The sequence below is a fragment of the Massilia sp. HP4 genome, assembly GCF_005222695.1.
Taxonomy (GTDB): domain Bacteria; phylum Pseudomonadota; class Gammaproteobacteria; order Burkholderiales; family Burkholderiaceae_D; genus Telluria.
Window position 1 is genome coordinate 1 of sequence record NZ_STGG01000052.1, and the last position, 57,671, is coordinate 57,671.

At 65.4% G+C, this 57,671-nt stretch carries 48 protein-coding genes, 2 tRNA genes and 2 pseudogenes (1 of these 52 running past the window's edge); 21 read left to right on the forward strand and 31 right to left on the reverse strand.

Annotated elements, in window-relative coordinates; all coding sequences use genetic code 11:
• Nucleotides 1–365, reverse strand: a pseudogene (locus E8M83_RS19925) (hypothetical protein); the annotation flags it as partial.
• Between E8M83_RS19925 and E8M83_RS19930 the strand changes: the two are divergent.
• Nucleotides 364–894 (forward strand): GNAT family N-acetyltransferase, encoded by a 531-nt coding sequence (locus E8M83_RS19930; RefSeq protein WP_137175099.1) that lies wholly within the window; start codon nt 364–366, stop codon nt 892–894. The pseudogene E8M83_RS19925 and the gene E8M83_RS19930 overlap by 2 nt on opposite strands.
• Nucleotides 895–1,038: 144 nt before the next feature.
• On the forward strand, nt 1,039–3,585 hold the full coding sequence (locus tag E8M83_RS19935) for an ATP-binding protein (RefSeq protein WP_137175100.1): 2,547 nt from the start codon (nt 1,039–1,041) through the stop codon (nt 3,583–3,585).
• A gap of 16 nt (nt 3,586–3,601) precedes the next feature.
• On the opposite strand, the gene E8M83_RS19940 is transcribed toward E8M83_RS19935, so the two are convergent.
• On the reverse strand, nt 3,602–5,236 hold the full coding sequence (locus E8M83_RS19940; protein WP_137175101.1) for a M28 family peptidase: 1,635 nt from the start codon (nt 5,234–5,236) through the stop codon (nt 3,602–3,604).
• A 94-nt stretch (nt 5,237–5,330) separates the two neighbouring features.
• Here E8M83_RS19940 and E8M83_RS19945 point away from each other — a divergent pair, with 94 nt between their 5' ends.
• Nucleotides 5,331–5,741, forward strand: coding sequence for a putative quinol monooxygenase (locus tag E8M83_RS19945; protein WP_206077496.1), 411 nt, complete (start codon nt 5,331–5,333; stop codon nt 5,739–5,741).
• A 68-nt stretch (nt 5,742–5,809) separates the two neighbouring features.
• Here E8M83_RS19945 and E8M83_RS19950 read toward each other — a convergent pair whose 3' ends face one another.
• The 12 genes from E8M83_RS19950 to E8M83_RS20005 all read right to left on the reverse strand — a co-directional run bounded on the left by E8M83_RS19950 (nt 5,810) and on the right by E8M83_RS20005 (nt 19,173).
• Nucleotides 5,810–6,082: a HigA family addiction module antitoxin gene (locus tag E8M83_RS19950; RefSeq protein ID WP_206077497.1), complete on the reverse strand. Its 273-nt coding sequence runs from the start codon at nt 6,080–6,082 to the stop codon at nt 5,810–5,812.
• Nucleotides 6,083–6,100: 18 nt separating this feature from the next.
• Complete coding sequence (locus E8M83_RS19955; protein ID WP_137175103.1) at nt 6,101–6,379, reverse strand: type II toxin-antitoxin system RelE/ParE family toxin; 279 nt, start codon at nt 6,377–6,379, stop codon at nt 6,101–6,103.
• An 87-nt stretch (nt 6,380–6,466) separates the two neighbouring features.
• Nucleotides 6,467–7,159 (reverse strand): two-component system response regulator KdpE, encoded by a 693-nt coding sequence (kdpE, locus tag E8M83_RS19960; RefSeq protein ID WP_137175104.1) that lies wholly within the window; start codon nt 7,157–7,159, stop codon nt 6,467–6,469.
• A complete protein-coding gene (locus tag E8M83_RS19965; protein WP_137175105.1) occupies nt 7,152–9,860 on the reverse strand; it encodes a DUF4118 domain-containing protein in 2,709 nt (902 codons plus the stop codon). The genes kdpE and E8M83_RS19965 overlap by 8 nt, the downstream gene beginning before the upstream one ends.
• Before the next feature lie 3 nt (nt 9,861–9,863).
• Entirely contained in the window at nt 9,864–10,448 is a 585-nt protein-coding gene (gene kdpC / locus E8M83_RS19970) for a potassium-transporting ATPase subunit KdpC (RefSeq protein WP_137175106.1), read from the reverse strand.
• 10 nt (nt 10,449–10,458) lie between these two features.
• On the reverse strand, nt 10,459–12,582 hold the full coding sequence (gene kdpB, locus E8M83_RS19975; RefSeq protein ID WP_137175107.1) for a potassium-transporting ATPase subunit KdpB: 2,124 nt from the start codon (nt 12,580–12,582) through the stop codon (nt 10,459–10,461).
• Between the two features lies 1 nt (nt 12,583).
• The gene (kdpA, locus tag E8M83_RS19980) at nt 12,584–14,338 is read right to left on the reverse strand and encodes a potassium-transporting ATPase subunit KdpA (protein ID WP_137175108.1); all 1,755 of its coding nucleotides are present in this window, start codon (nt 14,336–14,338) and stop codon (nt 12,584–12,586) included.
• Nucleotides 14,338–14,427, reverse strand: coding sequence for a K(+)-transporting ATPase subunit F (kdpF, locus tag E8M83_RS19985; protein ID WP_005668695.1), 90 nt, complete (start codon nt 14,425–14,427; stop codon nt 14,338–14,340). The genes kdpA and kdpF overlap by 1 nt, the downstream gene beginning before the upstream one ends.
• A 100-nt stretch (nt 14,428–14,527) precedes the next feature.
• On the reverse strand, nt 14,528–15,298 hold the full coding sequence (locus tag E8M83_RS19990; protein ID WP_137175109.1) for a TorF family putative porin: 771 nt from the start codon (nt 15,296–15,298) through the stop codon (nt 14,528–14,530).
• Nucleotides 15,299–15,431: 133 nt separating this feature from the next.
• The gene (gene rfaD, locus E8M83_RS19995; RefSeq protein WP_137175164.1) at nt 15,432–16,442 is read right to left on the reverse strand and encodes an ADP-glyceromanno-heptose 6-epimerase; all 1,011 of its coding nucleotides are present in this window, start codon (nt 16,440–16,442) and stop codon (nt 15,432–15,434) included.
• 43 nt (nt 16,443–16,485) lie between these two features.
• Nucleotides 16,486–17,508, reverse strand: a complete 1,023-nt coding sequence (waaF, locus tag E8M83_RS20000; protein ID WP_137175110.1) for a lipopolysaccharide heptosyltransferase II — start codon at nt 17,506–17,508, stop codon at nt 16,486–16,488.
• 51 nt (nt 17,509–17,559) lie between these two features.
• Nucleotides 17,560–19,173, reverse strand: a complete 1,614-nt coding sequence (locus tag E8M83_RS20005) for an ABC-F family ATP-binding cassette domain-containing protein (protein ID WP_137175111.1) — start codon at nt 19,171–19,173, stop codon at nt 17,560–17,562.
• Between the two features lie 187 nt (nt 19,174–19,360).
• On the opposite strand from E8M83_RS20005, the gene E8M83_RS20010 reads away from it, so the two are divergent.
• The 3 genes from E8M83_RS20010 (at nt 19,361) to E8M83_RS20020 (ending at nt 23,608) form a co-directional block, all read left to right on the forward strand.
• Complete coding sequence (locus E8M83_RS20010; protein ID WP_206077498.1) at nt 19,361–19,762, forward strand: DUF2946 domain-containing protein; 402 nt, start codon at nt 19,361–19,363, stop codon at nt 19,760–19,762.
• 99 nt (nt 19,763–19,861) lie between these two features.
• Nucleotides 19,862–22,018, forward strand: coding sequence for a TonB-dependent siderophore receptor (locus E8M83_RS20015; protein WP_137175112.1), 2,157 nt, complete (start codon nt 19,862–19,864; stop codon nt 22,016–22,018).
• 12 nt (nt 22,019–22,030) lie between these two features.
• Nucleotides 22,031–23,608: a PepSY-associated TM helix domain-containing protein gene (locus tag E8M83_RS20020; protein ID WP_137175113.1), complete on the forward strand. Its 1,578-nt coding sequence runs from the start codon at nt 22,031–22,033 to the stop codon at nt 23,606–23,608.
• A 1-nt stretch (nt 23,609) separates the two neighbouring features.
• Here the strand turns inward: E8M83_RS20020 and E8M83_RS20025 are convergent, their stop codons facing one another.
• From E8M83_RS20025 to E8M83_RS20035, 3 genes are all read right to left on the reverse strand, one after another.
• Nucleotides 23,610–24,416, reverse strand: a complete 807-nt coding sequence (locus tag E8M83_RS20025) for a fatty acid desaturase (RefSeq protein WP_137175114.1) — start codon at nt 24,414–24,416, stop codon at nt 23,610–23,612.
• A gap of 140 nt (nt 24,417–24,556) precedes the next feature.
• The gene (locus E8M83_RS20030; RefSeq protein ID WP_137175115.1) at nt 24,557–25,891 is read right to left on the reverse strand and encodes a VWA domain-containing protein; all 1,335 of its coding nucleotides are present in this window, start codon (nt 25,889–25,891) and stop codon (nt 24,557–24,559) included.
• A gap of 29 nt (nt 25,892–25,920) precedes the next feature.
• Nucleotides 25,921–27,486: a TerC family protein gene (locus E8M83_RS20035; protein ID WP_137175116.1), complete on the reverse strand. Its 1,566-nt coding sequence runs from the start codon at nt 27,484–27,486 to the stop codon at nt 25,921–25,923.
• A gap of 189 nt (nt 27,487–27,675) precedes the next feature.
• Here E8M83_RS20035 and E8M83_RS20040 point away from each other — a divergent pair, with 189 nt between their 5' ends.
• Nucleotides 27,676–28,155, forward strand: a complete 480-nt coding sequence (locus E8M83_RS20040; RefSeq protein ID WP_137175117.1) for a hypothetical protein — start codon at nt 27,676–27,678, stop codon at nt 28,153–28,155.
• A 45-nt stretch (nt 28,156–28,200) separates the two neighbouring features.
• Nucleotides 28,201–28,529, forward strand: a pseudogene (locus tag E8M83_RS26340) (aromatic acid/H+ symport family MFS transporter); the annotation flags it as partial.
• A 192-nt stretch (nt 28,530–28,721) separates the two neighbouring features.
• On the opposite strand, the gene E8M83_RS20050 reads toward E8M83_RS26340, so the two are convergent.
• The 5 genes from E8M83_RS20050 to acs all read right to left on the reverse strand — a co-directional run bounded on the left by E8M83_RS20050 (nt 28,722) and on the right by acs (nt 34,874).
• On the reverse strand, nt 28,722–29,543 hold the full coding sequence (locus tag E8M83_RS20050; protein WP_137175118.1) for a sterol desaturase family protein: 822 nt from the start codon (nt 29,541–29,543) through the stop codon (nt 28,722–28,724).
• 97 nt (nt 29,544–29,640) lie between these two features.
• The gene (locus tag E8M83_RS20055; protein WP_229491700.1) at nt 29,641–30,381 is read right to left on the reverse strand and encodes a PEP-CTERM sorting domain-containing protein; all 741 of its coding nucleotides are present in this window, start codon (nt 30,379–30,381) and stop codon (nt 29,641–29,643) included.
• A 527-nt stretch (nt 30,382–30,908) separates the two neighbouring features.
• Nucleotides 30,909–32,330 (reverse strand): diguanylate cyclase domain-containing protein, encoded by a 1,422-nt coding sequence (locus tag E8M83_RS20060; protein WP_137175119.1) that lies wholly within the window; start codon nt 32,328–32,330, stop codon nt 30,909–30,911.
• 219 nt (nt 32,331–32,549) lie between these two features.
• Nucleotides 32,550–32,640, reverse strand: a tRNA-Ser gene (locus E8M83_RS20065).
• A 233-nt stretch (nt 32,641–32,873) separates the two neighbouring features.
• Nucleotides 32,874–34,874 (reverse strand): acetate--CoA ligase, encoded by a 2,001-nt coding sequence (gene acs / locus E8M83_RS20070; protein WP_137175120.1) that lies wholly within the window; start codon nt 34,872–34,874, stop codon nt 32,874–32,876.
• 261 nt (nt 34,875–35,135) lie between these two features.
• Here acs and E8M83_RS20075 point away from each other — a divergent pair, with 261 nt between their 5' ends.
• From E8M83_RS20075 to E8M83_RS20110, 8 genes are all read left to right on the forward strand, one after another.
• Nucleotides 35,136–35,738 (forward strand): TIGR00645 family protein, encoded by a 603-nt coding sequence (locus E8M83_RS20075; RefSeq protein WP_137175121.1) that lies wholly within the window; start codon nt 35,136–35,138, stop codon nt 35,736–35,738.
• Between the two features lie 62 nt (nt 35,739–35,800).
• On the forward strand, nt 35,801–37,336 hold the full coding sequence (locus tag E8M83_RS20080; protein WP_137175122.1) for a fumarate hydratase: 1,536 nt from the start codon (nt 35,801–35,803) through the stop codon (nt 37,334–37,336).
• 13 nt (nt 37,337–37,349) lie between these two features.
• On the forward strand, nt 37,350–38,207 hold the full coding sequence (gene murI, locus E8M83_RS20085; protein WP_137175123.1) for a glutamate racemase: 858 nt from the start codon (nt 37,350–37,352) through the stop codon (nt 38,205–38,207).
• A gap of 94 nt (nt 38,208–38,301) precedes the next feature.
• Nucleotides 38,302–38,377, forward strand: a tRNA-His gene (locus tag E8M83_RS20090).
• 248 nt (nt 38,378–38,625) lie between these two features.
• Nucleotides 38,626–39,204: a bifunctional 2-polyprenyl-6-hydroxyphenol methylase/3-demethylubiquinol 3-O-methyltransferase UbiG gene (locus E8M83_RS20095; RefSeq protein WP_137175124.1), complete on the forward strand. Its 579-nt coding sequence runs from the start codon at nt 38,626–38,628 to the stop codon at nt 39,202–39,204.
• A 9-nt stretch (nt 39,205–39,213) separates the two neighbouring features.
• Nucleotides 39,214–40,029, forward strand: coding sequence for a phytanoyl-CoA dioxygenase family protein (locus tag E8M83_RS20100; protein WP_137175125.1), 816 nt, complete (start codon nt 39,214–39,216; stop codon nt 40,027–40,029).
• A gap of 1 nt (nt 40,030) precedes the next feature.
• Nucleotides 40,031–40,699 (forward strand): pentapeptide repeat-containing protein, encoded by a 669-nt coding sequence (locus tag E8M83_RS20105; RefSeq protein ID WP_137175126.1) that lies wholly within the window; start codon nt 40,031–40,033, stop codon nt 40,697–40,699.
• Nucleotides 40,700–40,864: 165 nt separating this feature from the next.
• On the forward strand, nt 40,865–42,433 hold the full coding sequence (locus E8M83_RS20110; RefSeq protein WP_137175127.1) for a sensor domain-containing diguanylate cyclase: 1,569 nt from the start codon (nt 40,865–40,867) through the stop codon (nt 42,431–42,433).
• An 18-nt stretch (nt 42,434–42,451) separates the two neighbouring features.
• On the opposite strand, the gene E8M83_RS20115 is transcribed toward E8M83_RS20110, so the two are convergent.
• From E8M83_RS20115 to E8M83_RS20150, 8 genes are all read right to left on the reverse strand, one after another.
• Nucleotides 42,452–42,862, reverse strand: a complete 411-nt coding sequence (locus E8M83_RS20115; RefSeq protein WP_137175128.1) for a YXWGXW repeat-containing protein — start codon at nt 42,860–42,862, stop codon at nt 42,452–42,454.
• Between the two features lie 201 nt (nt 42,863–43,063).
• On the reverse strand, nt 43,064–43,408 hold the full coding sequence (locus E8M83_RS20120) for an energy transducer TonB (RefSeq protein WP_137175129.1): 345 nt from the start codon (nt 43,406–43,408) through the stop codon (nt 43,064–43,066).
• A gap of 93 nt (nt 43,409–43,501) precedes the next feature.
• Entirely contained in the window at nt 43,502–45,271 is a 1,770-nt protein-coding gene (locus E8M83_RS20125) for a methyl-accepting chemotaxis protein (protein ID WP_137175130.1), read from the reverse strand.
• A gap of 350 nt (nt 45,272–45,621) precedes the next feature.
• Nucleotides 45,622–46,656 (reverse strand): tRNA dihydrouridine(20/20a) synthase DusA, encoded by a 1,035-nt coding sequence (gene dusA, locus E8M83_RS20130; RefSeq protein WP_137175131.1) that lies wholly within the window; start codon nt 46,654–46,656, stop codon nt 45,622–45,624.
• Between the two features lie 196 nt (nt 46,657–46,852).
• Nucleotides 46,853–47,656: a DUF4198 domain-containing protein gene (locus tag E8M83_RS20135; protein WP_137175132.1), complete on the reverse strand. Its 804-nt coding sequence runs from the start codon at nt 47,654–47,656 to the stop codon at nt 46,853–46,855.
• Entirely contained in the window at nt 47,653–48,147 is a 495-nt protein-coding gene (locus E8M83_RS20140; RefSeq protein WP_137175133.1) for an EF-hand domain-containing protein, read from the reverse strand. Before E8M83_RS20140 ends, E8M83_RS20135 begins: the two co-directional genes overlap by 4 nt.
• A 26-nt stretch (nt 48,148–48,173) precedes the next feature.
• On the reverse strand, nt 48,174–50,537 hold the full coding sequence (locus E8M83_RS20145) for a TonB-dependent hemoglobin/transferrin/lactoferrin family receptor (RefSeq protein ID WP_137175134.1): 2,364 nt from the start codon (nt 50,535–50,537) through the stop codon (nt 48,174–48,176).
• A gap of 283 nt (nt 50,538–50,820) precedes the next feature.
• Complete coding sequence (locus tag E8M83_RS20150; protein WP_137175135.1) at nt 50,821–51,459, reverse strand: hydrolase; 639 nt, start codon at nt 51,457–51,459, stop codon at nt 50,821–50,823.
• Between the two features lie 301 nt (nt 51,460–51,760).
• Between E8M83_RS20150 and E8M83_RS20155 the strand changes: the two genes are divergently transcribed.
• Nucleotides 51,761–52,654, forward strand: a complete 894-nt coding sequence (locus E8M83_RS20155) for a LysR substrate-binding domain-containing protein (protein WP_137175136.1) — start codon at nt 51,761–51,763, stop codon at nt 52,652–52,654.
• 22 nt (nt 52,655–52,676) lie between these two features.
• Here E8M83_RS20155 and E8M83_RS20160 read toward each other — a convergent pair whose 3' ends face one another.
• Complete coding sequence (locus E8M83_RS20160) at nt 52,677–54,290, reverse strand: GMC family oxidoreductase (RefSeq protein ID WP_137175137.1); 1,614 nt, start codon at nt 54,288–54,290, stop codon at nt 52,677–52,679.
• Between the two features lie 250 nt (nt 54,291–54,540).
• Between E8M83_RS20160 and E8M83_RS20165 the strand changes: the two genes are divergently transcribed.
• The 4 genes from E8M83_RS20165 to E8M83_RS20180 form a co-directional block, all read left to right on the forward strand.
• Complete coding sequence (locus tag E8M83_RS20165; RefSeq protein ID WP_137175138.1) at nt 54,541–55,473, forward strand: hypothetical protein; 933 nt, start codon at nt 54,541–54,543, stop codon at nt 55,471–55,473.
• Between the two features lie 48 nt (nt 55,474–55,521).
• Complete coding sequence (locus tag E8M83_RS20170) at nt 55,522–56,610, forward strand: GAF domain-containing protein (protein ID WP_137175139.1); 1,089 nt, start codon at nt 55,522–55,524, stop codon at nt 56,608–56,610.
• Between the two features lie 94 nt (nt 56,611–56,704).
• Complete coding sequence (locus tag E8M83_RS20175) at nt 56,705–57,598, forward strand: FecR domain-containing protein (protein ID WP_137175140.1); 894 nt, start codon at nt 56,705–56,707, stop codon at nt 57,596–57,598.
• A 2-nt stretch (nt 57,599–57,600) separates the two neighbouring features.
• On the forward strand, nt 57,601–57,671 hold the start of the coding sequence (locus E8M83_RS20180) for a DUF3365 domain-containing protein (RefSeq protein ID WP_137175141.1). It continues 811 nt past the right edge of the window; only the first 71 of its 882 coding nucleotides appear in the window; its start codon is at nt 57,601–57,603; the stop codon falls past the right edge of the window.

Consider the following 57,671-nt stretch of genomic DNA (forward strand, 5'->3'; position numbering starts at 1 on the left):
GCCGCCGGACCTGCCACCGCGACGCGCCTGGTCACCGGTCGCTGCGCGACGCTCTTCGGCGCATCGCCGGCCTGGCCGGCATCGATCCGGAATACCGCCACCGCCTGCGCCAGCCGGGCCGCCTGCTCCGGCATCGCGTGCGATGCGGCGGCGGTTTCCTCGACCAGGGCCGCGTTCTGCTGCGTCCCCTCGTCCATCTGCGCCACCGCCCCGTTGACCTGCTCGATGCCGGCGCTCTGCTCCTGGCTGGCCGCGCTGATCTCGACCTGCCGTTCTTCGCATCTGAAGGCGATGGCACATATTATGCTTAGAAAACACTGTCGCGCCGTCCCGCAACGCCCACCCCACCACCAGGAGCTTTCCATGATCATCCGCCGACTCGACCCGCGCGCCATCGCCGACCTCAGGCCGCACCTGGCCACGCTGTTGCTCGACGCCGTCGCCGATGGCCATTCGCTGGGCTTCGTCAATGGGCTCGACCAGGACCAGCTCGACGCCTACTGGCAGGGCGTGGCGGACGAGGTCGGCGCCGGGCGGCGCGTGTTGCTGGCGGCCCAGCGCGACGGCGTCCTGGTCGGCAGCGCCCAGCTCGACCTGTGCCTGAAACCGAACGGGAACAACCGTGCCGAGGTGCAGAAGGTGCTGGTGCACTGCACCGAGCGGCGCAAGGGCATCGGCACCGCCCTGATGCAGGCACTCGAAGTCGAGGCGCTGGCCCTGCGCCGCGGCCTGCTGTTCCTCGACACGGCAGCCGGTTCCGAAGCCGAGCAGCTGTACCGCAAGAGCGGCTACCAGCGGGTCGGCGAACTGCCCGAATACGCCTGCACGCCCAACGGCCGCTGGCACGCGACGGCGATCTACTACAAGACGCTGTTCAACCGCTGCCGTCCGTGATCCGCGGGGCCGCCTCGCCCCGGCCCGGGCCGGGGTGGCTCCCGCCACACGCCGCTTCGAAGCGAAGTGTGCGCTTGCACGATTGCGCGTAGAATCGCCGGTTCAAATGTTCTGGGAAGCAATGTGACTGGCGCCTCAACCACCATGACCCGCAGGCCGCTGCGGGCCTACCTGCTCTGGCTCGTCCTGGCGACCCTGCTGCCGGGCGTGGTCGGCGCGTCGCTGTTGTTCATCGACCAGTACCGCAAGAGCCGCGCCCAGTACGAACGCAATACCATGCAGACCGTGCGCGCGCTGGTGCACACGGTCGACAGCAAGCTGCTGCAGGCGCAGGCGATCGCCCAGACCCTGTCGACCTTCGACGCGCTGCAAAGCGCCGATTTCGAACGCGCGCACCGCCAGTCGCGCGACGCGCTGCAACTGGCAGGCCCGGACATGAGCGCCGTCCTGCGCGAGCGCAGCGGACAGCAGATCTTCAATACCAGCCGTCCCTACGGGGCCAACCTGCCGATCGAACCCACCGAACAGCTGGCGTCCGTGTTCGCCAGCGGTAGGCCCTCGGTGTCGAACGTATTCACCAGCGCGGTGCTCAAGCGCCCGACCGTCAGCCTCGACGTCCCGGTGCTGGTGGATGGCCGCGTCGCCTACGTGCTCAGCGTCGGCGTACGGCCCGGCTATTTCGACGACATGCTCACGCCGAAGGCGGTGGCGGACGGCGCCCGCGCCTCGGTGGTGGACGCCGCCGGCATCATTTTCGCGCGCAATATCAGCCCCGAGCTGTTCGTCGGCAAGCGCGTCACCGATCCGCTGTACCGCGCCCTCCAGCGCGCGCGCGAAGGCGTCGTGCCCTCGGTCTCGCAGGAAGGCGCGAGCCTGCTGACCTTTTATTCGCGTTCGCGCACCACCGGCTGGCACGTGGCGATCGGCGTGCCGCGCGAGAACCTGAACCAGGCGCTGTTCGAGCCGCTGGCGGCGCTCCTGACCGGCATCACCCTGCTGTTCGCGATCGGCCTGTGGCTGGCATGGCAGATCGGCGGCCGGCTCGCGCGCTCGGTCAAGGGCCTGACGGCGCCGGCGGTGGCGCTCGGCAAGGGCGAGCCCGCGCCGCGCTACACCCAGACCTATGTCAGGGAGACGGCCGAGGTGGCCGAGGCGATCGGCGCCGCGTCACGCCTGCTGGGCGAACGCGCCCAGGCGCTGGCGGTCAAGGAGGGCGAACTGCGCGACGCGCACCGCATGGCGCGCTTCGGCACCTGGCACCTGACGCTGGCAACCGGCGTGGTCGAGACCTCGGAATCGGTCACCTACATCTACGGGCGCGCGCTGCCGCCCTACCCGCAGCAGCGCGGCACCCTGCTGCCCGAGGAATCGTGGACGCGCGTCGACGCCCTGTTGCGCGAGCTCGAACGCGACGGCGGCAGCGGCCGCCTGCAATTGCAGGTGCTGCACGGCGACGGCCACCGCATCTGGATCGACCTGCACTGCGAAGCGGTGCACGATGCCGAGGGACGGGTCACGGCCGTGCGCGGCACCATCCAGGACGTCACCGACCGCGTCAACGCCGAAGAGGGCTTGCGCGAGGCCGACCGCCGCAAGAACGAATTCTTGGCCATGCTGGCGCACGAGTTGCGCAATCCGCTGGCGCCGATCGCCTCCGGCGCCCAGCTGCTGGGCCAGGACAGCCTGGATCCGGCGCGCACGCGCCAGATCAGCGCCATCATCGCGCGCCAGGCGCGCCATATGGCCGGCCTGGTCGACGACCTGCTGGACGTCTCGCGCGTGACGCGCGGGCTGGTGGCGCTGTCGAAGGCCCGCATCGACATCAACGAAGTGGTGCTGGAAGCGCTGGAACAGGTGGGCGAACCGCTGCGCCAGAAGCGGCACCACTTGACGACGACCCTGCTGCCGGCGCCGGCCTGGGTGATGGGCGACCGCAAGCGCCTGGTGCAGGTGGTCGGCAACCTGCTGCACAACGCGGTCAAGTTCACCGCCGCCGAAGGCGAGGTCGGGGTCACCCTCGAGGTCGAGGAAAAGCTGGTCCGCATCGTCGTGAAGGACAATGGCATCGGCATGCTGCCGCAGGAACTGGAGCGCGCCTTCGAGATGTTCGTGCAGGGCGAGCGCACGCCGGACCGCACCCAGGGCGGCCTGGGCATCGGGCTGGCGCTGGTGCGCAGCCTGGTCCAGCTGCATGGCGGCAGCGTGGCAGTCGAGAGCCCCGGCCAGGGCCAGGGCAGCACCTTCACCGTGACCTTGCCGCGCTGCGCGGCGCGCGGCGCGGGCACGCCCGGCGCCGGAGTCGGCACGGCGCCGTCGTCGGCGCGGGCCCTGAAGGTGATGGTGGTGGACGACAATATCGACGCGGCCCAGGTGCTGGCGATGTATGTCGGCGCCGGCGGGCACGAGGTGGCGGTCGAGCACGATCCGTTTGCGGCGCTGGCACGGGCCGAGGCCTTCGCGCCCGACGCCTGCCTGCTCGACATCGGGCTGCCCGGCATGGACGGTCACGAACTGGCGCGCCGCCTGCGCGCGCTACCCGCCACCACCCAGGCGCTGCTGGTGGCGGTCACCGGCTATGGCCAGGCCCAGGACCGCGAGGCCAGCAGCCGCGCCGGCTTCGATCATCACCTGGTCAAGCCGGTCGACATGGGCGAGCTGGAGAAGATCCTGGCGGCGGCCAGCGGCGCCTAGCGCGCCCAGCGCTCGTTCAACGCTTGACGCTGCCGAAGGCTTCGCCCTTCTTCCAGGTCGGCATGGTCGGCGCATTGGCGACCGCGTAGCCGAGGTTGAGCGTGAACTGTGCCTGCTGCACCATGCCCGACAGGTCCCACTCAGGCTTGTACTCGTCGCTGACCTGGTGGTAGTGGTCCTTGAAGCCCTTGATATTGGCGCTCGCTGCGTGCTGGTGGTGCTCGAACTCGAAGTGGCCGTCGCCCGAGAACACTGCCGAGCCGACGTTAAAGGCCGGAACGCCGGCCTTGGCGAAGGCGAAGTGGTCGGCGCGGAAGTAGGCGCCCGACAAGTCGGGAACGGCCGGCGCGATCTTCAGGCCCATGCCCTTGGCCACCTGCTGCGAGGTCTCGTACAGCGAGCTGCGCTCGGCGCCGGCCACGCCGATATCCCTGGTGCGGCCGACGAAGTTCAGGCTGTCCAGGTTCAGGTCGGCGGCGGTCTGCGCCAGCGGCCACACCGGCTTGGCGACGTAGGCGGCGGCCCCCAGCAGGCCCTGCTCTTCGGCCGCCGGCCACAGGAAGATCTGGGTGCGCCTGGCCGGCGTCTTGACCGCTTCGGCCGCCATCGCCAGCAGCGCGGCGGTGCCCGAGGCGTTATCGATCGCGCCGTTGTAGATGCGGTCGGCCTTCGGGTCAGTGCCGGGCCTGGCGTCGACGATGCCCATGTGGTCCCAGTGCGAGGAGTAGAGCACCGCCTGCTCCTTCAGTTTCGGATCGCTCCCGGGCACGATGCCGACCACGTTGAATTGTTCGACCGGGCGGATGGTCGAACGCAGCGCGATCTTGCCGGCCACCTTCAGGTCGACCGGACGAAAATCGCGCCGCTCGGCCTGGGCGCGCAACTGGTCGAGGTCATGGCCGCCGGCGGCGAACAGCGCGCGTGCGGTGTCTTCGTGCAGCCAGCCTTCCATCTGGTTGCCGTCGCCCTTGAGGCCGAAGCGCTCGTTGCCGAAACCGTTGGCCGGCACGCTCCATGGATACGAGGCCGATGGCGTAGTGTGAATCAGGAGCACGCCGGCGGCGCCGCGGCGCGCCGCTTCCTCGTATTTGTAGACCCAGCGGCCGTACCAGGTATAAGCCTTGCCGGCGAAGCGGTTCGGTTCTTCCGCGGTCGGTTGCGGATCGTCGACCATCATGACCAGGATCTTGCCCTTGGCGTCCATGCCCTTGTAGTCGTCCCATTTCTCCTCTGGCGCGTGGGCGCCGTAGCCGACGAAGACCAGCGGCGCGTCGAAGGCGATGTTCTCCTTGCCGCTCTTGGTGCCCATCACGATGCCCTTGCCGAGTGCCGGCTCGATGGTCTTGCCGCCGGCCGTGAACGTGGCGCTGCCTTCGACCAGCTTGCTGCCCTCGATCTCGACCTTCTGGCGATAGCCGCCGCCGGGAATCGGCTGCAGGCCGACCAGGGCGGCCTGGGTCTCGAGGTAGCGCACGGTCAGGTCGCCGCCGCGCTGCCCGGTGCCGCGGCCCTCGAGCAGGTCATCGGCCAGGAACGACAGGTGCGCGCGCAGCGCGGTTTCCGAGATCGCGGACGGCTGTTGGGCGTGGGCTGCCTGTGACAGGGTGAGGACGGCGGCGCTGGCGGCCAGGGCGAGGGGATGAAGTCGCATCGATGTTCCGTGACAGTGTGATGAAAAGACCATCTTAAACCAACACGGCCCTATACTGTCGATCACCCGGCAATGGCGCCCGAAGGAAGCACGCTTGCCCATATCACGACGCACGGCCGTCGGCATTCTTGCCGCCCTGCCACTGGCCGGCGCGCACGCCGCGGCCGCCACCACCACGACCATGGAGCCACCCCGCATGTACGGTTTGATCGGAAAGATGCGCGCCCAGCCCGGCCAGCGCGACGCACTCATCGCCATCCTGCTCGACGGCACCGCCGCAATGCCGGGCTGCCTGGCCTATGTAATCGCCAAAGACACGCAGGACGCAGACGCCATCTGGATCACCGAGACCTGGCAAGACCAGGCCAGTCACAAGGCTTCGCTGTCCCTGCCGTCGGTGCAGGCGGCCATCGCCAAGGGCCGGCCGCTGATCGCCGGCATTGGCGAGCGTTTCGAGACCGAACCGGTTGGCGGCCACGGCCTGATGAAGTCCAGCTCCACATAGCAGACGAATAGACAAGGTACGCAAACGCAGGCGCGGCGCAAAACGCCTGCCAGTGCTACGGACACTTCTCAGGCTTCAATGCGCTCGATATGTGGACGCTCGACTTTACTGGCGATGTCGAGGTCATACTGCGCCTGCATGCCATACCACATCTCGGCGCTCGTTCCGAATGCGGCGCCAAGACGAAAGGCCATATCCGGCGAAACTCCGGCCGAGCCGCTCACGACTCGCTGGAGCGTGACACGACTTACGCCCATCTTGGCGGCCGCAGCCGTCACGGTGACGTCGCCCAGGTACTCCTTGATCACCTCGCCGGGATGCGGCGGATTGAACATACGCATTTTCATCCTCCTTGATGCTTAATGATAATCCTGGTAGTCAACCACAATCGCATCCGTGCCTTCGAACTTGAAGGTCATGCGCCAGTTACCGTTGACTTTGATTGCCCAGTGGCCTTTCAGGCTGCCCTGTAGTGGATGCAATCCCCATGCTGGCGCCCCCATATCCTCGGGCCTGATCGCATTGTGCAAGGCCGCAAGCTGCAATTGCAGCTTGATGGCATGCGCTGCCTGGATGCCGGCCTTGCTTCCCGTTTCAAAGAAGCGTTGCAGCCCCTTGTGCCTGAAATCCTTGATCATGCGACTTATTGTATCTCGTATCGCTACTAGTTACAACAAGGCACAAGGGACTTATTCGCGATTTCTCAACATCACAACATCGTGTGACTAGCCGAGCCAGAGCCGGTAACCTACCCCGGTTTCTGTCAGCAAGTGCCGCGGCTGGGCAGGATCGGCTTCCAGCTTGTGGCGCAGGTGACCCATGTAGATGCGCAGGTAGTGGCCGCTTTCTGCATGACCCGGGCCCCATACCGCACGCAGCAATTGGGGGGCGGTCATTACCCTCCCCGCATTCGCGGCCAGCACCGACAGCAGGCGGTACTCGGTCGGGGTCAGGTGCACATGCTCGCCATTGCGGGTGACCGCGCGCGCCTGCGGGTCGAGCGTCACGTCGCCGAAGCGGATCACGCCATCGTCGCCGGCGCCTGACTGGCGCTGGCGACGCAAGGTGGCACGCACGCGCGCCAGCAGTTCGCCGGTGCCGAACGGCTTGGTGAGATAGTCGTCGGCGCCGGCGTCGAGCGCGCGGATTTTTTCTGTCTCGGCCACGCGCGCCGACAGCACGATGATCGGCACCGTCGACCATTTGCGCACGTCCTGGATGAAGTCGATGCCGTCGCCGTCCGGCAGGCCGAGATCGAGCACCACCAGGTCGGGGCGGCGCGTGCCGGCGTCGATCAGGCCGCGGCCCATGCTCGCCGACTCATGCACCTGCCAGCCCTCTTGCTCCAGGGCGGCGCGCACGAAGCGGCGGATATGCGGTTCGTCCTCGACCAGCAAGGCGCAGGGGGCGTCAGTCATCGTCTTTTTCCATCGAAAGCAGGTCGAGCGCGGGCGGCGTGCCGGCCGGGAGCGAGAACACGAAACCCGCGCCGCCCAGCGGCGATCCACAGGCCCGGATCGTGCCTCCATGCGCCTCGACGATCGCGCGGCAGATCGCCAGGCCCAGGCCCACGCCGGGCAAGGCCGACTCGCGTTCGCCGCGTGTAAATTTCTCGAAGATCGCTTCCTCGCTGCCGGGGCGCAGGCCGGGACCGTCGTCGGCCACGGTGACGTCGATCCAGGCGCCACGGCGGCTGGCCGCGATCTCGATGCGCGAGCCGGCTGGCGTGTATTTTGCGGCATTCTCGACCAGGTTGCACAGCACCCGCTCGACCAGCACCGCATCGAAGCGCACCAAGGGTAGATCTTCCTGCAGCCGCACAGTGACCGCGTGGCCGCGCACAACCGCGCCGCAGGCGCGCAGCGCGCTGCCGACGACTTCTTCCAGCGCCTGCCACTCCAGGTTGAAGCGCACCTCGCCGCTCTCGATGCGCGCCATGTCGAGCAGGTTGGCGACCAGGGCGCCCATGCGCACCGCCTCGTCGTGCAGCGACTGCGCCAGCGCCCGCGGCGCGTCCGGAATCGCTTCGCCCCGCAACAGCGACTCCGACAGGCCGACCAGGGCAGTCAGCGGCGTGCGCAGGTCGTGCGACAGCGCCGCCAGCAGCGAATTGCGGAGCCGTTCGGATGCCATGTCCACCAGCGCCGCCTGCGCCACCTCCACGTAGTGTACGCGCTCGAGCGCGATCGCGGCCAGCGCCGCCAGCGCGTCGAGCTGGCGCCGCTGCTCCGGGACCAGCACCCAGCGCCCGGCCTCCGGTTCGATCGCCAGCACGCCGCGGGTGCGCATCGGCGCCACCAGCGGCAGGTAGAACAAGGGGCTGGCCGGCAGCGTATCGGTGCCCAGGCCCGCCGGCTGCGCATGGTCGAAAGCCCACTGGGCAACACCCTGGTCGACCTTGGCCGGCAGCGGCTCGGCCGGGCCGCCATCGTCGGCCGGCGCCATGCCGAGCCGCCCTTCGGCATCCGGCACCAGCAGGGTGGCGCGCGCGCCGAAGGCGTTCTGGATCACGGCGCGGCTCGACTCGACCACCTGCGAGGCCGCCAGCACGCCGGACAGCTCGCGCGCGAACTCGTACAGCGCGCGCACCCGCCGTTCGCGTTCGCTGGCGGCGCGCGCCTGGAAGCGCAGGCCGGCCGCCAGGTGGCCGCTGATCAGGCCCACCGCCAGCATCACGCCGAAGGTGAGCAGGTACTGGACATCGGTGACGGCGAAGTCGAAGCGCGGCGGCACGAAGAAGAAGTCGAAGGCTGCCACGCCGACGCAGGTGGCGGTGACCGATGGCGCGCGCCCGAAGCGGATCGCCGTCAACAGCACCACCAGCAGGAACAGCATCACGATGTTGACCGGGTCGAGCCAGGGCCGCAGTGGCGTGGCCAGGATCGCGGTCAGGATGCTGGCGCCGGCCGCCAAAAAGTGCGGCAATAGCGGCGGCCGTGGCCGTGCGGCGGCGTCCCGGCTTGCTGCGGGCATGGACGCCGGTGGCACCGCCGGCTGGCCGATCTCGATCAGGTCGACGCCCGGCGCCTGGCGCGCGAGGCGGCGCGCCGTACGCCGGCGCCAGGGCGAAGCGGCGCGGCCCAGCGCGATGCGCGACAGGTTGTGGTCGCGCGCATAGGCGATGGTCGCGCTGGCGACGTCGTCGCCCGACAGCACGGCCGTGATGGCGCCCAGGCTGCCGGCCAGGGCGAGCGTATCGAGGATGCGCTGGCGCGCGGCATCGGGCATCCTGGCCAGGCGCGGCGTCTCGACGTACACCGCATGCCAGCCGGCGCCCAGCTGGGAAGCCATGCGCGCGCTGCTCCTCACCACGTGCTCGGCCAGTTCGCCAGGACCGACGCACACCAGCAGCCCGGCGCCGGTCTTCCAGATGGCGTCGACCGACTGCTGCTCGCGCCAGGCGCGCACATCGCCCTCGACCCGGTCGGCGGTGCGGCGCAGCGCCAGTTCGCGCAGCGCGATCAGGTTGCCCTTCCTGAAAAAATTACCGGCCGCGCGTTCGGCCTGCTGCGGCTGGTAGACCTTGCCTTCTTTCAGGCGCGCCAGCAGCGCGTCGGCCGGCAGGTCGACCATGATCACCTCGTCGGCCGCGTCGAACACGCGGTCCGGGACCGTCTCGGCCACGCGGATGCCGGCGATGCCGCCGACGACGTCGTTCAGGCTTTCCAGGTGCTGGACGTTGACCGTGGTGAGCACGTCGATGCCGGCATCGAGCAATTCCTCGATGTCTTGCCAGCGCTTGGGATGGCGCGAGCCGGGGGCGTTGGAATGCGCCAGTTCGTCGACCAGGATGACGCCGGGCGCGCGCGCCAAAGCGGCGTCGAGGTCGAATTCATCGAGCTGCCGGCCGCGGTAGTCGATGCGGCGCCGCGGCAGCAGTTCAAGGCCGTCGAGCAGGCGCGCGGTATCAAAGCGGCCATGGGTCTCGATCACGCCGACCAGCGGCGCCCTGCCCTCGGCCTGCAGTTTGCGCGCCTCTTGCAGCATGGCGTAGGTCTTGCCGACGCCGGCCGAGGCGCCGAAATAGATGCAGAGGCGCCCGCGCGCCGCGCGCCGCTCGTCGTCGCGCATCTGGGCGAGCAGGGCGTCGGGATCGGGTCGCTGGTGGTCGTGCGGCATGGTTCAGCGAGTATGCGCGCTTTCGCCATCCAGCGCCATGTTCAGCGCCAGCACGTTCACGCGCGCTTCGCCGAACAGGCCCAGGACGGGGCGCTCGACATGCCGTTCGACCAGGGCGTCGACCCGCTCGGCCGGCAGGGCGCGCGCACGCGCCACCCGCGCCGCCTGGTAGCGCGCGGCGGCCACGCTGATCTCGGGATCGAGGCCGCTGCCGGAGCTTGTGACCAGGTCGACCGGCACCGGGGCCGTGTTGCCGGGATCGAGGGCGCGCAGCGCCGCGATGCGGCCCTTGACAGCTTCCTGTAATGCCGGGTTGAGCGGACCCTGGTTCGAGCCGCCGGAGCCGCCACCGTTATTCGCCATCGGCGCGGTGGCCGAAGGCCGGCCCCAGAAATAGCCGGGCGCGCTGAATGGCTGGCCGATCAGGCGCGAGCCGACTACCTTGCCGTCCCGCTCGACCAGGCTGCCATTGGCCCGGGTCGGAAACGCGGCCTGCGCGACGCCGGTGACCAAGAGCGGATACAGCACGCCGCAGACCAGGGTGAGCGCGGCGAACAGCGCCAGCGCGGGGCGAAGAATCGATTGCATGGGTAACTCCTTACGTCAGGTTGAGGGCGACCAGCGCCATGTCGATCAGCTTGATGCCGGCGAACGGCAACAAGAGGCCGCCCAGGCCATAGACCAGCATGTTCCGGCGCAGCAGCGCGGCGGCCCCGATCGCGCGATAGCGCACGCCGCGCAGGGCCAGCGGGATCAGGAACACGATGATCAGGGCGTTGAAGATCACGGCCGACATGATGCTCGACGCCGGGCTGGCCAGCCCCATGACGTTCAGCGCATCCAGGCTCGGATAGGTCGCCACGAAGATGGCCGGCACGATCGCGAAGTACTTGGCGATGTCGTTCGCGATCGAGAACGTGGTCAGCGCGCCGCGCGTCATCAGCATCTGCTTGCCGATCTCGACGATCTCGAGCAGCTTGGTCGGGTTCGAATCCAGGTCGACCATATTGCCGGCTTCCTTGGCCGCCTGGGTGCCCGAGTTCATCGCCACCGCGACGTCGGCCTGGGCCAGCGCCGGCGCGTCGTTGGTGCCGTCGCCGGTCATCGCCACCAGCTTGCCCTCGGCTTGATAGCGGCGGATCAGGGCCAGCTTTTGTTCCGGCGTGGCTTCGGCGATGAAGTCGTCGACGCCCGCCTCTGCCGCGATCGCCGCCGCGGTCAGCTTGTTGTCGCCGGTGACCATCACGGTCTTGACGCCCATGCGGCGCAACTCGGCGAAGCGCTCGCGGATCCCGCCCTTGACGACGTCCTTCAGTTCGACTACGCCCATCACACGGCTACCGTCGGCCACGACCAGCGGCGTGCTGCCGCGGCGCGAGGCTTCGTCGACGCTGCGTTCGACGTCGCCCGGCCAGGCGGCGCCAATCGACTCCATATGACGGCGGATCGCCGAGGCGGCGCCCTTGCGGATCCGGCGCGCGTTCAGACCGTGCCCCAGGTCCACGCCGCTCATGCGGGTCTGGGCCGTGAATGACACGAACACGGCGCCCATCGCCTCCATTGCCCGCTCGCGGAGATTGAAGCGGTTCTTGGCCAGCACCACGATGCTGCGGCCTTCCGGCGTCTCGTCCGCCAGCGAGGCCAGTTGCGCCACGTCGGCCAGTTCTTCTTCGCTCACGCCAGGCGCCGGCAGGAAGGCGGCGGCCTGGCGGTTGCCGAAGGTGATGGTGCCGGTCTTGTCGAGCAGGAGCACGTCGACGTCGCCCGCCGCTTCCACCGCGCGGCCCGAGGTCGCGATGACGTTCGCCTGCATCATGCGGCTCATGCCGGCCACGCCGATGGCCGACAGCAGGCCGCCGATGGTGGTCGGGATCAGGCATACCAGCAGCGCCACCAGGGCCGTGATGGTCACCGGCAGGCCGCCGCCCGATGCGCTTACCGCGAACAGCGAGAACGGCAGCAGGGTCACGGTCACGACCAGGAACACGATGGTCAGCGCCACCAGCAGGATCGTCAGCGCGATCTCGTTCGGCGTCTTCTTGCGCGCCGCGCCTTCGACCATGCCGATCATGCGGTCGAGGAAAGTCTCGCCCGGATTGGCCGACACACGCACCACCAGCCAGTCGGACAGCACCCGGGTGCCGCCGGTCACGGCGCAGAAATCGCCGCCCGATTCCCGGATGACGGGCGCCGATTCGCCGGTAATGGCGCTCTCGTCGACCGAGGCCACGCCATCGACCACTTCGCCGTCCACGGGGATCACGTCCCCGGCTTCGACCAGGAAGAACATCCCCTTGCGCAGCTCGCTGGAGGCGCAGGCATGCCACGGCGCGCCATGCTTCGGATCGGCCAGCTTCTTCGCGGTGACGGTCTGGCGCAGGCTGCGCAGCGAGGCCGCTTGCGCCTTGCTGCGGCCTTCGGCCAGCGCTTCGGCGAAGTTCGCGAACAGCACGGTGAACCACAGCCAGACGGCGGTGGCCAGGATGAAGCCGGCGGGCGCCTCGCCCTGCCCGGCCAGCGCCTGCAACCACAAGAGCGTCGTGATGATGCTGCCGATGTAGACCACGAACATCACCGGGCTACGCAGCTGGGTGCGCGGGTGCAGCTTGCGCAGCGCATCGACTGTGGCCGGCCACACCAGCGTGGAATCGAACAGGCCCAGGGCGCGGGGCGGCGCCTGGGATGGATTGTGGGGAACCGAATTTTCGATCGAGTTTTCCATTTCATTCTCCGAACAGCTGGAGGTGCTCGACCACCGGTCCGAGCGCCAGGGCCGGGACATAGTTGAGGACACCGACCAGCACGACGACGCCGGCCAGCATGCCGACGAACATCAAGCCATGGGTAGGCAGGGTGCCTGGCGTAGCGGGCAGGCGCTGGCGGGCTGCCAGCGAACCGGCGATCGCCAGCACCGGCACGATCACCGCGAAGCGGCCGAACCACATCGCCAGCGCCAGCAGGCCGTTGTAGAAAGGCGTGTTGGCGGACAGGCCGGCAAACGCACTGCCGTTGTTGTTGGCGGCGGAGGTCACCGCATACAGGATCTCGGAAAAGCCGTGGGCGCCCGGATTGGCCACGCCAACGGTGCCCGATGCCGAGGTCACCGCCAGCGCGGTGCCCAGCAAGACCAGGCAGGGCGTGACCAGGATGACCAGCGCGGCCATCTTCATCTCGTAGGCCCCGATCTTCTTGCCCAGGTATTCCGGCGTACGGCCGATCATCAGGCCGGCGATGAACACCGCCAGGATGGCGAACACCAGCATGCCGTACAGGCCCGAGCCGACCCCGCCAAAGATCACCTCGCCGAACTGCATCAGCACCATCGGCACCATGCCGCCCAGCGGCATGAAGGAATCGTGCATGGCATTGACCGCGCCGCAGGATGCGGCCGTGGTGACCACCGCGAACAGGCTCGAGGCGGCGATGCCGAAGCGGGTCTCCTTGCCCTCCATATTGCCGCCGGCCTGCAGGCTGCTCGCCACCTGGTCGACACCCAGTGGCGTCAAGAGTGGATTGGCCTGCTGCTCGGCGGCGAAGGCGGCAAGCGCCGCGATCGTGAACAGCAAGGTCATCGTGCCCAGCACCGCCCAGCCCTGGCGGATGTCGCCCACCATATGGCCGAAGGTGAAGCACAGCGCGGCCGGGATCAGGAGGATGGCGACCATCTGCGCGAAGTTGGTGAGCGCATTCGGGTTCTCGAACGGGTGCGCCGAATTGGCGTTGAAGTAGCCGCCGCCGTTCGTGCCCAGCATCTTGATCGCCTCTTGCGACGCGACGGGGCCCATCGGGATGACCTGGGTGTCGGCCCTGGTTTCGGCGTCCGCCAGCGTATAGGTCACCGGTTCCAGCAGGCGCGCATCGACATGGCTACCCAGGCTCTGCACCACGCCCTGCGCGGCCAGGAACACGGCCAGCACCAGCGACAGCGGCAGCAGCACATACAGGGTCGAGCGTGTCAGGTCGACCCAGAAGTTGCCGATCGCGCCGCCCGACCTTGCGGCGAAGCCGCGCACCAGCGCGAACACGACGGCGATGCCGGTGGCGGCCGAGAAGAAGTTCTGGCCGGCCAGGCCGACCATCTGGGTCAGGATGCTCATGGTCTGCTCGCCGCTATAGCCCTGCCAGTTGGTGTTGGCGACGAAGCTGACGGCGGTATTGAAGCTCGAATCGGGGCTGACGTTGGCCATGCCCTCGGGATTGAGCGGCAGCCAGGCCTGCACCCGCTGCAAGCCATAGACGAACATCGCGCCGACTGCGTTGAAGGCGATCAGCGCCAGCGCGTAGGCTTTCCAGTCGTGAGAACCGCTGGCGGCGGGGCCGGCCAGGCGATACAGCGCGCGCTCGAGGCCGGCGGCCCAGCCGAAGCCGGGCACCGTGCCGGCGCTGGCGACGCGGGCGATGAAGCGGCCGAGCGGCCAGGCGAGCGCCATCAGCACCAGCAGGAAGACGGCGAGAAGTACGATGAATTCGGCGGTCATCACAGCTCCTCCGGCTTGAACAGGGCCACCAGCAGGTAGACCAGCAGCGCGGCGGCAGCCAGGCCGCCGATCACATAGGACAGGTTCATGGCTTGCCTCCTGCTTGTGCGCAGCCGGCCACCAGTAGGGCGGTCAGGCGGACGAAGATCAGGAGCGCGCCTAGATAGATGAGGTCCATGGCATGCGCTTTCAGAAGGTGCGGCTGACGGTCAGTTGCAGGGCGTCGCGGCCGGTGAACTTGCCGTTGACCGGCGAGGTATAGGCCGACTCGCTGGCATTGGTGCCGAGGTAGGCAAGGCTGACCGTGGCCAGCTCGAATGAACGGCTCACGCCGATCTTCCAGTCGGTGTAGTCGTATCCCGAATTGTTCTTCACTTCCTGGCGGCCGGCATGCAGCTGCAAGGTGAAGCCGTTGCCGATGTCGAGATTGGCGCCGATGTCGAGGTAGCCGCTGTTGTCGCTGTCGACGAAGCCGAACAGGTTGGTGGTGGCGTGCGAGTACTTGACGTAGGCCGGGCCGTAGCCCAGCTGCGCATAGACTTCGGTGGTGTGGGCATTGACCCAGCCCGGGAGCCGGCCCATGCCGTTGTCCGGGTAGAAGTAGCGCAGCACGCCGACGTCGTACGACAGGCCGGGAGAAAGGGCGGGCAACAGCGCGCCGCGCTTGCCGCCGTAGACGTCGATCTCGACTTCACCATCGCCGCCGGCGTCCTCGACCCACTTGATGGTCGAAGCCCAGGCGCCCGCATACCAGCCGTCGGCATGGACATAGTCGACGCCGCCCTGCAGCGCCGGGCGCAAGCGGGTCTGGGAAATGGCGCGGTAGCGGTAGTCGGAAGTGACGGCGGCGTTCCAGGTGACGGCAGATGCCGATGCGGCCTGGACGGGTTCAGTGACCTGGGCGTGGGCGGTGCCGGCGCACGCCAAAATGGCGGCCAGTGCGTGAATCGATGCTTTCATGTGTTCCTGCTCGTGGTTGTGTTTGAAGCCATGCGGCGTCGCGAGGACGTCGCATGGAACACGAGCAGGTTAGCGATTCAGGCATAAAAACCGGGTATAAAGGCCGGTGGTGGGTGTATACGCGGTATAAAAATCAGCGCGCCGGCTGGGCGCGCAGCCAGTCCATATACTTCGCCACGCCGGTGGCGACATCGGTGAACGGCGCATCGTAGCCGACCGCGCGCAGCGCCGCGATGTCGGCCTGGGTAAAGCTCTGGTACTTGCCCTTCAATTTATCGGGGAACGGCAGGTATTCCAGCAGGCCCTGGTCGATGATCTGCTGCAGCGACAGCGCCGGCTTGCCCTCGTTGGCCAATGCGTTGACCGTGGCTACCGCCAGGTCGTTGAACGGCTGCGCGCGGCCGGTGCCGAGGTTGAAGATGCCGCGTTTATCTGGGTGATCGAGGAAGAACAGGTTGACCTTGACCACGTCTTCGACGTAGATGAAGTCGCGCATCTGGGTGCCGGCTTCATAACCTTCGTTGGCGCCGAACAGGCGCACCTTGCCGTCCTTGAGGAACTGGTTGTACTGGTGGAACGGCACCGAGGCCATCGTGCCCTTGTGCCCTTCGAGCGGACCGTAGACATTAAAGTAGCGCAGGCCGACCACCTGGCTGCCGGCGTCCTGGCCCTTGGCCTGCCAGTAGCGGCGCAGATACTGGTCGAACAGGAATTTCGAGTAGCCATACACGTTCAGCGGACGCTCGAGCGGGCGCTCTTCGCGGAACACGGTGCCGGCGCCATACACGGCGGCCGACGAGGCGTAGATGAAGGGAATACCCTGGCGCTGGCAGAATTCGAACAAGGCGACCGTGTAGTCGTAGTTATTCTTCATCATGTAGCGGCCGTCGGTCTCCATCGTATTGGAGCAGGCGCCCTGGTGCAGCACGGCGGTGAACTTGTTGTCGAATTCGCCCGCCTTCAGGCGCACCAAAAAGTCTTCTTTATCCGCATAGTCGGCGATCTCGGCGTCGACGATATTGTGGAATTTTTCGGGACGCGACATATTGTCGACGGCGAAGACGCTGAATGGATCGCGCTGCGACAGCGCGTGCACGAGGTTCGCGCCGATGAAGCCTGCTGCGCCGGTAACCAGAATCATGATGGGGTCCTCTTTAAAATCGTTGTGCCGCGGCGTTCGCCATACCTTAGGCGCCGGCAAGCATGGGTTGCAAGGGCTGCCAGACATCGAGCGGGAGAATCTGCTTCATGCAGTTCTGGTGTCCCAGCGGGCACTCGCGCTGCTGGCAGGGCGAGCATTCGATGTGCAGCCACAGGATCTGCGCCAGTTGCGACAGCGGCGGCGTGTGGCGCGGGTCGGTCGGGCCGTAGATCGCCACCACCGGCCGCCCCAGGGCCGCGCCGATGTGCATCAGCCCCGAATCGTTGGTGACCACGGCGGCGGCGCGCGCGATCAGCGCGATCGCTTCGCTCAGGGACGTCGAACCGGCGAGATTGTGCGCCTGCGGCACGATGGCCGTGATCTCGTCGCATACCGCGCGGTCCTTGGGAGAGCCGAGCAGCAGGATCTGCGCATCCGGGAGATGGGCCAGGACGGTCTGCGCCAGCTCGGCGAAATACGACGACGGCCAGCGCTTGGCCGGGCCGAATTCGGCGCCCGGCGCGAAGGCGACGAAGACTCCCTCCGGCAGCGCCAGGCGCGCGATCGCGGCCTCGGCTTCGCCCGCGGCGACGGTCATCACCGGCTCGGGCAGGCGTTCGGGACGCGGCAACTGGCGCACCGGCGCGTCGGCCAGCGCCTGGTAGAACTGGGCCATCGGGCGCGGCGCGGCCTTGTCGTCGTGGTGCATCAGATTGACCAGGCCATAGCGCATCTCGCCCTTGTAGCCGACCCGTTTCGGGATCCCGGCCAGCCAGGGGATGAGCGCGAACTTGAGCGTGTTCGGCAACACATAGGAATCGGCATAGCCGCGCGCCTTGAGCATCCTGGCGAAGGCCTTGCGCTCCTTCCACTGGAGCGCGCCATGCTTGAACGGCGACTCGATCACGGTATCGACTTCGGCCATCGCGCGCCAGACCGGCGCCACCCAGGTCGGCGCCAGCACGTCGATCGGCCGCCCCGGCGCCAGCTCCTTGAGGCGGCGCAGCAGCGGCTGGGCCATCACGGCGTCGCCGATCCAGTTCGGGGAAATGACAAGGGTGCGCAACATGGTGTTCTTCAGGTGGTGTTCCAGCCCGGGATTATAGCAATCGCCGCGATTTCAGCACGTCTCCAGGCGCCAGCCGCTATCCAGCGCGGCCAGGCGGTGGGTGAGCCCGATGCGCTCGAGGAATACGCGGTCGTGCGACACCACCACCAGCGCACCTGCGTACCCGTTCAGCATCGCCTCGAGCGCCGCCAGCGACGCCAGGTCGAGGTGGTTGGTCGGCTCGTCCAGCAATAGCAGCGCCGGCGGCGTGTCGGCATACAGCGCACAGGCCAGGGCCGCCTTCAGGCGCTCGCCGCCGCTCAGCAGGCCGGCCGGCTGGGTGACCGTGCGCGCGTCCAGCCCCAGCTGCACCAGCCTGGTGCGCAGCAGGTCCTGGCCGGCGCTGCGATTCACGTCCAGCAGTTGGTCGAGCGTCGAGCGCCGCGGGTCGAGGCTGCCCAGTTGCTGGTCCAGATAGGCGATGTGGGACGGCAGGCTGCGCTCGCCCGCGACCGGGTCGAGCCGTCCTGCCAGCACCTTGAGCAGGGTCGACTTGCCGCTGCCGTTCGGGCCGACCAGGCCCACGCGCTGGCGGCCGGTCAGGATCAGGTCGATGCGCGCCAAGGGCGGCGCGAGCCAGGGCAGCACGACCGCATTTAGCTGCGCCACACGGCGCTGGGCGGCGCCGTCGACCGCCGCCGCATGGATGCGCACGGCGGCGTCGCCCGCGACCCGCTGCGCAGCATCGCGCACGCGCTCGAGCTGCCCGGCGCGCGCGGCGTCGTGCTGCCGGTGCAGGCGCCCGGCGCTGCCTTCGCTGCGGTCCTTGCCGCGGCCGAGCAGGATCGCGGCCTGGTTGGTCTCTTTCGCATCGCGATTGCCGCGCGCCTGGCGCCGGTCCTGGCGCTCGCGCTGGGCGCGCCGCGCCGCTTCATCGCGCCTGAGTTCCTGGCGCGCGTGCTCGAGTGTGCCCTGCGCCGCCTCCTGTTCCTGGCGGCGCGCTTCCTCATACAATGTGTAGTTGCCGCCATAACTGCGCAAGCCGTCTCCGGACAGCTCGACGATGCGCTCCATGGCGTCGAGCAGTTCACGGTCGTGGCTAATCACCAGCAAGCCTTTCGGCCAGGCCTGCAACTGGCGCAGCAGCGCCGCGCGACCGGCGGCATCGAGGTGGTTGCCCGGCTCGTCGAGGATCAGGAAATCGGGATCGAACAGGGTCGCGCCCAACAGCGCCACCCGCATCGCCTCGCCGCCGCTGAGCGTGTCCACCGGCGTATCGAGAGCAAGGTGCATCAGGCCCTGCACCTGGCAAGCCTGGCGCAGGCGCACGGCGATGTCCCAGTGTTCGCCCACCGCATCGAAGTCGCGCGGGTCGACGCTGCCGGCCTCGATGCGCGCCAGGGCGTCCGTGATCGTTGCGATGCCGGCCAGCTCGGCCACGGAGGCGGCCTGGCCGCTGCCCGCCTGCTGCGAGAGATAGGCCACGCGCGCGCTGCGCAGGCACTGGCCGGTCGTGGGCGCCAGCTCGCCGGCCAGCAGGCGCGCCAGCATCGTCTTGCCGACGCCGTTGCGCCCCACCAGGCCGGTGCGGCGCAGGTCGAACTGGTGATCGAGGTTTGAAAACAGGGCTCTGCCGTCGGGCAGATACAGTGAAACGCCGTCGAGCGCTAGAATGGGATGCGTCATATGCAAGACTCCAAGGATGCCTGGGACACTTCCACAGCATGGCTGGGAAGACCGGAAAAAGTGGCATCGATGAGGTATTACACGCGCGCGCTCCTTGGGATTGACTGCCAATGGTAGCAGGATCGGACCAGCAGGACAAATTGACCACCCGTGCGCGCCGGCCCTCCAGCAGGACTATAATTTTCACATGCACAGGCTCCGAACAACCCGAACGCTGTATGGCTGGACCGTCCTCCTGGCGTTCCTGTTCGGCCTGTTCGTGCCTGCCATTTCACACGCCATGGCCCGTGCCACCCAGCAGCCGGCATCGGCCTGGATCACCGAGATCTGCAGCGCCAGCGGCACCCGCCACGTGATGGTGATCGACGACACCGGGCAAACCGACGCGCCGGCGGTGCCCGATATGTCGCACTGCGAACTGTGCTGCTCGCACCACCACGCGCCACTGGCCCCGCCATTGCAGGCGACGCCGGTGCTGGCGCTCGACGTCGAGCGCGATCCCTACCCTACCCTGTTCTACCGCGCGCCGCGCCCGCAGCACGCCTGGTCGCCCACGCAATCGCGCGGGCCGCCGTCTTCGCTTTCCTGATTCGTCCCCCAATACGATGTCCCGCGACGCAATCCGTGCGTCGCAGGTAGACCATGCGTGATGCCGCAAGAACGCCGCGTCACGCGTACAGGATTCGCAATGAAGACACACTTACACGCCCAGCCGCGCAGGCTGGCACTCGCCATCGGCTGCGCCCTCGCCGCCTGGCAGGCCCAGGCCGAAGAACAGTTCCAACCCATTCCCACCGTCGAAATCACGGCCGCGGCGCCGCGCGCCAACGGCCTGCTCAAGCTTGACACCCCGAGCGACACCGCTAGCCGCCTGGGTCTTACCCCGCGCGAGACGCCGGCCAGCGTCACCGTGGTCGACCGCGGCCTGATCGAGGTGCGCGGGGCCCAGGACACGCAGGAGATCCTGCGCGCCATCCCCGGCGTCACCGCCCACAATGCCCCGGGCAATATCGGCGTCAGCTACCGCGGCTTCGGCAGCGGCTCGATCAGCCAGCTGTTCAACGGCATCAATGTGCAGTATTCGATCGCCGCGCGCCCGGTCGACAGCTGGATCTTCGACCGGGTGGAAGCGATCGGCGGGCCGTCGAGCTTCCTGTTCGGCTCGGGCGCCGTGGGCGGCTCGATCAATTACATCACCAAGCTGGCCGAGACGCGCGACGTCGCCGAAGGCAGGCTGCGCCTGGGCGCCGACGAACTGAAGGAAGCCTCGGTCGGCCTGAATCGCCGCGTGGGCGAAGGCCATTACGCCCGCATCGACGTCAACCACCGCGACACGGGTAGCTGGGTCGACGGCGTCGACAGCCGCTCGACCCAGCTGGCGGCCTCGCTGCGTTCCGATTTCGGGCGCGGCTTCACGCATACGCTGGCCTATGAATTCCAGCAGGAAGACGTCGACCGCCCTTACTGGGGCACGCCGGTCCTGAACCCGGCCGCGGGCAGGCTGCGCGTGAACGAAGCCACCCGTTTCAAGAACTACAATAGCGTCGATGCCGTCTACGACCAGCGCATACAGTGGCTGCGCTCGATCGCCGCCTGGAAGGTGGACGACGCCCTGCAGTTCACCAATACCTTCTACGTCTACGACGCGCTGCGCGACTACCGCAACGTCGAGGGCTACCGCTTCAATCCCGCCAATACGCAAGTCATCCGCTCGAACGCCCTGCTCCAGCGCCACGACCAGACCATGGTGGGCAACCGCGTCGACGGCACCTATCGCGGCCGCATCGGCGAACGCCGCAGCGACTGGTCGTTCGGGGTCGATTTCAGCATCAACCGGCAGACCCGCTATCCGAACAGCCAGACGGCCACGGTGGGCAGCGTCGATCCCTACCGCTTCGCCACCGAGCGCTTCTTCGACGTACCCGGCATTACGCCGTTCTACCGCCCGGACCGCGACAACGAGGTCAAGACCACGGCGCTGTACGTCGAGAACCGCACCGCGCTGCTGCCCACGCTGAACCTGGTCACTGCCCTGCGCCACGAACGCATCGCACTCGACCTGGTCAACCGGCGCGAGGTCACCCCTGCCGCGCCGGGCAGCTTCTCGCGCAGCTACAATCCGACCACCGGCCGCCTCGGCCTGGTGTGGGACGTCACGCCCGGCATGAACCTCTATGCCCAGTATGCGACCGCCGCCGACCCGCCGTCGGGCGTGCTGTCCACCGCCTCGTTCAGCGACGTGATCAACAATAACGAACTGACCACCGGCCGCCAGGCGGAAGTCGGCGCCAAGCTCGACTTCTGGCAGGGCAAGGGCTCGGCCACCGTGGCCGCCTACCACATCACGCGCAAGAACATCTCGACCCCGGATCCGTTCAACAGCGGCGTGAACATCCTGGTCGGGGAACAATCGTCGCAAGGCGTCGAGCTGGCGCTGGGGCTGCAACCGACGACACGCCTGGCCGTGCAGGGCAACTTCACCTATGTCGATGCCGAGTACGAGCGCTACCAGCAAGGCAGCGTTTCGCTGGCCGGGAAGACGCCCACCAATACGCCGTCGACGGTGGCCAATCTCTGGGTCTCGTATGCCGTTACCCCCTCGGTGCAGGCCCACGTCGGCGCGCGCCGGGTCGGCAAGGTGTATGCCGACGCCGCCAACACCCTGTACTGGCCGGCCTATACCTTCGTCGACCTGGGCCTGAGCTGGCGGCTGAACCGCACGATGTCGGTGGAGGCGCGCGTGCGCAACCTCACCGACCGGCTGTACGCAGCCAATGTCAGCAACACGATGGCCTATCTCGGCGCGCCGCGCACGGCGGACGTGGCGCTGCGCATGGCGTTCTGACGGGAGCATACGATGGGAGCGCAACTGAAACGCTGGCTGTTCCTGGTCCACCGCTGGCTCGGCATCGGCATCTGCCTGCTGTTCGCGATGTGGTTCGTCTCGGGCATCGTCATGATGTATGTCGGCTATCCCAAGCTGACCGAGGCAGAGCGCCTGCAGCACTTGCCGCGCCTGGAAGCGGATGCGCGCCTGCTGGCGCCCGCCCGGGCGCTGGCGGCAGCCGGCATCGCCGGTCCGCTCGACGAGCTGCGCCTGGCCGCGTCCAGCGGTGGCCGTCCGGTGTACGTGGCAACGCCGGCACGCGCCGATACGCCTGCCGGCCACAAGCCGCCGCCGAAAGACAGCGGCGCGGTGACGATCGATGCCATGAGCGGACAGCGCCTGCAGGCGGTCGATGAGGCGCATGCGCTGGCAACCGCCGCCGCCTTCGCCGCGCCGGATATGAAACTCACGTACCAGGGCACGATCGACGAGGATGCGTTCACCCACTCGCGCGCGCTCGACCCGCATCGTCCGCTGCACAAGGTCGAGCTGGGCGATGCCGAACGCACCCTGCTCTACATCTCGAGCCGCAGCGGCGAAGTGGTGCGCGACGCGACGCGCAGCGAGCAGCTGTGGAATTACGCGGGCGCCTGGATCCACTGGCTGTATCCCTTCCGCGGCAATGCCTTCGAGCCTTACTGGACCGACATCGTCAACTGGCTGTCCATCCTCGGCATCGCGATGGCGCTCACCGGGACCGTGGTCGGCATCATGCGCTGGCGCTTCAAGAAACCCTACCGCAGCGGCGCGCGCACGCCCTATCCGGGCGCCATGATGCGCTGGCATCACATCACCGGCCTGCTGTTCGCGCTGGTGACGATCACCTGGATCTTCAGCGGCCTGATGTCGATGAATCCCTGGCGCATCTTCGATACCGGCGCGCCGAGGCTGAACATGGAGGCGCTGCAGGGCGGGCCGCTGGTGCCCGGCGCCGGCGACGCGGCGCCGCAAGCCCTGCTGGCGGCAACCGGCGGCGGCATGCGCGAACTGCGCTGGACCCGCGTGCTGGGAGAAAACCGGGTGCTGGCCCAGGCCGCCGCAGGCTCGCCCCAGGTGCTGGCCAGCCGCGATGGCAGCCCGGTCGAGCTCGATGCGGCGGCGCTGCGCCTTGCGGCCACGCGGCTGCTACAGGCGCCGGTCAAGCGGGTCGAGCGGCTGGACGACTACGACCTCTATTACTACGCGCGCGATGCCCACACGATGACGGGCGGCGGCGCCAAGCCGCTGCCGATCCTGCGCATCGTGTTCGACGATCCGCATGCGACCTGGATCCACCTCGATCCGCATACCGGCGCGGTGCTGGGGCGCCTGGACAGCGGCAAGCGCACCAGCCGCTGGCTGTTCGCGATGCTGCATTCCTGGGACTGGCTGCCGCTGCTCGAACGGCGTCCGCTGTGGGACCTGGTGTTGATCGCGCTGAGCCTGGGCGGAACCCTGCTCAGCGTGACCGGTGTGGTGATCGGCTGGCGCCGGCTGGGACGTAAACTGCGCGAGGCGCGCCACGCATCGACCGTGGGCGCGCCTCGCGCAGGAGTGGCAGGCGTGTAGCTTACTGGCCGGCGGCGCCCGCCACGTGGCGGCTGGCCTGCGGCTGCTCGCCGGTCGGCAGGCGGTCGACGCGGTTGATGGTGGCCAGGCGCAAAAAGGCCAGCACGCGCAGCACCAGGTAGCCCGAGTCGAATTCCCACCACTTCATCGATAGCTTGGCCGAGGCCGGGTTGGCGTGGTGGTTGTTGTGCAGCTCGGCGCCGCCGAAGATGATCCCGATCGGGAAGAAGTTGCGCGAGTCTTCCTTGGTCTGGAAATTGCGGTAGCCGACCACGTGGAAGATGCCGTTGATGAAGCCCGAGGCCCAGAACGGCAGGATCGACAGCTGGAACAGCCAGATCATGAAGCCATTGGCCGGGCCGAACACCAGCAGTTCGACCGCGAGGAAGAACAAGGCGCCGCGGAAGCGGTGCTTCGTATACAGGTGTTCGTCCATCCAGTCTTCCTTGATGCCCACGCCATAGGCCTTTACCAGGTCGGCGTCGCGCGCCGCCTTGCGGTACAGGAGCGTGCCCTTGCCCAGGATGGTCCACAGGCCATGGATGCGCGGGCTGTGCGGATCTTCCTCGGTATCGCACTTGGCGTGGTGCTTGCGGTGCACCGCCACCCAGGTCCTGGCGGTCACGCCATAGGTGGTGAGCCAGATCCACATGCGGAACAGCTGGCACAGGATCGGATGGAAGGTCACGGCCCGGTGGCTGCGCGAGCGGTGCAGATACAGTTCGCTGGCGAACACGGTCATGATGTACGACCCTGCCATGGTCAGCGCGACGCCGGTTGGGCTGAGCTGGATGAATCCTTCGAACACGTTGTTCTCCCTGGTATATGCGACGATGCGGACGTCTTTACGTCCTGGCGATACCGAAAGAATAACGTGGGGCGGCCCAAGGCCAATGCAGGAATAGAAAGGCTTTTACCCTTCTATTAACGCCATGATGGCCATCGACGTCAGCCGATCATGCCGCGCTGGCGAGCTTGCCTTACCCACGCTGGGTACTCGTTCATCAACAGGTCGTACAGCGCGCCGTCGGAATGCTCGTCGGGAGAGGCGACCGCGAAGAAGTCGGCATTGTCGAGCAGGCGGCCATCGAGATCGTCCAGCTTTTCCAGGAACGGGAAATCGGAGTCGGCGAAGTTGGCCAGGGCCTTGGACCTGGATTTGCGGCCCTTGCCGATGCCCATGAACTGCCAGAAGATCGGTTCGCGGCTGGCCCAGCGCAGCTGGCGCTCGGTCAGCGATTTATCGGAGGTCGAGCCGTCGGTCACGAACATCACGTACACCGGCACCTCGGCCTTGACCGCGGCCTTGCGCTCGCCGCCGAAGCCATCCGGGAAGTAATGGCGGCGCACCGCCTCGATCGCCGCGCCGTAGCGGGTATCGCCTTCGAGCGGATGCTTGTCGATGACGTGCCTGATGTAGTTCGACCAGTTCGACAGGCCCATCGGAGCGCCCTGGTGCACGTTGCGGCCGAACAGGAAGACGTCGATCTCGCCGTCGTCGTCGAAGCGGCAACCCAGCGCCAGGATGCGCTCGGCGAACTGCTGCACCAGGCCCTTGCGGTACAGGGTGCTCATCGAGCCCGAGATGTCCAGCACCAGGCAGACCTTGGCCCGGTGCTGGGCCAGGCCGGCCTTTTCCAGCGACACCGCGGCCGACTTGACCAGGTTGACCAGTTGCGGGGCGGATTGCGCGACGCGCTTTTCCAGGTCGACCACGGACGCACGCGGCGCGGCCGGCGCCGGCGCTGGAGCCGGCCGCGCTTCGTCGGCGACCGCGCCGCCGAAATGCCGCACCAGCGCATCGAGGCCGCCGTTGAAACCCTGGCCGACGGCCATGAAGCGCCAGCCGCCATCCTTGCGATACAGCTCGCCCAGCATGACCGCCTTCTCGCCCGCGAAATCGCGGCCACTGAAGTCGAAGCGGGCAAACTCGCCCTGCGCCCCGACCAGGCGCAGGCAGCCCGCCTGCAATTGCGACATCGGCGCATTGCCGTCGGTGCTGGCCACGATGCTGAGCCGCTCGACCCAGGCCGGCAGGTTCGCGAGCCGCAAGTGAAAGCCCGCGGCGTCAAGCCCCACGCTGCCCTGCGCCACGCCGCCACAGGGCGTGGACGGCTGGTTGAAGAACGTCATGTAGCGCTCATCAAGCAGCTTGCCGCCGGCGTCGAGCCCGAAGCAGGCGAAGTCCAGCGCCAGGCCCTGGGCCGACAGGCCGGCCTGCAGCACGCCATCGGGAACCACCTGCGCCAGGGGCAGGCGCTCGCCACGTTCCAGCTGCTTCATGTCACGCTCCAGTCAAGAGGGCGATCCGCTCAGCCCTTCTCGGGCGGCGGGGCGAATTCGTCGTCGATGCGGGTCACGATCACGGTCGCGATGCGGCGCTCCAGCACCTGCGCCACCTCGAATCTGAAGCCTTCGATCTCGACCGCATCGCCCACCTTCGGCAAGGTGCCGAAGCGTTCCAGCATCAGGCCGGCCAGCGAGGTGTAGTCGTCGGTGTCGCCGACCAGGGCGTCCGCCTCGAGCACCTGCTCCAGGTAGTGCAGGTCGGCGCTGCCGTCGACCCGCCAGCGGCCCGGACCCAGCGCCTGCACCACCGGCTGCTCGTCCTCGTCGGGGAATTCGCCGGCGATCGCTTCCAGGATGTCGATCGGCGTCACCAGGCCCTGCAGCGTGCCGTATTCGTCGGCGATGATCACCAGCTGGCCATGCGAGCGCTTGAGGCGGTCCATGACCTTGAGCACGCCGCTGGCGTCGGGCATGATGATCGGCGTGCGGATATGGGCCGCATCGATCGCGCCGGACTGGGTCAGGTCGGCGATCAGGTCCTTGGCGCGCGCGACGCCGATCACTTCGTCCAGTTGGCCGCGGCACACCGGGAAGAAGCCGTGCGGAGTGGCCAGCAGCTGGGCGCGGATGGTGTCGGCATCATCCTCGATATTGATCCACGAGATATCCGAGCGGTTGGTCATGATCGTGCGCACCGAGCGCTGCGACAGGCTCAATACGCCGCTGACCATATTGCGCTCTTCGGCCTCGAAGGCCGGTTCCTCGGCGGCCTTGGTTTCGGCTTCCGGCTCGTCATGCTGGTCGGCGCCGCGCTTGCTGCCCAGCAGGCGCAACACGGCGTCGGCGGTGCGGTCGCGCAGCGGGATGTGCGCTTCCTGCTTGATGAAGTTGCGGCGCGCCAGCTGGTTGAAGAACTCGATCACGACCGAGAAGCCGATCGCGGCGTACAGGTAACCCTTCGGAATGTGGAAGCCCAGGCCTTCGGCGATCAGCGACAGGCCGATCATCAGCAGGAAGGACAGGCACAGCACGACCACGGTCGGATGGGCGTTGACGAAGCGCGTCAGCGGCTTGGATGCGAACAGCATGACGCCCATCGAGATGACGACGGCGGCCATCATGACGCCCAGGTGTTCGACCATGCCGACCGCGGTGATCACGGCGTCGAGCGAGAACACGGCGTCGAGCACGATGATCTGCGCCACCACGGCGGCGAAGCTGGCGTATTCGCGCTTGCCGGTCTGGACCTGCGATTTGCCTTCGACGCGCTCATGCAGTTCGATGGTCGCCTTGGCGAGCAGGAAGATGCCGCCGATGAGCAGGATCAGGTCGCGGCCGGAGAACGCCAGCGTGCCGATACTAAACAAGGGTGCGGTCAGCGTGACCAGCCACGAGATCATCGTGAGAAGGCCGAGGCGCATGATCATGGCGAGGGACAGGCCGAGGAGCCGTGCCTTGTCGCGCTGGTGCGGGGGAAGTTTGTCCGCCAGGATGGCGATGAAGATCAGGTTGTCGATGCCCAGGACGATTTCGAGCACGACAAGAGTGAGCAAGCCGACCCATATATTCGGGTCAAGTAGCCATTCCATTGGAGAGTTTTGTAGTGAAGGAAGGGGCATTGTACGCGATCGTGCCGGCAACGGGCCAGAACCGCGATCGCTCGTCCACCGTCCGTCCATGGACCTCGATGTTTCCGTAAGGATATAATCGTTGCAGGCGTAAGGTATACTCATTCATCCGGAAGACCGGGAAAAGATACGTGTAACGAGGGGGCGGCAATGGGACTCATGGGAATTCTTGGATTTTTCGTGGTGGTGGGCGGCCTCATTGCCATGTCCACCACCAGCCGCGTCTTCATGACCATCCTGTTTGGCGCGAGTATCTACTATTGGCAGTCCATTTCCGCCGTTCTGCACGGCGGAAATGGCCCTAGCCTGGATGAACTTAAAATGGCAATGACGCTGTTAAGCGCCAATATTGGTGGCTTCATCGTTGCCACGGTGTTAGGCGTACTTAAAAGCGATAGTGGCAGTGATCGCCATTATCGGGAGAAAAGAAAGGTCTTCTTGATTTTCCTGGCGAAGTGGGGCTCGATCTATGCGGCCTACGCTTACATCTGCGGAAAGCTGATCGATTGGGGTTACGGTGAAGAGGGCATAGGCTGGTTCTTCATGCGCGCCTGGGGAGTCTATGGTTTTATCGTCCTGCTCGTCCTTTGGTTTGTCTTCAAGCCACGCAAGCAGATACACAAAGCCTGACAGCCGTACAACGCATACCTGGCATTCCGGTCCGGCCAGTCCGACACCGGACCGGGATTGGGCGCCGCCATGCCGAACGCGGTGATCCTGATGAGCGAATTCTGCCCCCAACCGCAAGCGCGCCGTGCTCACCAATGCAATGTTCTGCGGCTTCCCGCTCGGCGCTGCCGTCGGTGGCTTTCTCGCGGCCTGGATGATCCCGCTCCGGGAGCAGGCGCAGCGTGCTGCTGCTGGGCGGCCTGGCGCCGCTGCTGGAGGGACTCTCGATCATTTTGCTGTTGCCGGAGTCGGTGCGCCTCCTGGTCGCGCGCGGCGCCGGCCACGAACGCATCCGCGCCATCCTGCACCACGTCTCACCAAGCGCCGATGAGGCTTGCGCTGCTGGTGGTGCTCGGGGCCGGGCTGGCGATGAACACCGCGCAGGCATCGCTGCCGCTGGCGGCGGCCTTCTGCCCCCGGCCGCGCGACCGGCGTGACGGGCGCCGGATCACTGGGGGATAGTGGCCTGGCTGGCGCTGCTGGTCAAGCAGGCCGCGGAATGCGCAGGCAAGCGGCCGGCGTAACCTTCAATCGGCCGCCGGCGCCGTCCTGCGCGCCGGCAGCATCGGGTCGAGCAGCTGGCCGCCGAGCGTCGGGGCGCATGGCGTATCGGTCCCGACCTCGGCCGGCCAGTGCCTGGGCAGGTAATGGCTGCCGAACAGCCGGTCCAGGAACGGCAGGGTCGACGCGTAGTTGCGGTTGATGTGGTCGTGGCGGCTGTGGTGCCAGTGGTGGAAGGCCGGCGTCGTCACCAGCCATTCCAGTGGGCCGAGGCGCCAGCGCAGGTTGGCGTGGATGAAGAAGCCCCATACATTGCCGAGCACCAGCAGCAGCGCCGGCGTGGCGCTGCCTTCCAGGCTGGGTGTGGCCAGGCCCAGCATATACAGCGGCACCAGGCCGAACAGCCGGGTGATGACCATGTCGACCGGGTGATTGCGCGTATTGGTCAAGAAATGCATGCGCTCGGCGGTATGGTGCAGCGCATGGAAGCGCCACAGCCAGGGGATCTCATGGCTCAGGCGATGTCCCCAATAAAAGCCGGTCTCGGCGACGACGAAGGCCAGCAGGACGCGCGCCGCCATGGGCAGCTCGGCGACGGTCGTCGTCAGCGCGGCCGGCGCCAGGTGGTGGGCGGCCGTGGCCAGCAGCGCCATCGGGATCGTCAGCAGCAGGATCGGCACCAGGCTGCTGATGAAGTAATAGGCCAGGTTGTGGCGCAGCTGGGGATTCGGCTGCTCATGGCGCATGCCGAACCAGCGCTCGAGCGGGACGAACAGGGCCGTCAGCAGCACGAGCCAGACGCAGGTGCGCGCTACGTCAACGGCGAACTCGGACAGAAATGCGTTCATGGGATGCTGCGGTCAAGCGATCTCGGTGGCGCCGGCGCGAACCGCGGCGCGCGATGTGCAGCGCGCCGTGGATCGGCAGGTCATGGCCTGGCCGTGCTTATGCCTGGCCGTTACGGCGACGGCGTGCAATGAAACCGATCATGCCGAGGCCGGCCAGCATCAGCGCGCCAGTCGCAGGCTCGGGCACTTCCGCGTGCAGTTGCACATTATCGAGCAGCATGAACGGTGGGCCACCGGAATTGGTGCGTTGCGACAGGAAGGACAGCCATTCCTCGGTGCTGGTGGCGGTGAAGTACATGGTGGCTTTTTGCCATCCGCTGAAAGCTCCTGGAGCAATGCTCAGCTTATTGGTGTCCTGCAAGGCATCGCCGAAGCCGACTTCCCACCAGACGTCAGTGTTATCGCTTTTTTTCCAGTCATACTGCTGGGCCAGCGCGTATTCAAAGGTCAGCTGGTAGGTGGTGCCGACTTCCAGGCCGTTGACGAGCTGTTTGAGCGTGCCTGGGCCATAGTCAGGGTCGGAAGCGAAGAAATTGCCGCCCGATGGGGACATGAAGAAATTATCGCCAGAACCGTTCAAGCGCATCTTGCCGCCATGTTCATGCGCGTTTTTGCCATTCATCAGGAAGTTATAGCCGCCGCTATCGCCGCCATCTTTGCTGCTGATCCAGTGATTGATCGTGACGCCGTTTTCTTCCAGGTAAGCGCCATTGACAATGTGGCTGTGGGCGATGACGTTGGCTTCGAAACCGCCATTCTTGATCAGGTTCGCGTGCGCGAGGTTGGTGGTGAAGGCGAGGACGGCAGACATGAACAGCAAAGCTGACTTGAGACGCATGGCGCAAGCTCCGGAATGTTAGAAAAAAAAATTGGTAAGTAAGCGCCGGCAGGTGATGGGCCGGACGGCAGGCTCGAACGGGATGGGGCCGATCCGCCAAGCGCATTAGAAATTTGATATCGATTAATATTTCTTGCAATGGACACATTCTATCAGACACTTGCTGCTTGAAAATCAATACTCTGCGCGCAATAATATTTTCCATAAAGCAACATTTTACAATTGCCAGCAGGAATGCCTCCCCGTATTGACGCCCAGCTGGGTGAATACTATTGAGAAATAAGGCCTGCAATGAAAAACCGTTTCGATGCTTGTCGTCGCGAAAGGTTAATTAAGCAGTGCTGGGTGCATACCGTCACGGGTGATCGAAGACGATCTGCATGCTTTAGCGGACCAATTGCTTATCACCGAAAAACAACAGTTGGTCGCTTCATGGCCGATCCGGCGTGGATATCGGCGTGACCGACCTGGTCGCGTGGATACCCGATCAGGACTGACGACGCCCGGGCATCCTGGAACGTATGCTCTTAATCCATCGTATCGCTATAAAACGCCTGGCCGTTCCTTCCCTGTCCCTTGATGTAATACATCGCAATATCCGCATGGCGCATCAACTCATCGATCGTTTCTCCATCGTGGGGAAAGACCGCAATACCGATCGATGCGGAGATCAGCACCTCATGCCCGCCCAGGTCGAATGGCAGATTCAGGCATTCCAGGAATTTGTCGGCAACCAGGCGTGCGTCGTCGCGCACGTGCAGGTCGGGCAAGACCACGGTAAATTCGTCGCCGCCCTGCCGTGCCAGCGTGTCGCCCTTGCGCAGGCAGCTTTTCAGGCGGGCCGTCACTTGCAGCAGTAGTTCATCGCCCTTGTCATGACCGAGCGTATCATTGACCTGCTTGAATCGATCGAGGTCGATGAACATCGCCGCCAACTCGGTCCGGTTGCGTTTCGATTGGAGAATCGCCTGGCCGAGCCGGTCCTTGAACAGCTGGCGGTTCGGCAGGTCGGTCAGGACGTCATGATAGGCTTGATGAAGAATGACGGCTTCGGCCTGCTTGCGCGCCGTGATATCGCGTGCGATCCCGTAGGTGCCGAGATATCGCGGCCCGCCCTGCTCCACATGGTCGAGGTGCATGCCGATCGCATTGAGCGACACGATCATCGAGGCATCGTCGGCGGTCTCGGCATGGGGCGCATTCGGCCGGCGTGTCATGCGCAATTCGACATCGCGCGAGGCCCGATCGCCGGAACGCCTTTCGTTGAATGCATAACGCGCCCGCGCGAAGTCTTCTTCGTGCACGAGCACGGAGTAATGCTGGCCGATCAATTCGCGGCGATCATAGCCCAGCAATTGGCATGCCCGATCGTTCACGAAAGTGAATCGACCCTCGGGTTCGACCATATAAATGATATCCGGCGAGGCGTCGACCATATAGCGGTAGGTGCGCTCGGACAGTTCGAGTCTGTAAGCGATGTCGCGGTTGGTTTGCCGGAGCCGGCGCTGGGTCAGGACGTGATCGATGGTCTTGAACAGGTCTTGCTGGCTGAATGGCTTGCGCAGGAAATCGCGCGCGCCACCGCGCAAGGCGCCGATCGCGGCATCGATTCGCACGTTTCCGCTGACGATGATGACGTCGGTTTCGATGCAGTGATTGTTGATGAAGTCCATGACATGGTGGCCATCCATGTCTTCCAGGCTCAGATCTAGCAACACCAGGTCGTAGCGGGTGCGGGACAGGCATGCCAGTGCTTCGGCGCCCGAGGCTGCCGTGTCGATGTCAAAATGGCGGTGGTGGAGCAATGCCTGCAGCGATGACAGCATGCGTGGCTCGTCGTCCACAAGCAGCAGTTTGGTGGACTGATTGGCTGCAGCAGCCGGCAAATGAACTGCAGGAAATGAATTATCGCCGAATGCGAGTTTGTTTGTTCGCGGACATAGATTCATATCTGTAGGGATGGATAGCTTACACGTTCAACGCAGCAGGTTAGTTTATGCTCACTACATTAACATGGTCACAGAGTTTCAAATGCACATTGAAACTTCTCAAGAAGAATTGTTAACAATTTTCTTTGAGTACGATAAGGAAGGGCGAGCCAGCGTGCGATGTCTCAGCACGGCGCAGTAAAAAAATAGGCCACCCGAAGGTGGCCTATTTCATATTCCTGGCGGAGAGAGGGGGATTCGAACCCCCGGTAGGCTATGAACCTACACACGCTTTCCAGGCGTGCGACTTAAACCACTCATCCATCTCTCCTGATGGGTCGACGTGGGAACCCCACGAAGCCGCCTATTATAGCAAGTATTCCCAGCAGTACAAGGCCGACAACGCGTCACCGACGACGCACCACACCGCAGATGGGGTTGAACGCGTGGATGGCTCAGCCATCCACCCTACACAAAAAAATGCCCGCCCCTCTCCCGAGTCGGCGGGCAAGCCTTGCGTCAGCCTTGTGGGCCGGCGCAGGCAGGTTGCTCAGGCAGTGTAGCTCAAGCCGATTCCTTCAACTGCTCCAGGATGGCCGGGTTCTCAAGTGTCGATACGTCTTGCGTGATGTTCTCGCCCTTGGCCAGCACGCGCAGCAGGCGGCGCATGATCTTGCCGGAACGGGTCTTCGGCAGGTTGTCGCCGAAGCGGATCTCTTTCGGCTTGGCGATCGGACCGATCTCCTTACCAACCCAGGCGCGCAGCTCGTTGGCCAGCTTTTTCGCTTCTTCGCCGGTCGGACGTGCCTGCTTGAGCACGACGAAGGCGCAGATCGACTCGCCCGTGGTCTCGTCCGGACGCCCCACCACCGCCGCTTCGGCCACGATCGGATTGGCCACCAGCGCCGATTCGATTTCCATCGTGCCCATGCGGTGGCCCGACACGTTCAGCACGTCGTCGATGCGGCCGGTAATCGTGAAGTTGCCGGTGTCCTTGTTGCGGATCGCGCCGTCGCCGGCCAGGTAGTACTTGCCGCCCAGTTCGTCCGGGAAGTAACTGGTGCGGAAGCGGTCCGGGTTGTTCCAGATCGTGCGGATCATCGACGGCCATGGGCGCTTGACCACCAGGATGCCGCCCTGCCCGTTCGGCACGTCGGCGCCGGCCTCGTCCACGATCGCGGCCATGATGCCCGGCAGCGGCAGGGTGCAGGAACCCGGCACCATCGGAGTTGCGCCCGGCAGCGGGGTGATCATGTGGCCGCCGGTCTCGGTTTGCCAGAAGGTGTCGACGATCGGGCAGCGTTCTTGACCAACATTGCGGTAGTACCACATCCAGGCTTCCGGATTGATCGGCTCGCCGACCGAACCGAGCAGGCGCAGGCTGGACAGGTCGTAGTTCTTCGGATGCACCTTCTCATCCAGGTCGGAGGCCTTGATCAGCGAGCGGATCGCGGTCGGCGCGGTATAGAAGATGCTGACCTTGTGCTTCTCGACGGTCTGCCAGAAGCGGCCGGCGTTCGGGAAGGTCGGCACGCCTTCGAACACGACTTGCGTGCCGCCGACGGCCAGCGGGCCGTAGGCGATATAGGTGTGGCCGGTGATCCAGCCGATGTCGGCGGTGCACCAGAAGACGTCTTCGGGTTTCAGGTCGAAGGTCCACTTCATGGTCAGCGCGGCCCACAGCAGGTAGCCGCCGGTCGAGTGCTGCACGCCTTTCGGGGTGCCGGTCGAGCCGGACGTGTAGAGGATGAACAGCGGGTGTTCGGCATCGACCCATTCAGGCGCGCATTCGGCGCCCTGGTCCTTGACCAGCTCGTGCAGCCACAGGTCGCGGCCTTCCTTGAAGTTGATATTGCCGCCGGTGCGCTTGTAGACGATCACGTCCTTGACGGTATCGCAGCCGCCCAGGCCCAGGGCTTCGTCGACGATCGCCTTGAGCGGAAGCGCCTTGCCGCCGCGCTGCTGTTCGTCGGCCGTGATGACCGCCACCGCGCCGGCGTCGATGATGCGCTCCTGCAGCGACTTGGCCGAGAAGCCGCCGAACACCACCGAGTGGGTGGCGCCGATACGGGCGCAGGCCTGCATGGCAGTGATGCCTTCGACCGACATCGACATATAGATGACGACGCGGTCGCCCTTCTTGATGCCGCGCGATTTAAGGGCGTTGGCAAATTTGCAGACGCGCTCGTGCAGCTCGCGGTAGGTGACTTTAGTGACCGCGCCGTCGTCCGCCTCGAAGATGATGGCGTGCTTGTCGGCGTTGCCGTTTTCCAGGTTGCGGTCGAGGCAGTTGTACGATGCGTTCAGCTGGCCGTCGGCGAACCATTGGTAGAACGGCGCGTTCGATTCGTCGAGGGTGGAGGTGAACGGCTTGTGCCAGTCGAGGTTCTCGCGCGCCAGGCGGGCCCAGAAACCTTCGTAGTCGGCTTCGGCTTCGGCGCACAGTTTTTCGTAGGCGGCCATGCCATTGATGGCGGCCTTGTCGGCAAACTCCTTCGGCGGCTGGAACACGCGGTGCTCCTGCAGGCCCTGGGTTTGCTCTTGGGTGGTCTCGTTCTCGGCCATACTAGTCTCCATATTAATGTAGTAGGTTATGCCAGATACCATAGGGGGGCTCGCTTACTGAGCCCTTACATGGAAACCCCTGCGGCGGATCGATCGTCAAGCATTTGTCCGCTCTCTCGTGATGTTCGCCCTTATTCTAACGCCAGGCGTTGCAAAGCGTACAAGCAGCGCCCCATCCCGGCGCGTGCCCAACCTCATCGACACTCGCCGGTGTAAAATGCTGAGCTGAATTTTTTCGCATCCCCCTGGAGTTCCATCCCGATGTCTGCCCTAGAACCGAGCAAGCAAATCCGCAAGCTGTCCCCATTGAGCAACCTGATCTTTGCCAGCCGCTGGCTGCAGCTGCCGCTGTACCTCGGCCTGATCCTGGCGCAATGCGTGTACGTATTCCACTTCTGGGTCGAACTCGTCGACCTGATCGGCGCCGCCATGGGCAACGTCGACTCGCTGAACCACATCATCGATGCGGTCGGCCTGTCCGGCAACCGCCCCACGCGCCTGACCGAGACCGTCATCATGCTGGTCGTGCTGGGCCTGATCGATGTCGTCATGATCTCCAACCTGTTGATCATGGTGATCGTCGGCGGCTACGAAACCTTTGTCTCGCGCATGCACCTGGAAGGCCACCCTGACCAGCCAGAGTGGCTGTCGCACGTGAACGCGACGGTGCTCAAGACCAAGCTGGCGATGGCGATCATCGGCATCTCGTCGATCCACCTGCTCAAGACCTTCATCAACGCCGCCAACTATGAAGAGAAGACCCTCATGTGGCAGACCCTGATCCACGTGGCTTTCCTGGTCTCGGCGCTGGCGATTTCGTGGACCGATCGCATCACCACCATGACGCACCAAGAGAAGCATTGAAGCACCCGTAACACCACAACGATAACGATACTCCGACACTCCATCACGAGAGATTTCCCACCATGGCAACCGTCATTACCCAGGAAGACCTGATCGAATCCGTCGCGGCCGCGCTGCAATACATCAGCTACTACCACCCGGCCGACTATATCCAGCACCTGGCACGTGCCTACGAGACCGAGCAAAGCCCGGCCGCGAAGGATGCGATCGCCCAGATCCTGACCAACTCGCGCATGTGCGCCGAAGGCAAGCGCCCGATCTGCCAGGACACCGGCATCGTCAACGTGTTCCTGAAGGTCGGCATGGGCGTGCGCTTCGAAGGCTTCACCGGCACCGTCACCGACGCGGTCAACGAAGGCGTGCGCCGCGCGTACAACTTCGCCGACAACAAGCTGCGCGCCTCGATCGTGGCCGACCCTCACTTCGAGCGCAAGAACACCAAGGACAATACCCCGGCCGTGGTCCATATGGAACTGGTCGAAGGCGATACCGTCGACGTGAAGGTGGCCGCCAAGGGCGGCGGCTCCGAAAACAAGACCAAGTTCGTCATGCTCAACCCGTCCGACTCGCTGGTCGACTGGGTGCTCAAGACGGTGCCGCTGATGGGCGCCGGCTGGTGCCCGCCGGGCATGCTCGGCATCGGCATCGGCGGCACCGCCGAGAAGGCGATGCTGATGGCGAAAGAATCGCTGATGGAAGACATCGACATGTACGAGCTGCGCCAGCGCGGCCCGAACAATAAACTCGAAGAGCTGCGCATCGAGCTGTGCGACAAGATCAACGCGCTGGGCATCGGCGCCCAGGGCCTGGGCGGCCTGACCACCGTGCTGGACGTGAAGATCAATATGTACCCGACCCACGCGGCCTCGAAGCCGGTGGCGATGATCCCGAACTGCGCCGCTACCCGCCACGCCCACTTCGTGCTGGACGGCTCGGGCCCGGCCTATATCGAACCGCCGGCGCTGTCGACCTGGCCGGACGTGAACTGGACCCCGGACACCGAGAAGTCCAAGCGCGTCGACCTGGATACCCTGACCAAGGAAGAAGTCGCCTCCTGGAAGCCAGGCCAGACCCTCTTGCTTAACGGCAAAATGCTGACCGGCCGCGACGCCGCGCACAAGCGCATCCAGGACATGCTGGCCAAGGGCGAATCGCTGCCGGTGGACTTCACCAACCGCGTGATCTACTACGTCGGCCCGGTCGATCCGGTCGGCAGCGAAGTGGTCGGCCCAGCCGGTCCGACGACCGCCACCCGCATGGACAAGTTCACCGACATGATGCTGGAAAAGACCGGCCTGATCTCGATGATCGGCAAGGCCGAGCGCGGCCCGGCGGCGATCGAATCGATCCAGAAGCACAAGTCGGCCTACCTGATGGCGGTCGGCGGTTCGGCCTACCTGGTCTCGAAGGCGATCAAGTCGGCGAAAGTCGTCGGCTTCGAGGACCTGGGCATGGAAGCGATCTACGAGTTCGACGTGACCGACATGCCGGTCACCGTCGCCGTCGATTCGACCGGTACCTCGGTCCACAACACCGGCCCGAAGGAATGGTCGGCCAGGATCGAATCGCTGAAAGGCGTGCCGGTCACGGTCGCTTGATTCCACGAGAATCATGACGCTCCCCGACGCTCCGGTTGGCATCTTCGACTCGGGCGTCGGCGGCCTCTCGGTGCTGCGCCACATCCAGGCGCAGCTGCCGCACGAACACCTGCTCTACCTGGCCGACACCGGCTTCGCCCCCTACGGCGACAAACCCGAACCGGTCGTCGTCGAACGCGTGCTGGCGATCGGCGATTTCTTGCTCGCGCAAGGCGCCAAGGCCCTGGTAGTCGCCTGCAATACCGCGACCGTCGCCGCCGTGCGCGAACTGCGCACGGCGCACCCAGGCCTGCCCATCGTCGGCGTCGAACCCGGCCTGAAGCCGGCAGCAAGCCTTTCCCGCACCGGCAAAGTCGGCGTGCTGGCCACCGAACGCACGCTGAACGGCGCCAAGTTCCTGCAATTGCGCGACCAGATCCACCTCGATTCGGGCGCCGAGTTCCTGCTGCAACCCTGCGTCGGCCTGGCCGACCAGATCGAGTTCGGCGAGCTCGACTCGACCGCCACGGGCGCCATGCTGCAACGTTTCATCCATCCTTTGCTGGCCCAGGGCGCCGACACCCTGGTGCTGGGTTGCACCCACTATCCGCTGGTGCGGGCCTCGATCGAGCGCCTGCTGAACGACGCCGGCCGGTCCGATGTGATGCTGGTCGACACCGGCGACGCCGTGGCGCGCCAGCTGGCGCGCCTGCTCGCTGCCGGCGGCTTGCTGCGCGCGGCGCACGCCTCCCCTGCCCTGTTGTCCGGCTATACCAGCGCCAGCGCCACCGCCCTCGGCGCGGCGTTTCGCAGCCTGCTCGGCATCGAACCGCCGGTGCATGAAGTGACGATTGCCGCGCCCAACGGCTGGTCGAACGGGCGGCAGATTTAAAGTTGCACGTTTCAGATTGAGCTTATATAATCATGCTCTGCCTCGGCAATGACGAGACAGAAAGAAGCAAATAGAGCAGTAACGTAGTTCAGTGGTGGCTGTAGCTCAGCTGGTAGAGTCCAGGATTGTGATTCCTGTTGTCGTGGGTTCGAGCCCCATCAGCCACCCCACAGAATTTCGACGAAAAGCCACCGCAAGGTGGCTTTTTCGTTTTCGCTCCCGTTCCCGCTCGCGCTCGCGCAGGTGGCGCCAGCTAGAATGGCGCTTCGGCCAGGCGTTCCGCAGCAATCCAACAGTCACGGCGCCCAACATTGCATTGAAGCAATGCAGGAGCTATCATGGCTTGCTACCGCGATCGCCATCCTCACCGTTGACATGGCCGTTCCCTGTTGCATTTCTCTTTAGGAAAGCGAATCCCATGGCCACCCCTTCCCAGTTCGACAACGATACCTTCGCGCTGGCGCGCCAGCACCTGGCCGACTTCGTGACAGGCACCGCGCGCCGCCTCGCGGGGCAAGGCGGAAGACTGCTCGAAGTCGGACCGCAAGAGCGTTCGCTGGTGCGGGAAAGCTTTACCAACTTCGCGGTCGACACCTTCGACATCGTCGACACCTACCAGCCAACCCTGGTGGGCGACATCACCAAACACAACGACTTCATCGCCGACAGCACCTACGACTGCGTGGTCTGCATGGAAGTCATCGAGCACACGCTGAACCCGTTCGAGGCGGTCAAGGAAATCCGCCGCATCCTCAAGGATGGCGGCTATCTCCTGATCTCGGCGCCGCTGAACTGGCGCATCCATGGACCGATCCCCGACTGCTGGCGCATCACCGAACACGGCTGGAAGGCCTTGCTGCGCGACTTCGATATCGAGACCATCGACAGCCTCGAGTCACCCGGGCGCGAACTGTTCCCCATCCGCTACAACGTACTCGCCAGGTGCAACAAGACCAAGTGCATCGACGACCACGAACTGGTGTTCCGCTATATCTGAGGCCCCGTGATGGACACGATCGAACGCGTCGAACACACACTGGCCCGGGTAGCGGGGCCCACCTTCGACCCTCAGGTGTATGCCGAAACCGGATTCTTCATCCTGCGCCAGGCGATCGGCAAGGACGTCGTCGGGCGCTGGCAGCAGGCATGGCAGGATTTCCATGCCTGGCAGCTGGGCCAGGGGCGCAATGTCAACCGCGCCAACCCGGTGGCGCTGACCGAGGAACTGCCCGAGGTATTGGGCAAGATGTACCGCGAGCCGGTCTTCATCGACACCGTCAAGCAGATCTTCGGAGAAAACGTGGCGCTGTTCAACCACCGCTTCGTGATCAAGGATGAGCACAGCTCGGGCAAGGTGTTCCTGCACCAGGACAGCTGCTACCACCTGGGGAACCTGAACAAGTGCAGCCTGTTCGTCCCGCTGAGCATCGCCAATGAAGATAACGGCGGGATGACCTTCTACGCCGGTTCGCACAAGATGGGCTATCTCGGCGATGCAGGCGAAATCAATCCCGAGGCATTCGATATCCGCTGGCCCAAGGTGACGCCCGAACTGCATCCGGGAGATTTCATCGTGATGAACAGCTCACTGTGGCACGAATCGGGGCCGAACAAGAATGGCGTGCACCGCATCCTGGCCGACATGATCATGCAGCCGGCCGACGACCCGACCGGCAAGGAGCTGCTGGCCGGAGAATGGAAGACCGATTTTTTCTACTCCCCCCTCAATTGCGCCCGCTACTTCTCGAACTCGCGCGTACTGAAGATCATCCGCTACGAGACCGAACTGGGCCTGCGCGCGGCGCCGACGAAAACGGACTGATATGCAGGTAGTCGGCGAGACCCTCTCCCGCTCCGGCGTCGAAGCGCTGCTGGCGCAAGGTTCGCCGGCGTTCCTGGACTGCGGGTTCGATGGCGCCGACCTGTCGCGCCTCGACCTGCGCAACTGCACGTTCAGCGGCTGCTGCCTCGCCGAAACCTCGCTCTACGCCGCCAAGCTGGGGCAAACCACCTGGCAGCGTTGCCGTGGCCGGCAAATCGACTTCGAGGCGGCGGATCTCACCGATGCCCGCTTCCAGAGTTGCGACCTGAACAACAGCAGCTGGCGCCGCGCCCACCTGGCCTCGCTCACGGTCAAGGGCTGCAAGCTGACCGGCGCCAGTTTCGAGGAAGCGGCCCACCTTGGACTGTGCTTCGAGGAATGCCTGCTGGTCGGGGCCGACCTGCGCCGCATGTCGTTCAGGAAGGCCAGACTCATCCAGCTCGATTTCGGCGACGCAGACCTGGCCGCCTGCGACTTTCGCGACGCCGTTTTCGAGGGCGGCAGCCTGCGCGGCGCCAACCTGAAGCAGGCGCGCTTCGACAATGCCGACCTGCGCGAAGCCGACCTGGGCGGCATCACCCTGGCCGACATCAAACTGTTCAAGGGCGCCTGGATCACGCCGCGCCAGGCCGCGGACCTGGTCAGCGAACTCGGATTGCGGGTCGCCTGAACCGCTACGCATTTGGCCTCGATACGACGAGACAAATGTAAGAGGCAACAAGTTATCGGCCGGATAACGCTTGATGTGAGACAATTAGTGAGTTTTCCAAAAGAAATATAGGCCGTTCTCTCGTGTCTCAGCATCGCGGACACTGCAGTGGCGGCTTTCGGATCTATGCCAGACAAGAGTACCGCCCCCGAGATCGTCCGCCTGACCGCCGAAAAACGCCCCGCAGTGCGCAATGCCGTGCTGTTCGTGGTCGCCCTGTGCCTGTTGCTCCTGACCATCCAGGTCTCGGACGGCTGGCGCGCGCGCAAGGAGCGCCTGGCGGACGTCGCCGTCGCCACCACCAATATGTCGCATGCGCTGGCGGCCCAGGCCGAGAGCGCGGTGCGGGTGGTCGATACGGTGCTGGCCGGGGTGGTCGAGCGGGTCGAGACCGATGGAGCCGATGGCGCCGCCCGCCCGCGCCTGCAACTGCACCTGAAGAATATGGTGACTGAAGTCGATGAGCTGCACGGCCTGTTCGTTTTCGGCGCCGACGGCCGCTGGCTGATGACCTCGCAGGACCGCATTCCGCTCTACCACGTCGACGACCGCGAATACTTTCAATACCACCGCAACAATCCCGACCGCTACGTCCATATCGGCAAGCCGGTGCGCAGCCGCTCGACGGGCGACTGGGTGCTGCCGATCTCGCGCCGCCTGAACAATCCGGACGGAACCTTTGGCGGCGTCGCGCTCGGCACGATCCGCATCGCATACTTCTCGACCTTGTACAAGACCTTCGACGTCGGCCGCGCCGGCGTGATCATGCTGACCCTGGACGACGGCACCATGATCTATCGCCTGCCGCACAACGAAAAGCTGATCGGCTCCGATGTCAGCAATGGTCCCGTGCACCAGATGTACCAGCGGACGGGGCCAACCGGCACCGACATGCTGCGCTCGAAGATCGACGGCATCGAACGGCTGTACAGTTACCGCCACCTGGAAACCTATCCGCTGATCGTCGCCACCGCACAATCGAAGCAGGAAATCCTGGAAAAATGGCTCAAGTCGATGCTGGGCCAGGCCGCGATCACCATCGTCGCCATCCTGCTGTTGCTGTATTTCGGCCGGCGCCTGGTGCGCCAGATCGTGATCCGCGACCACCTCGAGCACGAACTGCTGCAGGCGCGCGCGATGCTGCAGGAGCATAACCGCGCGCTGACGGTCCTGGCCGACAATGACAGCCTGACCGGCATCGCCAACCGGCGCCGCTTCGAAGAAGCCCTCGGCCAGGAATACGCGCGCGCGGCGCGCAGCGGCGCACCGCTGTCGCTGCTGATGTTCGACGTCGATTACTTCAAGCGCTATAACGACACCTATGGCCACGTGGCCGGCGACGCCTGCCTGCGCCAGGTGGCGCAAACCCTGCAGGACAGCCTGGTGCGGCCGGCCGACATGGCCGCGCGCTATGGAGGAGAAGAATTCGTGGCCCTGTTGCCGGATACCGATCCGGCCGGCGCCAGGATGGTGGCCGAGCGCATCCGCCAGGCGGTGATGGCGCTGGCGATCCCGCATGCCGGCAATGGCGCCGGGGTCGTGACGATCAGCGTCGGCGTGTACACGGGCAGTGCGAGCGCCGGGATGGCTGCCGACAGCGCCACCGCGCTGGTGGAGCGGGCCGACGCCCTGCTCTATCAAGCCAAGCAGTCGGGCCGCAACCAGGTGTGCGGCGGCGATCTCGCCGCACCCTGAGCCGCAGGCTCGCCATCATCAATAGCGGTGAGGGTTGTTCGGCCGGGCGTCGTAGCGGTTCGGCACGCCGTCGCGATCGCGGTCGCGGTTGCGGTGCGCGGCCACCTGGCGTGACTGGTGCCAGCCGCCGCGCTCGAGATGCCAGCCGTTCCGGTCCTGGCGCCATTGCGCACGCTGGTAGGCATAGCCCGGACGCACTTTCTCCCAATGGCCGGCGACCCAGTCGTGACGGCGGCCGTTCCAGTCCCAGTAGCCCGACACCCATTCGTAACCGCGGCGTGCAGCCGGCACGGCTTCGCGGCGTGGCGCCGGCGGCGCCTTCTTGATAACGATCACTTGGGCGCGCGGATGGGCGGCCTGGGCCTGCACGGGTGCGAATGCTGCGCTACCGATCAGGATGGCGGCGGCGGTGGCGAGGATGGTTTTCATGGTGCTCTCCGTTTCGGTTGGTGTGAGACCACTATAGCGAGCCGGGGCGCCAAAACGATGAACTGAAGGAAGTCTTTACAGCCGATACATGCCGCTACAAACTTGTAACAGCGGAGGGGAAGTGCGGGAAGGCGGGAGGTAAAGCGGGGAGCTGCAAAAACACAGCCGGCGATGGACGCCGGCTGTGTAAAGGGGAAGGTATCAGTCCAGCTTGAAGGCGTAGTCGACCTTGGTCCAGGTCTGGGCTGGTGCGCCGTCCTTGGTGCCCGGCTTGAACTTGCACGAGGTCAGGCCCTTGACCAGTGCACGGTCCAGGTTCTTGAAGCCGCTCGACTTGTCGATCTTCGATTCTGCCACGGTGCCGTCCGCGTTGACCAGGAACGAGGCCGAGGTCGTGCCCTGCTCTTCGTTCATCAGCGATGCTTTCGGATATTCGATGGCGCACTTCTTCGGATCGAACGACGCCGGGGTTTCGGCGGCGAAGCTGGCGCTGGCGGCGCCGGTCAGGGTCAGTGCAACGAACAGCTTGGCGGACAGGTTTTTCATGATTTCCCCAATAAGGTTTTTAAGAGTTGAATGTCGTGATGCGTACTGCGCGCCGCTCTGCCAGCCGGCGCATGACTGCGTAATAATGCGTGCTTAGAATTCTTCCCACTCGTCGTTGCCGACTGTGGCAGCTGCCTTTTTCGGCTTCGGCGCAACTTCGGCCTCGTCCGGGTTCACCGCGGCGCTGGCGGCGGCCGGCTTTTTCGACGCCGGCGGTACGGGACGCTTAGCGGCCGGACGGACCACCACCGCGGTGGTGGTCGCCACTGGCGCCTGCGCCTCGAATTGGAACTGTTCGCCCTCTTCCAGCTTGAAGATGCTGACCACGCGGGCCAGTTCGCCGGCCTGGTCTTGCAGGCTCTGGGCGGCCGCGGCGGCTTCTTCCACCAGTGCGGCGTTTTGCTGGGTCATGCCATCCATCTCGATGATCGAGGTGTTGACCTGGGCGATGCCGGCGCTCTGTTCGGCGCTGGCGTTGGCGATCTCGCTCATGATGTCGGTCACGCGCTTGACGCTGGACACCACTTCATCCATCGTCACGCCGGCCTGGCCGACCAGTTTGCTGCCGCGGTCGACTTTCGAGACCGAATCGTCGATCAGGGTCTTGATTTCCTTGGCCGCCGCAGCCGAACGCTGGGCCAGGTTACGTACTTCGGACGCAACGACCGCGAAGCCGCGGCCCTGTTCGCCGGCACGGGCAGCTTCGACCGCCGCGTTCAGCGCCAGGATATTGGTCTGGAAGGCGATGCCGTCGATCACGCCGATGATGTCGGCGATCTTGCGGGCCGAGCCGTTGATCTCACCCATGGTGCCCACCACTTGCGACACCACTTCACCACCCTTGCTGGCGACGTCCGAAGCGGCGGCGGCCAGCGCGTTGGCTTCACGGGCATTGTCGGCGTTCTGCTTGACGGTCGAGGTCAGCTGTTCCATGGCCGAGGCAGTCTTTTCCAGCGAGCTGGCCTGCAGTTCGGTACGCGAGGACAGGTCGATATTGCCGGCAGCAATTTCACGCGAGGCGGTGCCGATGGTCTCGGTGCCGCGGCGCACCTGGGCGACGATGTCGACCAGGCTGTTACGCATTTCCTTCATTTCGACCAGCAGGCTGCCGCGGTCGGATTCCTTGGTGTCGATCGCGATCGACAGGTCGCCGTGGGCGATGCTGCCGGCGATCTTGGCGGTGTAGCCAGGCTCGCCGCCGAGCTGCTTGAGCAGGCTGCGGGTGATCACCACCGCGGCGCTCACGCCCAGCACCACGGCCAGGACCAGCAGCACCAGCATGAAGTTACGGGCATTGTCGAATGCCGCTTCGGCATCGGCCTTGGTCTGGGCGTTCTGTTTTTGTTCCTGGGCAGCCAGCGCGTTCAGGGCCTCGGTCCACTTGCGCTGCACCGGGCGCACTTCGCGCACCATCACACGGGTGGCGTCCATCATATTGGCGGCCAGGTAGAGTTCGGTAGCGCGGCTGATCGCCGGCATTGCGGCCGCAGCGTGTTCCTTGATCTGCGCCAGCAAGGCCTTTTCGGTATCGTTGCCGTTGGCGGCGAACAGCGCTGTCAATTTAGCCTGGGCTTCGTCGTACTTGGCGGTCTCGGCCTTGAACTTCGCGATTTCCGGTTCCATATCGGCCGGGTCGACCATCAGGGTCAGGACGCGCAGCGACTGCAGGCGGTCGTTGACGTTGTTGCGCATTTCGATCACGAGACCGGTCGATACATTGCTCACGCTGACCACATGGTCAAGGCGATCCTGGATCTGCGCCATGCGCAGGATACCCACTACCGCAACGGCAACCAGCAACACCAGGATCAGTGCAAAACCGAGGGCCAGACGGGTACCGACCTTCATGTTGTTCAAATTCATTCGTGTTTTCCCTGTAACTTATTGATCGAAACTCGCTCGGAGAGACAAGCGCCGGCGATGCGCTTCTGAAATCGGTGTTTCCGCTCGATGTCAGGTGTTTCCGACAGGATAAATCAAGATGTCATTCAGCTCGTCAGAAAATCTCTTGCTCGTCCGAATTGTTTCGGCACAACAACAGCATTGATACAGTGCAAGATTGGGAACAGGACTGCATTATGGAATGACTATTGCCACACAGCAAGCAATTTTGAAACTTGTGTGATTGTTTCGACAAGGAAATGTCTCGATTTGTCGACAGGAAATCAAAAAGGCGTGCCTTGGCACGCCTTTGGGTCGGTTTTGCAGGGTTTTCAGGCTGCGGCCGGCATCCTGGCAGCCGCTTCGAGCAACAGGCGCGGATCGCCCAGCGCCAGCTTCTTCGAGTCGGACAAGGTCTGGCGGAAGGCGCGCGCACCCGGCAAGCCCTGCATCAGGCCCAGCATGTGGCGCGTAATGCTGTTGAGCTTCAGGCCCAGCGGGCCGTACAGGCGCAACTGTTCCTCGATATACGGGATCATCCCCTCCAGCACCTCGACCCGCGTCCGTGGGCGACCGGCATCGGGGGCGCCATAGAAGCGGCGGTCCCAGTCGCCCATGGTCCAGGGATTGTGATAGGCCTCGCGGCCCAGCATCACGCCGTCGACGTGCTCCAGGTGCAGGGCGATCTCATCGTCGCTCTTGATGCCGCCATTGATCAGGATCTCGAGGTCGGGGAATTCGCGTTTCAGCTGATAGGCGACGGCGTAGCGCAGCGGCGGGATCTCGCGGTTTTCCTTGGGCGACAAGCCCTTCAGCACGGCATTGCGGGCGTGCACGATGAAAGTCTTGCAACCGGCATCGGCGATGGTGCCGACGAAATCGCGCACGAAGCCGTATTCCTCGTCGTAGTCGATGCCGATGCGGTGTTTTACCGTGACGTCGATCGAGACGGCGTCGCGCATCGCTTTCACGCAATCGGCCACCAGTTGCGGCTCGTTCATCAGGCAGGCGCCGAAGACGCCCTTCTGCACCCGCTCGGACGGGCAGCCGCAGTTGAGGTTGATCTCGTCATAGCCCCATTGCTCGCCCAGCTTGGCGCTTTTTGCCAGGTCGGCCGGGTCGCTGCCGCCCAGTTGCAGGGCGATCGGGTGCTCGACGTCGTCGTAGCGCAGGTGGCGCTCGACGTCGCCATAGACCAGGGCGCCGGTGGTGACCATCTCGGTGTACAGCCAGGTGTGGCGGGTGATCTGGCGGTGGAAGACGCGGCAGTGGCGGTCGGTCCAGTCCATCATCGGGGCGACCGACAGGCGGCGCGATGGCTGGACAGGAGCTGGGGCGTTGGCTGGAACGGTCGAGGTGGTGCTCATGCTGGAAGGGTCTGGCCGCCTGCTGACACGGCGGCGAATACTGTCGGGAACCCGCCATCATAAGCCAAAGCTGGCGGGACCGCACTCCTGGCGTCGATCGGTTGTGGCAAAGGTCTCACCGACCAGAACCGCGATCGCCACACAAGTACGTGCCTTGCCTTAAGAAGGCAAAGGCACAGGAAGAGTAGTCACCCGATCATTGATCCAGCACGCGGAACGTCAACGTGTAGTTGTGACCATAGTTCGGCGCAGCCGCACCGGCCGGTGCAGGCGCCCTATGCCGGATCAGCCCAAGATAGATGCCCGGCTTCGCCAACGGCAAGACAGCTTTCCCCAGGGCGTCGGTCGAGATGTGCTGCACAGCGCTCTGGCTAGCCAGGTCCATCGGAGAGCGATAGATACTGACCTTCTGGTCCACCAGCGGTTTGCCGTCGAACTGCACGATGAATTCGAATCTTTCGTCGACAAACAGGTCGCTCGGATGCGTGATGGCGACGATTTCCAGTCCCTTGCCGACCGGCGCCAGCGCTTTCGTCAATGGCTTGTCGGCAGTGACGTAGGCCTCGGAAATCGACAGCGACTGGTAATGGGCCAGCAGCTTCGCGTCGGCAGGCATGACCTGCTGCGGGTCCCGTGCCGACTCGGTCTTGCCGTTGCGCTCCCAGGTGCGGAACACGGCGCCCAGCCGTGGGCCGGTGCTGAGGCGGTACGTTCCTTTTTCGTCGGGAAGCTTTTGCTCCGCTACCGTGCGCTGCTTGAACTGGTGGATGTCGCCGAAGGCAATGCGCTCGCCCTGCGGCGTGACGATCGAAAACGGCGTATCGCCGAACGCGACGTCAGACACGAAGAATTTCTCTGTAAAACCCGCATCGACACCGATCGATCCCTTCGGCTGGACGTCGAAATTATTCGGCAACAAAAACGGCGTATGCGCCTGCGCTGCGCCGCCAACCAGCGACGCTGCCAGCAGCAGCGTTCGCAGTGAGTCGACGGGCCTCATGGCTTTGCTCCATCGGCCTGGTCGACCTTGCCATCGCCGTTCTTGTCGTTCTGCTTGAAGGTCTTGTCGGCGATCGCAATGTCTTCTTCCACCGTCAATTGTCCGTCCTTGTCGGTGTCCAGGATCTTGAAGCGCACGTGCGCCTGCTTGATCGAGCCGGCATACCGTCCGTCCGGCTCCCGGCCGGCGTATTGCTGTTTCAGGCGGCCTTCGTACTCGGCCACGTATTCTTCTTCGCTGAGCCAGCCGTCGCGATTGGTGTCGGCTGCCACGAAGCGCTGCTTGCGCACCGTGTCGTACTCGTCACGGCTTACCACGCCGTCACGGTTGACGTCGTAGCTGCCCATGAACGCCGCCAGGCCGTGTCCGCCCGCAGGCGCCGTGGGCCCATCGGCTGCTCCCGCTGGCGCGGACGCTGTCATCGCGACCACCATGACTGCCATGGCGAGACGAACCCCGTGCTGGACGGGCTGGATATTCTGTTTTTTCATGCGTGCCTCGTTTGTATTGAATAAAATTAGAATGCCATGCGCAGGGACATGGCCACCGTGCGGCCGGGTTCGGTCAGCAGTTCCATATCGCGCCGGTCGCGTGCGACAGACGGCTGCAGGTTGCGGGAGCTGGAGTAATCCCAGTAACGTTTGTCACCGAGGTTGTAGAAACCGGCATCGAGGCGCACGTTCTGGTTGACCTGCCAGTAGCTGACCAGGTCGAACGTCGCACGGCCCGGTACCCGGAACAGCGCCGTGGTGGAATCGGTCAGGGGCGGTCCGCCGTTCGTGTAGGCATCCCGGTTGGTCGCCACGGCCTGCTTGCCGGCGACGAAGGTGCCGACCAGGTTCAGTCCCCATGCCTTCAACGGCGCATCGTAGCCGGCGCCGATGACCGCCTTGCGCGGCAACACGGACTCGAGTGGGACGTCCTTGTCGCCGGCATACTGCGATTTGGCGGTGCCGCGACTGATCCCCGCGGCCCAGGTCGTATAGAAGCCCTTCGCGGCCGGACTCCATTGCCCGTGCTCGAGCCGGGAGCTCAGTTCGAAACCGTAGATCTTGGCATCGTCGCGATTTTCCGCCTGGTAAATGGTGCCGATGTGCGCTGGCACGTTCGTGAACATGCCAGGATGCAAGGCGCGGGTATAGCGCGTGTAGGCGATGGAATCGTCGTATTTCGTGTAGAACACCGAGGTCTGCAATGCGATCCCTGGCGCCGGCTTGCCCTTGATGCCGAGTTCGATGGCATCGCTGGTTTCCTCTTTCAGCCTGCTGTTGCCGACCAGCGCATACTGGTTGCCCACGTTGTAATTGCTGGCAAGGTTCCAGGTGCCGAAGATTTCGTCGACCGCGGGCGCACGTCCGCTACGCTTGTATTGCGCGTAGGCCAGCAGGTTCGGCATCATGGTGTAGCTCAGGGCGAGACTCGGACTCCAGATGGTATTGCTGGGGCTGCCGTACATCTTTTCCACGTCGGCTGGGGTCAGGATGCCCGACGCAAAATTGTCGAGGTCACGCATCTTGATCCTGACATAGTCGCCGCGCAGGGCCGGCGTCAGCACCAAGCGACGCCCGCCAAGGTCGAAGCCGATGTCATCCTGTAAAAAGATACCTGCCCGCTCAGTCGTCGTGTCAGGCTGCGGCTTCATGTAGCCGACGACATTCCACGGCCGCTCGACGTCCTGCGTCGATGCATTGAAGCCGTAGCTGAGATAGTGCCGGTCCAGCCGCTTCGTGACGACGCTCGATACGCCCCAGGTCTTCGTCTTGTTCTCGGAGACATTGCGCACGCTGGCGTTGGTGGCCCGTGTCGTCGTGTCGGTCGTGTCTTCAGTATCGGTGCTCTGGAAATACAGTCGCGTATCCGCCTCGTCGACCCAGCTATTGTTCGGCCGCCATTGATGCGTCAACTGCACCGTGTTGCGGGCAGTCTTGCTGTGTTGCTGGGAATTTTCGGTGATGAAAGTGCTATTCGTGTCCCAGCCATGGAACGATGTGTCGTTCGTGCGCCGGTAAAAGTCGGCGGACAGCTCAAGCCGGTTGGCGGCATCGATGCGCAGTGCGCCCTTGAGCAGCAGGGCGTCGGAATCCCAGTCGTTGGGCATGCTGTCGATGATATCGCTATTGTTCTTGGTCGCGTGCCCGTCGCGGCGCGAGTACGCGACCAGGCCATCCAGGTTGCCGCTGCGGCCTGCCGCAGTCACGCTCTCGTTCCAGGAGCGGTCGGCCGAGTCATAGCCAATCTTGCCGCCGTAGTACTCGACCTTGCTGCCGCGCAGGTAGTCGTCGGCCGATTTGGTCTTGAAGCTCACCGCCCCGCCAATACCGCCTGCCGAGCGCTTGGCCGAGGTCGTGCCGAACAGGATGTCGGCCGACGAGAACATTTCGGGATCGATGAAGTCGCGGCCCACGCCGAAGGTATTGGCTCCCACGCGGCTCACATACGGACGGCCGGTGGCGGCAGGCATTTCAATGCCGTCGATGTCCATGCCGACGCGATTGCCTTCGATGCCGCGGATGTTATAGCCAGTGCTGCCGGACCGGTCGAAGCTGCTACGATTGCGCGTTGTGCCCGATGCCGTGCCCGGAGCGGACACCAGCGGCTGGTTGCGCACCACGTCTTTCAGATTATTCGCTCGCTCGAGGTCTTCCCCACTGACCGTCGCCGTGGTCCCTGCTTCGCTCGATGCCTGCCCGACGATGTCGATCTGGGGCATCATTTTCGCGACGCCGGAGGACATATCGGGGGCCTCCTGGGCAACTGCGGACGTCATGAGCAAGGCGGAAATCGCGCAAGCCAGGACGGCACGTTCTGGAAGCGGGGGCGGACGATGGCGGGCAACCATGCCCCGCCCGGGGATGGAATCCTGTGCGGCGTATTGATTCATGTGGTCTCTTTCAGGCGAATGAGTAAAAGCGATGTCCTCTCTCTATGGGAGGATTTCTAGATGCAAAAACAATTATAGTGTGAATGAGAATCATTGTCATTCTCATTCGCATTATTATTCTTATTTGAATATCGACATCTTGTGCCTGGTGTGCGCTGGATGCGAAACCGCCGGCGCTGGGGCCGGCGGTGGAGACACACATGGTTATTCGACCGGGATCGTTAGACTGGCTGTCACGACACGCGGTAATGGAAACGGTGTTACCCGCGATTTCCGCGCGTGATTACTTGACCTGCTCCATGGCCTTCTCGGCATTGAAACCATCAAAATTCTCGAACACGGCCATGAATCCGGGAACCGTCGCCTCGCGCGACCAGTCGCGCTGGAGTTCGCAATATAGCTGCACTCGGCTGATGAGCTTCACCCCCGCCTGCTCCATGCGGCGCAGCGCTGCCTCGTGCGCCGCCAGCGAAGTGCCGCCGACCGCATCGACCGGCACATAGACCTCGTAGCCTTCCTGGATCGCATCGAGCGCCGGGAAGGTCAGGCAGGCCTCGGTCCAGAGCGCGGTCATGATGAGCTTCTTGCGGCCGAGCGCCTTGACCGCTTCCTTGAACTCGACGTCTTCCCAGCTGTTGATCGACGTGCGGTCGTAGGTCGGCAGGTGGCCCAGCACCTCCTGCAATGGCGCGATCGGCGGCTTGTTGCGGCCGGTCGCCACGTTGACCGTCGAATGGATGATCGGAAGGTCGTAGTTCAACGCTGCTTTCGCGGTGCTCACGATGTTGAACACCAGTTCGTCGCGCGGCATCGAGCGAATCGAAGATACTTGCACCGGCTGGTAGTCGATGATGATCAACGCCGCATTCGCGGGCGTCAGCAGTTGGTCGGTCTGGGGGTTGCGGATCTTTTCGGTTGCCATGATTTCCCTGCTGTGGTTGGTAGAAATTGGAAGCCAGGCCGCTGCAGCGCGCTAGCGGCGGCGACTGGAAATTCATGATAGATGCGTCAACAGGCGAGCAGTAGTCGGCATAAAATGCCATCAGTGTTCTATCTGGTGAACACTCGATCGACGACCGATGGTCAGCCCGGATCCACCGGAACATCGCCTGTTCCATTTCATGCGACACAGCCCATCGACGATCGATGCTAGTGCGGAAGCGCCGGCGCCAGTAACCTTGCCTGCGTACGCCAATATCGGTGTTCCGTGTGGAGAACGATTGGTGAACGACCTGAATGACCTTTATTACTTCGTAAAAGTGGTCGACCACGGCGGATTCACCGCAGCAGGCAGGGCATTGAACATGCCCAAGTCAAAGCTCAGCCGTCGGATTGCCAGCCTCGAAGAAGCCTACGGTGTGCGCCTGCTGCAGCGCTCCACCCGGCACTTTTCCGTGACCGATACCGGCCGCGAGTTCTATGCCCATTGCATCGCGATGCTGGTGGAAGCCCAGGCCGCCATGGACGTCATGAAGCGCAGTGGCGCTCTGCCGCAAGGCATCGTGCGCATGAGTTGCCCGACCGCCCTGCTGGCCTACCGCGTCGGGGATCTCGTCAGCCAGTTCATGGCCGACTGCCCGGGCGTGCAGGTGCACCTCGAAGCCACGAATCGCCGGGTCGACGTGCTCGGCGAAGGTTTTGACATCGCCCTGCGCGTGCGGTTTCCGCCGCTCGAGGACAGCGGCCTGGTGATGCGGGTCTTGTCGGCGAGTCCGCAACGGCTGGTGGCAAGCCCTGGCTTCCTGCGCGGCAGGACGCCGCCGGTCGATCCGGCCGAGCTGGATGGCTTGTCGAGCCTCGACTGGGGCCCGGCGCGCGACCACCTGTGGGAGCTGGAAGGACCGGACGGCGCCACGGCGCAGATCCGGCACCGTCCCCGGTATATCACGGACGATATGACGGCCCTGCGCCAGGCCGCCCTGCGCGGCATCGGCATCGTCCAGCTGCCCTGCATGGTGGTGAGCGATGAACTGCGTAATGGGAAGCTGGTCGAGATCCTCCCCGGCTGGGCGCCGAAAGGCGGCTTGGTGCATGCGGTCTTTCCTTCGCGGCGTGGGCTGCTGCCCGCCGTACGCCTGCTGCTCGACTACCTGGCCGCGCACATCCAGCAGGGATGACGTTCGCAACGCCCCATCTGCATCAGATACGGTGGGCCGCCTTGATCATCTCCGCCGCCCGTTCGCCGATCACCACGCACGGCGCCATCGTGTTCCCGGTCGTAATACGCGGCATGATCGAAGCATCGGCGATGCGCAGGTTCGGCACGCCATACACTTCGAGCTTCGCATTCACCACCGACATCTCGTCGCGCCCCATCTTGGCGGTGCACGACTGGTGCCAGTAGGTGACCGCGCCGTTGCGCAGATAGCGTTCCAGCTCGTCGTCGCCCAGGGTGCCGGGCATGGCCTCGCGCTTGACGATGCCCCTGAACGCGGCCGCGTTGCCCAATTCGCGGCACATGCGCACGCTGGCCTTGGCCGCTTCCAGGTCGTCCGGATCGGACAGGGTATTGGCGCGGATGATCATCGCGTCGCCCACGTCCGGTCCGGACAGCAGCAGCTGGCCGCGGCTCTTCGGATGCGCCAGCCCGGCGAACATCGTCCAGCCATGTTCGGGCACGCCGCGCGCCGCATTCTCTGCGCTCGGCACCGGGAACTCGACCTGGCAATGCAGCATGTCCGGCGCGTCGAGCGATGGATCGCTCTTCCAGTACAAGGTCGCTTCCGAACCGCCATTGCCGACTTCCTGCGGCGCGCTGTATTCCCAGATGCAGCCGAAGGACACGTGGTCCTGGTGGTTCTGGCCGACGCCGGGCAGGTGCTGGCGCACCGGGATGCCGTGGCGCGCCAGCTCGCTCGCGGGGCCGATCCCCGACTGCATCAGTACCTTGGGCGTGTTGACTGCGCCCAGCGACAGCACCACCTCGCGCCCGGCCATGAACTGGCGCGGCTGCCCATCCAGGATGACGTCGACACCGACCACCCGCTCGCCGTCGAACAGCAGCTTCGATACCAGCGCATCCGTCAGCACCGTGAGGTTCGGCTGGGCCATGCGCGGATACGTATAGGAACGGAACACCGACAGCCGCTTGCCGTCGCGGATGCGCAGGTCGTTGATCGCGGCGCCGCCGTCGCCTTCCATCATCGCGCCATTCGGGCTGTCGAAGGTCGGCACGCCGATCGAACGCGCCGCTTCGAGCATCAGGGTCGCGGTCGGTTTCGGGTCGCGCGCCGGGGCGACATAGGCGGGCCCGCCCTGCCCGCGGCGAGTCGGATCGGCCGGTCCATGCCAGTCCTCGATGCGGCGGTAGATGGCGAGCACCGACGCATAGTTCCAGGCGTCGTCGCCCGCTTCGGCGGCGAAATGGTTCCAGTCGGCGCGGTGGCCGCGCGCCCACACCATCACGTTGATGCTCGAGCCGCCGCCCAGCACCCTGCCCATGTTCATGGGGATCGCGCGGCCGTTCAGGTGCGCGTTCGGTTCGGCCATGAAGGCCCAGTCGCGCTCCGTGCCCAGGTTCAGCGGCCATTGCGCCGGCTCGATGACGCTGGCCACCTCGTCGCTGCCGCCCGCCTCGAGCAGCAGCACCGTCACCTCGGGATTCTCGGCCAGCCGGGCCGCCACCACCGAGCCTGCGGAGCCTGCGCCGCACACGATGAAATCGTAGCGCGCCTGCAGCGCCTCGCGCCGGGTGAGCTGGTTGCGCTGGACCGCTTCGGCGAACGCGCGTTCATGGATATTCGTACTGTTCATATTGAAGTTCACTTCGATTGTGTAAGGAAAGCGCCCGGCCCGGGTCGGCGTTCGTGGCGCGGCGAATGGCATCGTTCCATCTCGATGCGTCTTTCCGATTATATCGATTCTGACGTTTATATCGATTTGAATCCGTGATGGTTTATCATTGGATTTCGTGATGGATGGCGCTGCATCCGGATACCGTCGCCACGCGTACCTCTCATCAGGCGCCATGTAATACGGACCGACTACCTACAAGGAGACAACAATGAGATCGACACTCACAGGCCTGGTGCTGGGCACCGTGCTGGCCTTCGCCGGCCTGGCGCCGCCCGCCGCCCACGGCGCAGCGCCACCCATATCCCTGGCGAGCCGGATCGCGCCACCCGACCGCGCGGTCATCGAGCGTTTCGAGGCCGCCGGCATGCGCGACATCCGCCCGCATGTCCTGACGCCGGCCGAGCTGGCGCAAGTCGAGCAGGCGCTGGCCCGGCTGCCGGCGCTGCACCGGCGCGTGCTGGACACGCATTTGCGGCACCTGAGCTTCGTCGACGGCGTGCCCGGCCAGGGCACGGCGCTGACCTCCCAGGTCGGCGACAGCGCGCGGTTCGACATCACCTTGCGTGCCAGCGCGCTGCACGAAACGCTGGCACACTTCCTGACCACCAAGGAGCGGCGCCTGTTCGAGGCCGACGCATCCGGCCACACGGTGACCATCGAGGCCGACGGCGCCGATGCGCTCACTTATCTGCTGCTGCACGAGGCAACCCACGTCCTCGATATGCCGATGAAGCTCACCGAGCGGCAGGGCAATGCCTTCGGCGACGGGATCTGGCTGGCGCCCATGGCGCAAGGCCGCATCCCGCTGGCCCCTGGGCTGGCCGCATCGCCGGCCGCCGCGACCAGGTTCCGCGGCGCCGGCCCGATTGCCGCCAGCCACGCGCGCACCCACTACGATGCGCTCGCGCAGACACCCTTCGTCAGCTTCTACGCCACGGCAGCGCCAGGCGAAGACCTGGCCGAACTCATGGCCTGGCATGTGATCTCGCGGCGCCACGGCCATACGCTGTCGATCGCCGTGCACGATGCCGATGGCGTGCTGCTCGAGCGCTACCAACCGATGCGCTTCCCGGCGGTCGAGGCGCGCCTGCCGCTGGTCGAGCGGCTGCTCGGCCAGGCCGAGCCGGGCGGCGCCGCCTGAGCGGCGCGCGCGCCACGCGCCCTGCCCGCTTCCGATATAGTGTCGCCAATGAACAGACCGATCCTCACGACGCCGCAGGCGGCAAAAATCCTCGGCGTCTCTTCGCGCACGGCGCAGCTCTGGATCGAGAGCGGCGTCATCCCGTCCTGGAAGACGCCCGGCGGCCACCGCCGCATGTTCGAGTCCGACGTGCTCGCGGCCCTGGCCGCCAACGACGACGCCCGCCCGGCCAGCCGCCGGGTGCTGGTGCTGGCGCCGGGCCGCGACCATGCCGGCTGGGAGAGCGCGCTGGCCGCGCTCGACCTCGAAGAAGTCGCCTGCACCGACAATCCGGTCGCCGCGGCGGTAGCACTCGGGGCGAGCGTGCCCGAGGTGTTCGTGGTGCAGGTCGGCCATCCCGCCGACCTGGGGCCCGAATTCCTGTCCACCCTGTACCGGATGCCGGTCCTGAACCGGTTGCAGATCGTGATCGCCACCCGCCTGTCGGCCGGCACCGTCGCTTCCATCGTCGGCCCGGGCCTGCCCTACAAGCACGTCCAGCTGGGCGAAGCGCCCGAACTGCTTACGCCCGAGCTGGTGCGGCATACGGCGCTGGCGCGGCTGGCGCTGCAGCCCCTGCCGCCGGCCTTGCTCGACGCCCCGTTCCCGATCCGCGCCGACGAAGCCCGGCGCCTGGCGGCGGTCCACCGCGCCGCCATCCTGGACAGCGCGCCGGAGACGGCGATGGACAATATCGTGCAGCTGGCCGCCCTGGGCCTGGCCGCGCCAGTGGCCCTGGTCACGGTGCTGGACGAAGACCGCCAATGGTTCAAGGCGCGGGTTGGCCTGGACATGGAAGCCACCCCGCGCAGCTGGGCCTTCTGCAACTACACGCTGATGGGGCCGGGCGTGTGCGAGTTGTCGCACCTGGACCGCGATCCGCGCTTCGCCGACAACCCCGCGGTCGCGGGCGCGCCGCATTTTCGCTATTACGCCGGCGCCCCGATCGTTGACGACCAGGGTTTCCCACTCGGCTCCCTGTGCGTGATCGATACCCGGCCGCGCACGCTCGACCCGGCCCAGGTGCAGATCCTGAGCCGGCTGGCCGCGCAGGCGTCGTCGGAACTCGCCCGCCGCGGCCGGGCGCGATCGCGCTGACGGCCGGCCCGGCGCGCGCACTGCACGCCGGGTGCATCCAGGCGCGCCCGGCGCGCGTAAGTCGAGGTAGCCCACCACTACCCGACCCATGCCCATGCATTCATTCCACCCATTACGCCGCCTCTTGCGCCGGCCGCGATGGGACCTCGCAGCGCTCGCGTGCATCCTGGGCGCGCTGGCGCCGGTTGCGCCGGCCCTGGCCCAGAGCGCCCTCGTCTCGCATGCCGAGCAGCCGTCGCGCCTGATCCGCAAGACTACCGTCTACCAGGCGCCGGCCGGCGTGCGCCTGCAGGCGGGCGATATCGTCGAGTCCAACGCCGGCCTGGTCCAGATCGAATGGGCCAATGGCGCCCGTTTCGCGCTCGGCCCGGCCAGCAGCGTGCTGGTCAACGATGCCGGCGCGGCACCGTCGGCCAGCCTGCTGCGTGGATGGGGCAAGTTCGCCACCGGCGCCCCGGGGGCGGGACGGCTGGCGCTCGACGCCGGCCCGATCAGCCTGGCGGCGGCCGGCGCCAACGGCATCCTGCGCCTGGCGGCCGACCAGACCGAGTTGTTCGTCGAGAGCGGCGCCGTCACGGTCGACGAAAACGGCCCGGGCGGCGCGCGCGCCATCGCGGTCGGGCGCGAACAGTATGCGGCGCGCCCGTCCACGCGGCCGTTCGCGGTCGCGCCGCGCGCGCCGCGCCTGTTCGTGCAGCAGCTGCCGCGCACCTTCCTCGATCCCTTGATCGGCGTCGCGGCGCGTGCGCGCACGGCCGCGCCGGCGCCCCAGCGCGAGATCGCCGCCGCCGATATCGCCGCCTGGAGCGACGCCGCCCCCGCACTGCGCCGGCGCCTGGTCGCGCAATTTTCGGCGCGCCTCGACGATGCCGTGTTCCGCAACGACATCGAAGACCTGCAGGGCGGGCTGCCGGAGTGGCGCGACGCGCTGCGCCGCCAGCGCGCCGCCACCACCCGCGCCAACCGGCCGCTCAACCACCTGTTCTGACCATGAAGATCCGTTCGCTCGCCGCCAAGTTCAACCTGGTCTTCCTGGCCGTGTCCGTGTTCGGCTTCTGCGC

Bases quoted from the DNA above. Each gene is read 5' to 3' on its own strand.
- E8M83_RS20080 (WP_137175122.1), top strand. From the start codon at position 35,801: ATGGCAACCGTCATTACCCAGGAAGACCTGATCGAATCCGTCGCGGCC.
- E8M83_RS19990 (WP_137175109.1), bottom strand. From the start codon at position 15,298: ATGAAAGCATCGATTCACGCACTGGCCGCCATTTTGGCGTGCGCCGGC.
- acs (WP_137175120.1), bottom strand. From the start codon at position 34,874: ATGGCCGAGAACGAGACCACCCAAGAGCAAACCCAGGGCCTGCAGGAG.
- E8M83_RS20020 (WP_137175113.1), top strand. From the start codon at position 22,031: ATGGGAGCGCAACTGAAACGCTGGCTGTTCCTGGTCCACCGCTGGCTC.
- kdpA (WP_137175108.1), bottom strand. From the start codon at position 14,338: ATGACCGCCGAATTCATCGTACTTCTCGCCGTCTTCCTGCTGGTGCTG.
- E8M83_RS20095 (WP_137175124.1), top strand. From the start codon at position 38,626: ATGGCCACCCCTTCCCAGTTCGACAACGATACCTTCGCGCTGGCGCGC.
- kdpE (WP_137175104.1), bottom strand. From the start codon at position 7,159: ATGACTGACGCCCCCTGCGCCTTGCTGGTCGAGGACGAACCGCATATC.
- E8M83_RS20050 (WP_137175118.1), bottom strand. From the start codon at position 29,543: ATGAACGCATTTCTGTCCGAGTTCGCCGTTGACGTAGCGCGCACCTGC.
- E8M83_RS20150 (WP_137175135.1), bottom strand. From the start codon at position 51,459: ATGGCAACCGAAAAGATCCGCAACCCCCAGACCGACCAACTGCTGACG.
- E8M83_RS20140 (WP_137175133.1), bottom strand. From the start codon at position 48,147: ATGAAAAAACAGAATATCCAGCCCGTCCAGCACGGGGTTCGTCTCGCC.
- E8M83_RS20040 (WP_137175117.1), top strand. From the start codon at position 27,676: ATGGGACTCATGGGAATTCTTGGATTTTTCGTGGTGGTGGGCGGCCTC.
- E8M83_RS20160 (WP_137175137.1), bottom strand. From the start codon at position 54,290: ATGAACAGTACGAATATCCATGAACGCGCGTTCGCCGAAGCGGTCCAG.
- E8M83_RS19950 (WP_206077497.1), bottom strand. From the start codon at position 6,082: ATGCGTATGTTCAATCCGCCGCATCCCGGCGAGGTGATCAAGGAGTAC.
- kdpB (WP_137175107.1), bottom strand. From the start codon at position 12,582: ATGGAAAACTCGATCGAAAATTCGGTTCCCCACAATCCATCCCAGGCG.
- E8M83_RS19930 (WP_137175099.1), top strand. From the start codon at position 364: ATGATCATCCGCCGACTCGACCCGCGCGCCATCGCCGACCTCAGGCCG.
- E8M83_RS20030 (WP_137175115.1), bottom strand. From the start codon at position 25,891: ATGAAGCAGCTGGAACGTGGCGAGCGCCTGCCCCTGGCGCAGGTGGTT.
- E8M83_RS20135 (WP_137175132.1), bottom strand. From the start codon at position 47,656: ATGAGGCCCGTCGACTCACTGCGAACGCTGCTGCTGGCAGCGTCGCTG.
- kdpC (WP_137175106.1), bottom strand. From the start codon at position 10,448: ATGCAATCGATTCTTCGCCCCGCGCTGGCGCTGTTCGCCGCGCTCACC.
- E8M83_RS20015 (WP_137175112.1), top strand. From the start codon at position 19,862: ATGAAGACACACTTACACGCCCAGCCGCGCAGGCTGGCACTCGCCATC.
- E8M83_RS20110 (WP_137175127.1), top strand. From the start codon at position 40,865: ATGCCAGACAAGAGTACCGCCCCCGAGATCGTCCGCCTGACCGCCGAA.
- E8M83_RS19935 (WP_137175100.1), top strand. From the start codon at position 1,039: ATGACCCGCAGGCCGCTGCGGGCCTACCTGCTCTGGCTCGTCCTGGCG.
- kdpF (WP_005668695.1), bottom strand. From the start codon at position 14,427: ATGAACCTGTCCTATGTGATCGGCGGCCTGGCTGCCGCCGCGCTGCTG.
- E8M83_RS20125 (WP_137175130.1), bottom strand. From the start codon at position 45,271: ATGAATTTGAACAACATGAAGGTCGGTACCCGTCTGGCCCTCGGTTTT.
- E8M83_RS20175 (WP_137175140.1), top strand. From the start codon at position 56,705: ATGCATTCATTCCACCCATTACGCCGCCTCTTGCGCCGGCCGCGATGG.
- dusA (WP_137175131.1), bottom strand. From the start codon at position 46,656: ATGAGCACCACCTCGACCGTTCCAGCCAACGCCCCAGCTCCTGTCCAG.
- E8M83_RS20115 (WP_137175128.1), bottom strand. From the start codon at position 42,862: ATGAAAACCATCCTCGCCACCGCCGCCGCCATCCTGATCGGTAGCGCA.
- E8M83_RS20075 (WP_137175121.1), top strand. From the start codon at position 35,136: ATGTCTGCCCTAGAACCGAGCAAGCAAATCCGCAAGCTGTCCCCATTG.
- E8M83_RS20100 (WP_137175125.1), top strand. From the start codon at position 39,214: ATGGACACGATCGAACGCGTCGAACACACACTGGCCCGGGTAGCGGGG.
- E8M83_RS20010 (WP_206077498.1), top strand. From the start codon at position 19,361: ATGCACAGGCTCCGAACAACCCGAACGCTGTATGGCTGGACCGTCCTC.
- E8M83_RS19940 (WP_137175101.1), bottom strand. From the start codon at position 5,236: ATGCGACTTCATCCCCTCGCCCTGGCCGCCAGCGCCGCCGTCCTCACC.
- E8M83_RS20120 (WP_137175129.1), bottom strand. From the start codon at position 43,408: ATGAAAAACCTGTCCGCCAAGCTGTTCGTTGCACTGACCCTGACCGGC.
- E8M83_RS20165 (WP_137175138.1), top strand. From the start codon at position 54,541: ATGAGATCGACACTCACAGGCCTGGTGCTGGGCACCGTGCTGGCCTTC.
- E8M83_RS20035 (WP_137175116.1), bottom strand. From the start codon at position 27,486: ATGGAATGGCTACTTGACCCGAATATATGGGTCGGCTTGCTCACTCTT.
- E8M83_RS19955 (WP_137175103.1), bottom strand. From the start codon at position 6,379: ATGATCAAGGATTTCAGGCACAAGGGGCTGCAACGCTTCTTTGAAACG.
- E8M83_RS20005 (WP_137175111.1), bottom strand. From the start codon at position 19,173: ATGACGCATCCCATTCTAGCGCTCGACGGCGTTTCACTGTATCTGCCC.
- E8M83_RS20145 (WP_137175134.1), bottom strand. From the start codon at position 50,537: ATGAATCAATACGCCGCACAGGATTCCATCCCCGGGCGGGGCATGGTT.
- E8M83_RS20105 (WP_137175126.1), top strand. From the start codon at position 40,031: ATGCAGGTAGTCGGCGAGACCCTCTCCCGCTCCGGCGTCGAAGCGCTG.
- E8M83_RS19965 (WP_137175105.1), bottom strand. From the start codon at position 9,860: ATGCCGCACGACCACCAGCGACCCGATCCCGACGCCCTGCTCGCCCAG.
- E8M83_RS20170 (WP_137175139.1), top strand. From the start codon at position 55,522: ATGAACAGACCGATCCTCACGACGCCGCAGGCGGCAAAAATCCTCGGC.
- E8M83_RS20060 (WP_137175119.1), bottom strand. From the start codon at position 32,330: ATGAATCTATGTCCGCGAACAAACAAACTCGCATTCGGCGATAATTCA.
- E8M83_RS20055 (WP_229491700.1), bottom strand. From the start codon at position 30,381: ATGCGTCTCAAGTCAGCTTTGCTGTTCATGTCTGCCGTCCTCGCCTTC.
- waaF (WP_137175110.1), bottom strand. From the start codon at position 17,508: ATGTTGCGCACCCTTGTCATTTCCCCGAACTGGATCGGCGACGCCGTG.
- murI (WP_137175123.1), top strand. From the start codon at position 37,350: ATGACGCTCCCCGACGCTCCGGTTGGCATCTTCGACTCGGGCGTCGGC.